Origin of the sequence: Pseudomonas sp. NPDC089741 (assembly GCF_044748825.1) — a bacterium.
In the GTDB taxonomy this organism is placed as follows: Bacteria; Pseudomonadota; Gammaproteobacteria; order Pseudomonadales; family Pseudomonadaceae; genus Aquipseudomonas; species Aquipseudomonas helmanticensis.
Genome location: NZ_JBIVGT010000004.1, coordinates 19,172 through 76,842, shown reverse-complemented (window position 1 = coordinate 76,842; position 57,671 = coordinate 19,172). Strand labels below are relative to the sequence as shown.

52 protein-coding genes are annotated in these 57,671 nt (G+C 59.7%); 37 read left to right on the top strand and 15 right to left on the bottom strand.

What is annotated here, in order from left to right; genetic code table 11:
* The first annotated feature begins 34 nt into the window (after positions 1–34).
* Positions 35–1,096 (top strand): AraC family transcriptional regulator, encoded by a 1,062-nt coding sequence (locus ACIPZE_RS05885; protein ID WP_400771920.1) that lies wholly within the window; start codon positions 35–37, stop codon positions 1,094–1,096.
* Here the strand turns inward: ACIPZE_RS05885 and ACIPZE_RS05880 are convergent.
* Entirely contained in the window at positions 1,053–2,507 is a 1,455-nt protein-coding gene (locus tag ACIPZE_RS05880) for a TrkH family potassium uptake protein (RefSeq protein WP_129390763.1), read from the bottom strand. The two genes, ACIPZE_RS05885 and ACIPZE_RS05880, sit on opposite strands and share 44 nt — an antisense overlap.
* A 121-nt stretch (positions 2,508–2,628) precedes the next feature.
* Between ACIPZE_RS05880 and ACIPZE_RS05875 the strand changes: the two genes are divergently transcribed.
* Positions 2,629–3,195, top strand: a complete 567-nt coding sequence (locus tag ACIPZE_RS05875) for a nitroreductase family protein (RefSeq protein WP_283437281.1) — start codon at positions 2,629–2,631, stop codon at positions 3,193–3,195.
* 875 nt (positions 3,196–4,070) lie between these two features.
* Here the strand turns inward: ACIPZE_RS05875 and ACIPZE_RS05870 are convergent.
* From ACIPZE_RS05870 to ACIPZE_RS05845, 6 genes are all read right to left on the bottom strand, one after another.
* Positions 4,071–5,411, bottom strand: a complete 1,341-nt coding sequence (locus ACIPZE_RS05870) for a cell wall metabolism sensor histidine kinase WalK (RefSeq protein WP_283437280.1) — start codon at positions 5,409–5,411, stop codon at positions 4,071–4,073.
* Positions 5,412–5,608: 197 nt separating this feature from the next.
* Positions 5,609–6,058, bottom strand: a complete 450-nt coding sequence (locus tag ACIPZE_RS05865) for a Spy/CpxP family protein refolding chaperone (RefSeq protein WP_129390772.1) — start codon at positions 6,056–6,058, stop codon at positions 5,609–5,611.
* A gap of 254 nt (positions 6,059–6,312) precedes the next feature.
* Complete coding sequence (locus ACIPZE_RS05860; protein WP_129390778.1) at positions 6,313–6,990, bottom strand: response regulator transcription factor; 678 nt, start codon at positions 6,988–6,990, stop codon at positions 6,313–6,315.
* A gap of 7 nt (positions 6,991–6,997) precedes the next feature.
* Entirely contained in the window at positions 6,998–7,408 is a 411-nt protein-coding gene (locus ACIPZE_RS05855) for a translation initiation factor 2 (RefSeq protein ID WP_129390781.1), read from the bottom strand.
* Between the two features lie 359 nt (positions 7,409–7,767).
* Entirely contained in the window at positions 7,768–8,067 is a 300-nt protein-coding gene (locus ACIPZE_RS05850) for a YciI family protein (protein WP_283437279.1), read from the bottom strand.
* A 1-nt stretch (position 8,068) separates the two neighbouring features.
* The gene (locus tag ACIPZE_RS05845; RefSeq protein WP_283437278.1) at positions 8,069–8,665 is read right to left on the bottom strand and encodes a septation protein A; all 597 of its coding nucleotides are present in this window, start codon (positions 8,663–8,665) and stop codon (positions 8,069–8,071) included.
* A gap of 87 nt (positions 8,666–8,752) precedes the next feature.
* Between ACIPZE_RS05845 and ACIPZE_RS05840 the strand changes: the two genes are divergently transcribed.
* From ACIPZE_RS05840 to rluB, 6 genes are all read left to right on the top strand, one after another.
* The gene (locus ACIPZE_RS05840; RefSeq protein ID WP_283437277.1) at positions 8,753–9,616 is read left to right on the top strand and encodes a PHP domain-containing protein; all 864 of its coding nucleotides are present in this window, start codon (positions 8,753–8,755) and stop codon (positions 9,614–9,616) included.
* 13 nt (positions 9,617–9,629) lie between these two features.
* Positions 9,630–10,259: an L-threonylcarbamoyladenylate synthase gene (locus ACIPZE_RS05835; RefSeq protein WP_129390793.1), complete on the top strand. Its 630-nt coding sequence runs from the start codon at positions 9,630–9,632 to the stop codon at positions 10,257–10,259.
* A 123-nt stretch (positions 10,260–10,382) separates the two neighbouring features.
* On the top strand, positions 10,383–11,081 hold the full coding sequence (locus ACIPZE_RS05830; protein WP_283438650.1) for a ScpA family protein: 699 nt from the start codon (positions 10,383–10,385) through the stop codon (positions 11,079–11,081).
* Between the two features lie 11 nt (positions 11,082–11,092).
* Positions 11,093–12,076 carry an SMC-Scp complex subunit ScpB gene (gene scpB, locus ACIPZE_RS05825; RefSeq protein ID WP_400771915.1) on the top strand — a complete coding sequence of 328 codons (984 nt, stop codon included), beginning with the start codon at positions 11,093–11,095 and terminating at the stop codon, positions 12,074–12,076.
* Between the two features lie 104 nt (positions 12,077–12,180).
* Positions 12,181–12,372, top strand: a complete 192-nt coding sequence (locus ACIPZE_RS05820; protein ID WP_400771913.1) for a DUF1289 domain-containing protein — start codon at positions 12,181–12,183, stop codon at positions 12,370–12,372.
* A 154-nt stretch (positions 12,373–12,526) separates the two neighbouring features.
* Positions 12,527–13,747, top strand: coding sequence for a 23S rRNA pseudouridine(2605) synthase RluB (gene rluB / locus ACIPZE_RS05815; protein WP_129390805.1), 1,221 nt, complete (start codon positions 12,527–12,529; stop codon positions 13,745–13,747).
* Between the two features lie 194 nt (positions 13,748–13,941).
* On the opposite strand, the gene ACIPZE_RS05810 is transcribed toward rluB, so the two are convergent.
* Positions 13,942–14,907 (bottom strand): leucyl aminopeptidase, encoded by a 966-nt coding sequence (locus tag ACIPZE_RS05810; protein ID WP_400771912.1) that lies wholly within the window; start codon positions 14,905–14,907, stop codon positions 13,942–13,944.
* Between the two features lie 70 nt (positions 14,908–14,977).
* Positions 14,978–15,115, bottom strand: coding sequence for a hypothetical protein (locus ACIPZE_RS05805; protein ID WP_003222780.1), 138 nt, complete (start codon positions 15,113–15,115; stop codon positions 14,978–14,980).
* An 893-nt stretch (positions 15,116–16,008) separates the two neighbouring features.
* On the opposite strand from ACIPZE_RS05805, the gene ACIPZE_RS05800 reads away from it, so the two are divergent.
* Positions 16,009–17,421 (top strand): amino acid permease, encoded by a 1,413-nt coding sequence (locus tag ACIPZE_RS05800; RefSeq protein ID WP_283437273.1) that lies wholly within the window; start codon positions 16,009–16,011, stop codon positions 17,419–17,421.
* Positions 17,422–17,609: 188 nt separating this feature from the next.
* Positions 17,610–18,023, top strand: a complete 414-nt coding sequence (gene arfB, locus ACIPZE_RS05795) for an alternative ribosome rescue aminoacyl-tRNA hydrolase ArfB (RefSeq protein WP_007920134.1) — start codon at positions 17,610–17,612, stop codon at positions 18,021–18,023.
* Here the strand turns inward: arfB and ACIPZE_RS05790 are convergent.
* The 6 genes from ACIPZE_RS05790 to phhA all read right to left on the bottom strand — a co-directional run bounded on the left by ACIPZE_RS05790 (position 18,020) and on the right by phhA (position 22,412).
* Positions 18,020–19,219 (bottom strand): MFS transporter, encoded by a 1,200-nt coding sequence (locus ACIPZE_RS05790; protein ID WP_400771911.1) that lies wholly within the window; start codon positions 19,217–19,219, stop codon positions 18,020–18,022. The two genes, arfB and ACIPZE_RS05790, sit on opposite strands and share 4 nt — an antisense overlap.
* 102 nt (positions 19,220–19,321) lie before the next feature.
* A complete protein-coding gene (locus ACIPZE_RS05785; protein WP_400771910.1) occupies positions 19,322–19,504 on the bottom strand; it encodes a hypothetical protein in 183 nt (60 codons plus the stop codon).
* A 71-nt stretch (positions 19,505–19,575) separates the two neighbouring features.
* Positions 19,576–19,707, bottom strand: coding sequence for a hypothetical protein (locus tag ACIPZE_RS05780; protein WP_256661294.1), 132 nt, complete (start codon positions 19,705–19,707; stop codon positions 19,576–19,578).
* A 294-nt stretch (positions 19,708–20,001) separates the two neighbouring features.
* Positions 20,002–21,195, bottom strand: coding sequence for an amino acid aminotransferase (locus ACIPZE_RS05775; RefSeq protein WP_283437271.1), 1,194 nt, complete (start codon positions 21,193–21,195; stop codon positions 20,002–20,004).
* The gene (locus tag ACIPZE_RS05770) at positions 21,195–21,551 is read right to left on the bottom strand and encodes a 4a-hydroxytetrahydrobiopterin dehydratase (protein ID WP_003222798.1); all 357 of its coding nucleotides are present in this window, start codon (positions 21,549–21,551) and stop codon (positions 21,195–21,197) included. The genes ACIPZE_RS05775 and ACIPZE_RS05770 overlap by 1 nt, the downstream gene beginning before the upstream one ends.
* Positions 21,552–21,620: 69 nt before the next feature.
* On the bottom strand, positions 21,621–22,412 hold the full coding sequence (gene phhA, locus ACIPZE_RS05765; protein WP_003222800.1) for a phenylalanine 4-monooxygenase: 792 nt from the start codon (positions 22,410–22,412) through the stop codon (positions 21,621–21,623).
* A gap of 374 nt (positions 22,413–22,786) precedes the next feature.
* On the opposite strand from phhA, the gene ACIPZE_RS05760 reads away from it, so the two are divergent.
* From ACIPZE_RS05760 to ACIPZE_RS05630, 27 genes are all read left to right on the top strand, one after another.
* Complete coding sequence (locus ACIPZE_RS05760; protein ID WP_129390825.1) at positions 22,787–24,349, top strand: sigma-54-dependent transcriptional regulator; 1,563 nt, start codon at positions 22,787–22,789, stop codon at positions 24,347–24,349.
* A gap of 373 nt (positions 24,350–24,722) precedes the next feature.
* On the top strand, positions 24,723–25,463 hold the full coding sequence (locus tag ACIPZE_RS05755) for a flagellar basal body rod protein FlgF (RefSeq protein WP_064390829.1): 741 nt from the start codon (positions 24,723–24,725) through the stop codon (positions 25,461–25,463).
* A 45-nt stretch (positions 25,464–25,508) separates the two neighbouring features.
* On the top strand, positions 25,509–26,294 hold the full coding sequence (gene flgG, locus ACIPZE_RS05750; protein WP_129390828.1) for a flagellar basal-body rod protein FlgG: 786 nt from the start codon (positions 25,509–25,511) through the stop codon (positions 26,292–26,294).
* A gap of 53 nt (positions 26,295–26,347) precedes the next feature.
* The gene (flgH, locus tag ACIPZE_RS05745) at positions 26,348–27,043 is read left to right on the top strand and encodes a flagellar basal body L-ring protein FlgH (RefSeq protein ID WP_053118299.1); all 696 of its coding nucleotides are present in this window, start codon (positions 26,348–26,350) and stop codon (positions 27,041–27,043) included.
* Positions 27,044–27,070: 27 nt separating this feature from the next.
* On the top strand, positions 27,071–28,159 hold the full coding sequence (locus tag ACIPZE_RS05740; RefSeq protein ID WP_283438649.1) for a flagellar basal body P-ring protein FlgI: 1,089 nt from the start codon (positions 27,071–27,073) through the stop codon (positions 28,157–28,159).
* Between the two features lie 11 nt (positions 28,160–28,170).
* Entirely contained in the window at positions 28,171–29,475 is a 1,305-nt protein-coding gene (gene flgJ, locus ACIPZE_RS05735; RefSeq protein ID WP_400771907.1) for a flagellar assembly peptidoglycan hydrolase FlgJ, read from the top strand.
* A gap of 24 nt (positions 29,476–29,499) precedes the next feature.
* On the top strand, positions 29,500–31,545 hold the full coding sequence (flgK, locus tag ACIPZE_RS05730; RefSeq protein ID WP_400771906.1) for a flagellar hook-associated protein FlgK: 2,046 nt from the start codon (positions 29,500–29,502) through the stop codon (positions 31,543–31,545).
* Positions 31,546–31,558: 13 nt separating this feature from the next.
* Complete coding sequence (locus tag ACIPZE_RS05725) at positions 31,559–33,127, top strand: flagellar hook-associated protein 3 (RefSeq protein WP_283437267.1); 1,569 nt, start codon at positions 31,559–31,561, stop codon at positions 33,125–33,127.
* 117 nt (positions 33,128–33,244) lie between these two features.
* On the top strand, positions 33,245–36,838 hold the full coding sequence (locus ACIPZE_RS05720; protein WP_400771904.1) for a glycosyltransferase: 3,594 nt from the start codon (positions 33,245–33,247) through the stop codon (positions 36,836–36,838).
* Positions 36,839–37,080: 242 nt separating this feature from the next.
* Positions 37,081–39,018: a calcium-binding protein gene (locus tag ACIPZE_RS05715; RefSeq protein WP_283437265.1), complete on the top strand. Its 1,938-nt coding sequence runs from the start codon at positions 37,081–37,083 to the stop codon at positions 39,016–39,018.
* A 245-nt stretch (positions 39,019–39,263) separates the two neighbouring features.
* Positions 39,264–40,037, top strand: a complete 774-nt coding sequence (gene rfbF, locus ACIPZE_RS05710) for a glucose-1-phosphate cytidylyltransferase (RefSeq protein WP_108226864.1) — start codon at positions 39,264–39,266, stop codon at positions 40,035–40,037.
* The gene (gene rfbG, locus ACIPZE_RS05705; RefSeq protein WP_283437264.1) at positions 40,019–41,101 is read left to right on the top strand and encodes a CDP-glucose 4,6-dehydratase; all 1,083 of its coding nucleotides are present in this window, start codon (positions 40,019–40,021) and stop codon (positions 41,099–41,101) included. The genes rfbF and rfbG overlap by 19 nt, the downstream gene beginning before the upstream one ends.
* Entirely contained in the window at positions 41,098–41,658 is a 561-nt protein-coding gene (locus ACIPZE_RS05700; protein WP_283437263.1) for a dTDP-4-dehydrorhamnose 3,5-epimerase family protein, read from the top strand. The genes rfbG and ACIPZE_RS05700 overlap by 4 nt, the downstream gene beginning before the upstream one ends.
* Positions 41,655–42,881 carry a class I SAM-dependent methyltransferase gene (locus tag ACIPZE_RS05695; protein WP_283437262.1) on the top strand — a complete coding sequence of 409 codons (1,227 nt, stop codon included), beginning with the start codon at positions 41,655–41,657 and terminating at the stop codon, positions 42,879–42,881. The genes ACIPZE_RS05700 and ACIPZE_RS05695 overlap by 4 nt, the downstream gene beginning before the upstream one ends.
* On the top strand, positions 42,878–43,729 hold the full coding sequence (locus ACIPZE_RS05690; RefSeq protein WP_400771901.1) for an NAD-dependent epimerase/dehydratase family protein: 852 nt from the start codon (positions 42,878–42,880) through the stop codon (positions 43,727–43,729). Before ACIPZE_RS05695 ends, ACIPZE_RS05690 begins: the two co-directional genes overlap by 4 nt.
* Positions 43,726–44,796 (top strand): class I SAM-dependent methyltransferase, encoded by a 1,071-nt coding sequence (locus ACIPZE_RS05685; RefSeq protein WP_283437260.1) that lies wholly within the window; start codon positions 43,726–43,728, stop codon positions 44,794–44,796. The genes ACIPZE_RS05690 and ACIPZE_RS05685 overlap by 4 nt, the downstream gene beginning before the upstream one ends.
* A 17-nt stretch (positions 44,797–44,813) precedes the next feature.
* Complete coding sequence (locus ACIPZE_RS05680) at positions 44,814–45,551, top strand: cephalosporin hydroxylase family protein (protein WP_093439633.1); 738 nt, start codon at positions 44,814–44,816, stop codon at positions 45,549–45,551.
* 55 nt (positions 45,552–45,606) lie between these two features.
* Positions 45,607–48,522: a TIGR00180 family glycosyltransferase gene (locus tag ACIPZE_RS05675; RefSeq protein WP_400771899.1), complete on the top strand. Its 2,916-nt coding sequence runs from the start codon at positions 45,607–45,609 to the stop codon at positions 48,520–48,522.
* A gap of 30 nt (positions 48,523–48,552) precedes the next feature.
* A complete protein-coding gene (gene pseB, locus ACIPZE_RS05670) occupies positions 48,553–49,554 on the top strand; it encodes a UDP-N-acetylglucosamine 4,6-dehydratase (inverting) (RefSeq protein WP_283437258.1) in 1,002 nt (333 codons plus the stop codon).
* Positions 49,551–50,708 (top strand): UDP-4-amino-4,6-dideoxy-N-acetyl-beta-L-altrosamine transaminase, encoded by a 1,158-nt coding sequence (gene pseC / locus ACIPZE_RS05665; RefSeq protein WP_400771897.1) that lies wholly within the window; start codon positions 49,551–49,553, stop codon positions 50,706–50,708. The genes pseB and pseC overlap by 4 nt, the downstream gene beginning before the upstream one ends.
* 31 nt (positions 50,709–50,739) lie before the next feature.
* Entirely contained in the window at positions 50,740–51,360 is a 621-nt protein-coding gene (locus tag ACIPZE_RS05660) for a pseudaminic acid biosynthesis-associated methylase (protein WP_283437256.1), read from the top strand.
* On the top strand, positions 51,357–52,052 hold the full coding sequence (gene pseF / locus ACIPZE_RS05655) for a pseudaminic acid cytidylyltransferase (protein WP_283437255.1): 696 nt from the start codon (positions 51,357–51,359) through the stop codon (positions 52,050–52,052). The genes ACIPZE_RS05660 and pseF overlap by 4 nt, the downstream gene beginning before the upstream one ends.
* Positions 52,049–53,551, top strand: coding sequence for a UDP-2,4-diacetamido-2,4,6-trideoxy-beta-L-altropyranose hydrolase (pseG, locus tag ACIPZE_RS05650; RefSeq protein WP_283437254.1), 1,503 nt, complete (start codon positions 52,049–52,051; stop codon positions 53,549–53,551). The genes pseF and pseG overlap by 4 nt, the downstream gene beginning before the upstream one ends.
* Positions 53,548–54,600, top strand: coding sequence for a pseudaminic acid synthase (gene pseI, locus ACIPZE_RS05645; protein WP_400771894.1), 1,053 nt, complete (start codon positions 53,548–53,550; stop codon positions 54,598–54,600). Before pseG ends, pseI begins: the two co-directional genes overlap by 4 nt.
* A gap of 227 nt (positions 54,601–54,827) precedes the next feature.
* On the top strand, positions 54,828–55,754 hold the full coding sequence (locus ACIPZE_RS05640) for a ketoacyl-ACP synthase III (protein ID WP_400771892.1): 927 nt from the start codon (positions 54,828–54,830) through the stop codon (positions 55,752–55,754).
* Between the two features lie 87 nt (positions 55,755–55,841).
* Positions 55,842–57,134 (top strand): motility associated factor glycosyltransferase family protein, encoded by a 1,293-nt coding sequence (locus tag ACIPZE_RS05635; RefSeq protein ID WP_400771890.1) that lies wholly within the window; start codon positions 55,842–55,844, stop codon positions 57,132–57,134.
* Positions 57,131–57,397, top strand: coding sequence for a hypothetical protein (locus tag ACIPZE_RS05630; RefSeq protein ID WP_400771888.1), 267 nt, complete (start codon positions 57,131–57,133; stop codon positions 57,395–57,397). The genes ACIPZE_RS05635 and ACIPZE_RS05630 overlap by 4 nt, the downstream gene beginning before the upstream one ends.
* Positions 57,398–57,671: the final 274 nt, after the last annotated feature.

Sequence of the window (57,671 nt, the reverse complement as noted above, 5' to 3'; positions counted from 1 at the left end):
TAATATGCGGCCCCTCATGTAAAAGAAAAACGCCATGAGCGAACGAACGACTTCTGCAAGCTGGGCGATGGGGATTGTCAAAGCATTGGAGATGGACGGCCTGGATTGCCGGGTTCTGTTCAAACAACTGGGGCTCGATTACACGGCTCTGGATGATCCGGATGCACGCTTCCCGCAAGATTCCATGACCCGACTCTGGCAACGGGCGGTCGAGCTGTCCGGCAATCCGGCGATCGGCCTGAACATGGGCAAAGTGGTGCGCCCGGCGTCGTTTCATGTCGCCGGCTACGCGTTGATGTCGAGTAATACTCTGGCCGAAGGCTTTCAACGGCTGGTGCGTTATCAGCGCATCATCGCCGAAAGTGCCGACCTGAGTTTTCGTCTGCTCGACGAAGGCTATGCGCTGATTCTGACTGTGCATGGCGATCACCTGCCGCCGACCCGGCAAAGTGCCGAAGCCTCGCTGGCTTGCGCATTGGGCTTATGCGGCTGGCTGAGCGGGCGTACGTTGCATCCGGTCAAAGTGCTGGTGCAGGGCGCGGAACCGGAAGATCTGGAACCCTACAAACAAGCCTTCCACGCACCGTTGATGTTCAACGCGCCGTACGATGCGTTGATCTTTGAACGGGCTGACATGGAAGCGCCACTGCCCACCGCCAACGAGGCGATGGCGCTGCTGCACGATCGGTTTGCCGGGGAGTATCTGGCGCGGTTTTCCGAAAGTCGCGTGACGCACAAGGCGCGGCAGGTGTTGTGCCGGTTGCTGCCGCAAGGCGAACCGAAGCGCGATACCGTGGCGCAGACCCTGCATTTGTCGCAACGCACCTTGCAGCGCCGCTTGCAGGAGGAGGGCACGAGTTTTCAGCAACTGCTCGATGATACCCGTCGCGAGCTGGCCGAACAGTATCTGGCGCAGCCGAGCATGACCTTGCTGGAGATCGCTTACCTGTTGGGTTTCGCCGATCCGAGCAACTTCTTTCGTGCGTTCCGCCGCTGGTTCGACACCACGCCCGGCGATTACCGGACGCGGTTGTTGCAGGCGCCCAACGCCATCAATGACGCCAGAATGCCGGAATACACAGCACAAACACCGTAATGATCTCGAGTCGGCCGAGCAGCATGCCGAACGACAGGATCCACTTGGCGGCATCCGGCAGGGTGGCGAAGTTACCCGCTGGGCCGATGGTTTCGCCCAGCCCCGGGCCGACGCCGGAGACGGTGCTGGCGGCACCGGTCAGCGCAGTCATCCAGTCGACGCCGAGCAGCGACAGCAGCAGCGCGATCACGCAGATGGTGATGGCGAAGAAGAACGAAAAAGTCAGGATCGAACGGACGATTTCTTCGTCGAGGCGGTGACCGTTGTACTTCTGCTTGATCACTGCACGTGGGTGAATCAGCTGATTAAGGTTGGCCTTGAGCAGGATGTAGGCGACCTGGAAACGAAAAATCTTGATCCCGCCCGCTGTCGACCCGGAACAGCCGCCGACAAAGCCCAGATAGAAAAACAGCATCAGCGAGAAGTTGCCCCACAGGCTGTAGTCGCCGAGGGCAAAACCGGTGGTGGTAACCACCGATGTCACGTTCAACGCCACGTGGCGCAACGCATCCAGCCAGTGCAGATTGGTTGTCCACCAGTACCAGGTGCCGAGCACCAGCCAAGTCACCAGCAGCATGCCGAGCAAACCCTGCACTTGCTGATCCTTGATCAACGCTTTGCGGTTGCCGCGCAACGTCGCCACGTACAGGGTGAACGGCAGGCTGCCGAGAATCATGATCACCACCGCAACCCAGTGCACCGCCGGTTGCGTCCACTTGGCCAGTGACTGGTCGGACGTCGAGAAACCGCCAGTGGAGATCGCTGACATCGCGTGGTTGATCGCATCGAACGGGCTCATCCCGGCCCACCAGAACGCCAGGCTGCCGAGAATGGTGATGCCGACGTAGGCCGCCACGATCAGCCGCGCCACCATGTGCGAGCGCGGCATGACCTTTTCCGAACGATCCGAGGATTCCGTCTGGAACAGACGCATGCCACCGATGCGCAACAGCGGCAGAATCGCCACCGCCATACCGATAAAGCCGATACCACCGAGCCAGTGCAGCAGCGAACGCCACATCAGAATGCCGGGAGACATGTTGTCGAGACCGCTGAGCACGGTCGAACCGGTGGCGGTGATGCCCGACATGCTTTCGAAGAACGAGTCGGTGTAACTGATGTGCTGGGTCAGCAGAAACGGCAGCGCGGCGAAGATGCACACCACCAGCCAACTGCTGACGGTCAGCAGATACATGTCGCGCGGGCGCAGGTGAATGTGTTCCGGGCGGCCGGGAATCACCAGGGCGAGGCCGGCGACGAAGGTGATCATGCTCGCCCAGAGGAACGACGGCAGATCGCTGGTGCGCTCGAAAATCACCAGGGTGGCCATTGGCACGACCATGGCGACAGCCAGGGTGATCAGGAAGATGCCGATGATGAAACCAATGATCCGTAAGGTCGGCAACGCCATGAAGTCCGCTCGGGCTGATGTGGGAAGGGCGCCATTCTACCCGTGGGACAGGGCATGTAAACCGGCATCCGGTTGGCAGTTAAAGCTAGAATAGCCGCACATATTTTTCAGGAGGTGGCCGATGCAGGCTCTCGACGCTTTGCTCAACCGTGTTTCCGTTCCACGACTGGTCGAACCGGCCCCCACTGCCGAGCAGCGCGAAGCCCTGTTTGGCGCCGCCTTGCGCGCGCCGGATCACGGGCACTTGCAGCCATATCGCTTTCTGACCGTCGAAGGCGCCGCGCGCGAGCAGATGGGTGAGTTGCTGGCTGAAGCTGCACAACAGCAGGACGGTGAAGTCACCGAGGCGATGATCGACAAGGCGCGCAACGGTCCACTGCGCGCGCCGCTGGTGGTTGTGGTCATCGCCAAATTGCAGGATCACCTCAAGTACCCGAAGGCCGAGCAGTTGCTCGCGGCCGGGTGTGCGGCGCACGGGATTTTGCTGGCGGCGTATGCGCAGGGGATTGGTGCGGTGTGGCGCACGGGTGATCTGGCGTATTCCAGTCACGTGGCCAAAGGTTTGGGGCTGGCTGAGGGGGAGGAGGTGATTGCGTTCCTGTACCTCGGCACTCCGCAGAAAGAACCGCGTGTGGCGGAGAAGGTTGATCTGGCCGAGTTCGTCAGCGCCTGGCCCGGTAAGGCGTAAAGCGAAGAGCCCCTCACCCTAGCCCTCTCCCAAAGGGAGAGGGGACTGATTGGGGGATGCTGTAGAGATACGCCGACCTGAAAGTGCTCGGCTGAATCCAGAATCGATAACGGTTCCGATGCATTTCGAGCCCGGAGTCGGCGACGATTCACGTGCCTTCCGAACCCATAATCAACTCGGTGTTTCAGGTCAATGTCTGACGCCAGACACCTCGGTCGGCTCCCTCTCCCAAAGGGCGAGGGGACTGATTGGGGGATGCTCTAGAGATACGCCGACCTGAAAGTGCTCGGCTGAATCCAGAATCGATAACGGTTCCGATGCATTTCGAGCCCGGAGTCGGCGACGATTCACGTGCCTTCCGAACCCATAATCAACTCGGTGTTTCAGGTCAATGTCTGACGCCAGACACCTCGGTCGGCTCCCTCTCCCAAAGGGAGAGGGGACTGATTGGGGGATGCTCTAGAGATACGCCGACCTGAAAGTGCTCGGCTGAATCCAGAATCGATAACGGTTCCGATGCATTTCGAGCCCGGAGTCGGCGACGATTCACGTGCCTTCCGAACCCATAATCAACTCGGTGTTTCAGGTCAATGTCTGACGCCAGACACCTCGGTCGGCTCCCTCTCCCAAAGGGAGAGGGGACTGATTGGGGGATGCTCTAGAGATACGCCGACCTGAAAGTGCTCGGCTGAATCCAGAATCGATAACGGTTCCGATGCATTTCGAGCCCGGAGTCGGCGACGATTCACGTGCCTTCCGAACCCATAATCAACTCGGTGTTTCAGGTCAATGTCTGACGCCAGACACCTCGGTCGGCTCCCTCTCCCTTTGGGAGAGGGCTGGGGTGAGGGGCTTTTCTGGGGTGAGGGCGGCTTTCAGGGTTGCACCACCGCACCCGGCACCAGCGGCAATTCCAGACTGGCAATAAAGCCACCCTGCGGATGATTGGCCAGGGTTAAACTCCCACCATGCCGCTCCGCCGCCCGGCGTGCAATCGCCAGGCCCAGACCATGCCCCGCCGCCGTCTGCCCCGGCGCCCGGTAAAACGGCTCACCCAACTGACTCAAATGCTCGGCCTGCACGCCCGGCCCATGGTCGCGCACGCTGACGATAATTTTTTCGCCCAGACGCGATGCCTGCATTTCAATGGCCTGACCTTCGGGATTGAAACGCTGGGCATTGCGCAGCAGGTTATCGACGGCGCGCTCGATCATGGTCGGCCAGCCCTTGAGGTTCAGCTGCGGTTCGGCATCGAGACGCACCAACTGCTCGGGTGAGGCAAGCTTCGCGTCTTTCTGCAGCGTGCCGAGCAGCGCGTTCAGATCCACCTCTTCGGCACTGGCGTTGTCGGCATCGACCCGCGCCAGTACCAGAATCTCACTGATCAACGCTTCCAGCCGATCGCACTCGCGGGTCAACCGTGGCCAGAGTTTCTCGCGTTCTTCAGGGTTGGCCCGTTCGGCCAGTGCCAAAGCAATGCGCAGGCGTGCCAGCGGTGAACGCAGTTCGTGAGATACGTCGCGCAGCAACTGCCGCTGACTGCCAATCAGACTTTGCAGGCGCGCACCCATGCGGTTGAAATCGGTGGCGAGTACGCCGAATTCATCACGGCGGTTGGCCAGTTTCGCCAGGCTGTTTTGCTGATAAGTCGTCTGCCCCAGATCATGCACCGCGCCGCGCAGACGGCTGAGCGGTCGAGTGATGGAGAAGGTCACGAGCAGACTGAACAGGGTCAGCACCACCAGCGCGATACCGAGCGCACTCAGTGGCCAGAGCAGGCTTTCGCGGTGCCAGGCGTCGAGTTCCGGGTGCGGGATGCGGTAGATGAACAGGTAAGTGTCACCGGTTTTGTCACTGGTGAATTCGTCGGTCAGGCGCCGCCATGGCAGGCGTCGGTCATCGTTGTTCTGCCGCGCTTCGAAGGCGGCGGCGCGGCGCGGAAAGGTGCCACGGACCACCGGGTCGCCGGATTCGTTAAGTACCTGGACGTCGATGTGATACTGGCGTTTGCGCTGTTCGAGGATGTCCTGGGCGGCGTCTTCGCCCTGGGCTTCATAGGTTTGCGTCCACTCGCCGGCCAGGGTGTTGAGGCCCGGATGGCGGCTGAGGATCCATGCGTCCTGATTGAGCATGTGCCCGAGCAGAATCGACAGGCCAGCCACCAGAGCGATGGCCAGCCAGAAGCTCGCAAGAATACGCCAGAACAGTGAACGCACAGAAAACCCTCAGAACACACAAAGCCCCTGTAGGAGCTGCCGCAGGCTGCGATCTTTTGACTGTGGGACGCAGAGCGTCCCCGGCTGCATTCCCACGCAGAGCGTGGGAACGATCAGATCGCAGCCTGCGGCAGCTCCTACAGGGGGCAGATAAAAATAGGCCCGACGGGGTTGGCCGTCGGGTCCGGGTCAGTACATTATTGCGCTTTTTGCGGCTGTTGCGCTTTCCACGCCTTGAACTCGGCCCATTCAGCGCGACGCTCGGCCTGTTTCTTCTGGATCTCGTCGAATTTCTTCTGTTGATCCGGTTTCAGCACGGCGCGGACATCGGACTCGGCTTTCTTGTGGTTGGCCGCCATCTCGTCCTTCAGGGCTTTCTGGTCAGCCGGCGAGAGTTTTTCCAGGTACTTGTCGACCACTTGCTTACGCTCGTGCATCTGCTCGCCCATGATCTTGCGGATCTGCTCGCGCTGTTCGCGGGACAGGTCGAGTTGGCTGTACGGGCCTTTGCCGTGCATGCCGTGCATCTGACCGCCGTGGCGAGCGCCATCCATCGGGCCACCCATCGGGCCGCCATCTTGCGGCATGGCCATGGCGACGGTTGGCAGAGCGGCAGCGAACATCAGAGCGATAAGAGTCTTGCGCATGGTGTATCTCCTTGTCTCGTTCCCGGTACGTTCCGGATGAGTTCAGATTACGGAGATCAAGGTCAGCGGCGGTCAGCGCTGCGTAAAGCTTGGGTAAAGACGTTTCGTCATCAACCTTACACATATCCCTGTAGGAGCTGCGGCACGCTGCGATCTTTTGATCTGTCTTTTAAAAACAAGATCAAAAGATCGCAGCCTGCGGCAGCTCCTACAGGGGAGGCGTCGGTTACCGTTGGCCGGGGGATGTGTGCGGTTCAGAGGCTGTAGTAGTAACCACGGCTGCGCAGGGCAACGATGCGCGGGCGGCCGTCGGGGTGCGGGCCGATCTTTTTGCGCAGGTTGCTGACGTGCATGTCGAGGCTGCGGTCATACAAGGTCAGCTTGCGGCCGAGGGCGATCTGCGCCAGTTCCTGCTTGTCCAGCGGCTCGCCGGGCTGCTTGAGCAGCGCTTCGAGCAGGCGGCTTTCGGAAACGGTGAGGGTCAGTTCTTTCTCGTCGATGCTGACCACGCCACGCACCGGGCTGAAACTCAGGTCGCCCAGCTCCAGTTGCGTCGACACGGCGGCCGGATGACTGCGGCGCAACACGGCGCGCAGGCGTGCAGTCAGTTCGCGTGGGTCGCAAGGCTTGGCCAGGTAATCGTCGGCGCCGAGTTCCAGGCCGAGGATACGATCCAGTGGCTCACCCCGGGCCGACAGCATCAGCACCGGCAGATCAGCGTGATCGTTGCGCAGTTGCTTGAGCAGTTCCAGACCGCTGCCGTCGGGCAGCATCACGTCCAGCACCACCGCCGCAGGAGCGGATTCGGCCAGCGCCTTGCGGGCGCTCTGGCCATCGTGGCAGGCACGCACCTGAAAGCCTTCCTGGCTCAGCCAGCTACTCAGGAGTTCGCACAACTCCTGGTCATCATCAATCAATAACAGCTCGCTCATGACTCACTCAATTTAGCCATTGCCGACGTTTTCGGCTTGCTCCACTGGCAAAGATACCGCAGAGCAGCGCCAATAGCGCTACTCCGGCTCCGGTGACGAACCACTGTTGCTGGTCGGTCAACAGGCGCGGCTGCGGGCTGGCCTGGGCTTCCTTGAGTTGCAGCTTGAGGCGCTGGTTCTCTTGGCGCAACCGGGCGAGCTGGGCGCTTTCGCGTTGGTTATCGGCATTCTGCAGTTGTTTGTTCAGTTCTTCCCGCTGCTGCTCGCTGGCCTTGAGGCGCTGTTGCAACTCGGTGATCTGGCTGCCGGCACTCAACGACAATGGCGTGGAAGTGCCGCCTTCGGTGGTTTCCTCACCATGGGCGGGCGCCATGATCGACAACGTGACCAACATCAGACACAACGGACCCTTGCGCATCGCGATACCTGCTTCCAAATGGATATTGGGCAGGTTGTCGGCAGGCAAACGAGAATAATGAGCGATTGAGATGGGTGAGAAGCGAGAAGGTTCAGTGCGCGGGAAGGGATGTTGGTGGCTGATGGGATTTTTGTGGCAGAGGAGGGTTTTGTGGCAGAGCAGGGTTTTGTGCCAGATGAGTATTTGTGGCGAGGGGATTTAGCGAAACGTCGCACCGCCCCGTTCGGCTGCGCAGCAGTCGTGAATCATTGAATGCGGTGTGTCAGGCACACCGCATTGGATGGCTTTGGGGCGGCTTCGCCACCCAGCGGGGATAAATCCCCTCGCCACATAAACCCCTCGTCACACTGCAAATCTGTTTAAGGGAGGACTTGTTTAAACGGCTTGACGACCACGTTGGCGTACACACCAGCGGCAATGTACGGATCAGCGTCAGCCCACGCTTGTGCAGCACTCAGGGAGTCGAATTCGGCGACGATCAGGCTGCCGGTGAACCCCGCTGCGCCCGGATCATTGCTGTCGACGGCCGGGTGCGGGCCGGCCAATACGATGCGGCCTTCGCCCTTGAGCACTTGCAGGCGATCCAGATGCGCAGGGCGCGCGGCCAGGCGTGCTTCCAGTGAGTTGGCGACGTCGGTGGCAATGATTGCGTAGAGCATGTCAGTCCTCGGTTTTTGGTGTTGTGGTATCGGTGTCGTGCAGGTGACGCGACAGGTAAATGCCCTGTGCGACCAGGAACAATACGGTCATGCCCAGGCTGCCGAACACCTTGAAGTCGACCCAGTAGCTCTGGAAGGTGAAGGCGACGAACAGGTTGGCGGCTCCGCAAAACAGGAAAAAGCCGATCCAGGCAATGTTCAGGCGAGTCCAGACCGGATCCGGCAGGGTCAGCGCATGGCCCATGATGCGTTTGATCAGCAGGCGGTCACCGATGAAGTGGCTGCCGATGAACGCGACGGCGAACAGCCAGTTGACCACCGGGGCTTTCCATTTCAGGAAGGTTTCGCTGTGGAACGCCAGCGTCAGGCTACCGAAGACGAGGCAGGCGATCAGGGTCAGCCATTGGCTCTTTTCCAGCTTGCGCTGCTTGATGAACAACGCGCCGTACACCACCAGCGAACTGATGATCAACATCGCGGTGGCGCTGTAAATACCGCCTACAGTCACTTCATGGCCAGCGATGTCGACGACCCGTGGATCAAGTTTGTAAACGATGAAGAACAGCAGAAGCGGGATGAAATCGATGAATTGTTTCACAGTGAGAGCCAGAAGCTGGATGTGGCGGCATAATAACAAACATATGGGCGCGCGATAGCGCCAGCTGATTTGAGGTTACAACTCTCCGTGAATGTAGATTTGCACTGCCATAGCACGGCCTCCGATGGCGCCCTGGCGCCTGCGGTTCTGGTTGCGCGTGCGTTCGAGAACGGCGTGCGAGTCCTGTCGTTGACCGATCACGACACCCTCGAAGGCCTCGCCGAAGCGCGCACGGCCGCCAACGAATTGGGTATGCAACTGGTCAACGGTGTCGAATTGTCCTGCACCTGGGGCGGCGCGACCATTCATGTGCTGGGCTACGGTTTCGACGTCAATGCCACACCGTTGGTCGAAGCCATCGCCAAATTGCACGATGGCCGCTGGCTGCGGTCGGAAGAAATAAGCCGCAAGCTCGCGCTCAAAGGCATGCCCGGCGCCCTCGAAGGCGCGCGCAGGGTCCAGCAGGAGCTGGGCGACAGCGGCAACGCGCCGGCCCGTCCGCATTTCGCTGACTGGATGGTTCGTGAGGGTTTTGTCAAGGATCGCGCCGAAGCCTTCCGCAAATGGCTCGGCGCCGGCAAGCTCGGTGACGTCAAATTGCACTGGCCGACGCTCGAAGACACCGTCGGCACACTGCGCGCCGCCAATGCCTGGGTCAGCCTGGCGCATCCGTGGCATTACGATTTCACCCGCAGCAAGCGCCGAAAGCTGATTGCCGACTATATTCAAGCGGGCGGGCATGCGATTGAAGTGGTCAATGGCCATCAGCCTGCGGAACAGGTCGGCAGCCTGGCAATTCTTGCCCGCGAGTTCGGTCTGCTGGTCAGCGCCGGCAGTGACTTCCATGGCCCTGGCGGCTGGTCCGAGATCGGCCAGTACCGGCCGGTTCCCGAGGACCTTCCACCCCTGTGGTGTCGGTTCAAACATGACACAGTTATTGCCGCCGTCTGAACAGGTAGAAAATGTGAGTCAATTTTTCCAGATACATCCGGAAAACCCACAAGCGCGCCTGATAAAACAGGCGGTCGAGATCATCCGCAAGGGCGGAGTGGTGGTTTATCCCACGGACTCTTCCTATGCGATCGGTTGCCAGATCGGCGACAAGAACGCCATCGAGCGCGTGCGGCGTCTGCGTCAGCTCGATGACAAGCATAACTTCGCGCTGATCTGCAGTGACCTGTCGCAACTGGGCAACTACGCCAAGATCGACACCGGCACCTTTCGTATCCTGAAAGCGCATCTGCCGGGGCCGTACACCTTTATTCTCAACGCCACCCGCGAAGTGCCACGGCTGTTGCTGCATCCGAAGAAACGCACCATCGGCCTGCGCGTGCCAAGCCAGCCGATCGCCCTGGCGCTGCTGGCCGAGCTTGGCGAGCCGTTGATGAGCGTGACCCTGATCATGCCCGGCGAAGAAGACCCGCTGAGCGATCCGCACGAAATGCGCCAATTGCTTGAACACCAGGTGGACCTGATCATCGATGGCGGCTTCGGCGGTATCAAGGCGTCCACCGTGATCGACCTGACCGGTGATGATCCGGAAGTCGTCCGCGTCGGTTGCGGCGATCCGACGCCGTTCATGGTCGAGGCCTGAATGTCCGCAGTGGAAACCGTTGTCGATCCCCAGGCCGGCGCTCAGCAGGAACTGCCGTTTGCCATGGTCTATGGCCAGGCGGTCATGGAAATGCCGCTCGACCTGTACATCCCGCCGGATGCGCTGGAAGTCTTTCTTGACGCCTTCGAAGGCCCGCTCGACCTGCTGCTGTACCTGATCCGCAAACAGAACATCAACATCCTCGACATCCCGGTGGCGGAAATCACCCGCCAATACATGGGCTATGTCGAGTTGATGCAGTCGGTGCGCCTGGAACTCGCCGCCGAGTATCTGGTGATGGCTGCGATGCTGGCCGAGATCAAATCGCGCATGCTCCTGCCGCGCGCCGAAACCATCGAAGACGAAGAAGATGACCCGCGCGCTGAACTGATCCGCCGCTTGCAGGAATACGAGCGTTTCAAGGCTGCCGCCGAAGGCATTGATGGCCTGAGCCGGGTCGGTCGCGATGTCATCGTGCCCAAGCTCGACGCCCCGGAAGCCCGGGCGCGCAAGCTGTTGCCGGATGTCGCGCTGGAAGAGATTTTGATGTGCATGGCCGAAGTACTGCGCCGTGGCGACATGTTTGAAAGCCACCAGGTCAGCCGCGAGGCACTGTCCACTCGCGAGCGCATGAGCGATGTGCTGGAACGGCTCAAGGGCGGCGGTTTTGTGCCGTTCGTCGAGCTGTTTACTGCCGAAGAGGGCAGGCTGGGTGTGGTGGTGACCTTTATGGCGATCCTTGAACTGGTCAAGGAATCCTTGGTCGAGCTGGTGCAGAATGAGCCGTTCGCCGCGATCCACGTGCGAGCCCGAGCCGAATAACGAGTCGAAACATGAACCTGACTGAACCCCGCGAGCTGGCGCCCCTGCTTGAAGCCTTTCTGTTGGCCTCGGGAAAGCCGCAATCCCTTGAGCGCCTGTTTGAGTTATTCGAAGAGGGTGAACGCCCCGAGCCTGCGGTCTTCAAGAAAGCCCTGACCCTGCTGGGCAAGTCCTGCGAGGGCCGCGCGTTCGAGCTGAAGGAAGTCTCCTCTGGCTATCGCTTGCAGATCCGCGAGAAGTTTTCGCCGTGGGTCGGACGTTTATGGGAAGAACGTCCGCAGCGTTATTCCCGTGCCCTGCTGGAAACCATCGCGCTGATCGCCTATCGCCAGCCGATCACCCGTGGCGAGATCGAAGACGTGCGCGGTGTGGCGGTGAACAGCAACATTGTCAAAACCTTGCTGGAACGTGAGTGGATTCGTGTCGTCGGTTACCGCGATGTACCGGGCAAACCGGCGATGTTTGCCACCACCAAGATGTTTCTCGATCACTTCAACCTGAAGAACCTCGAAGACCTGCCGCCGCTGGCCGAACTGCGCGAGATGGAAACCGACCCGGTGCTCGATTTCGACGACGCGCCGGTGCCGCAAGGCTTGCAGGAGTTGGCCGACGCCAGCGCCGAGCCGGAGGAGGAGAAAGAGGAAACCAGTTTTCATACGTTGTTGCTGGAACTGGACAGCATGGAGGAGGGGATCAAGACCGACTTCGACGATTTGCTGCGTGATGCGGCGGACGGTGAAGCGCCGACGGTTGATGGTGAAACCGAGACTGAGCCTGAGTCACAGATCGCCGAACCAACCATCGCAGTTGAACTTGAAGCCGAGCCCGAAGCCGAACCACAAGAGGACATTCTTGGCGTCGCCCAAGCCCGCGAAAAGCTGTTGGCCGCCGTCGCCGCCCTCGAATCGCCCGAACCCGAACTGAGCGAGGAAGAGGCCGAAGCCCGCGCCCTGGCCGAAGCCATCGAAGCTGAACGCCGCGAATTCGAAGACTGAGTGACGCCGAAAAGATCGCAGCCTTCGGCAGCTCCTACAGGGGCCGCATTCCAATGTAGGAGCTGCCGAAGGCTGCGATCTTTTGATCTCTCAAAGGTATCCAAATGAATTCGACAAAAGACCCGTGCATCAGCGTCTGCAAGTTCAGCGACGACATCTGCCTCGGCTGCGGCCGCAGCAAGCGCGAAATCAAAGCCTGGAAGAAACTCGACAAGGACGACAAGCGCACGGTGCTCGCTGAAGCTGCACTGCGCCTTATCAAGCTCGGCAACGCCGGTCGGCGGAAAAAGAAATAACCTTGGGCTGATCGACTAGTCTCTGATGCGCGACGGCCGACATCCGCGTATGATTCGCGACCCTTCGCCGATCCCTTCGGCCAAGAACCCAGATTTCAATGCTTCATGCGCCCAATTCAGAGCGCTTGAACAGACCACACCGGGAGGTGCCCAGATGAGTGACATCAATCAGAAAGACGACCAGGAAATCGGCCCAGCAGGCGAAAAACTGCAGAAAGTCCTCGCCCGTATCGGCGTCGGCTCGCGCCGTGACGTGGAATCCTGGATCAGCCAGGGCCGGATCAAGGTCAATGGCAAAGACGCCACCCTCGGTCTGCGCGTCGACATGCACGACGCCATCACCATTGATGGCAAGGTGATCAAGCGCGAAGAGGCGGCCGAATCGGTACGCCGCGTGATCATGTACAACAAACCCGATGGCGAGATCTGCACCCGTGACGACCCGGAAGGCCGTCCGACCGTGTTCGACAAGCTGCCGCGTCCGAAAGAAGGTCGCTGGATCAACATCGGTCGTCTCGACATCAACACCACCGGTCTGCTGATGTTCACCACTGACGGTGAACTGGCTAACCGCCTGATGCACCCGTCCTATGAGATGGACCGTGAGTACGCCGTGCGTGTACGCGGTGAAGTCGACGACGAAATGATCGAGCGCCTGAAGGCCGGCGTGGTGCTGGAAGACGGCCCGGCGAAGTTCACCGACATCAAGCAGGCCCCGGGTGGCGAAGGCTTCAACCACTGGTATCACTGCGTGGTGATGGAAGGCCGTAACCGTGAGGTTCGTCGTCTGTGGGAATCGCAAGGTCTGGTGGTCAGCCGTCTGAAGCGCGTGCGTTTCGGTCCGGTGTTCCTCAACTCCGACCTGCCGATGGGCCGCTGGCGCGAAATGAGCCAGTACGAAGTCGACATTCTCAGTGCTGAAGTCGGCCTGACCCCAGTGGCGATGCCGCAACTGAACGCCAAGAGCAAAGACAAGCTTGAGCGTATGCAGCGCAAATCGTCGCGCCCGATGGGCAAGACCGAGCGCGTGCGCACGCTGCGTCCAGCCGCTGGCGCGCCGACCGGCCCACGTCCAAGCCGCGAGCCGCAGATCGAAGGCGAGCGTCCAGGTCGCAAGCCAGTCGCCCGTGACGGCGAGCGCGCTCCGCGTCCGGCCAATGGTCGCACTGAACGTGGCGAGCGTGGTGCACCTGCCGGTCGTGGTACGCCAGTGGCGGATCGTCCAGCGGACACCACCAACAAGCGTCCGGCCAAGCCTGCGCCGAAGCGTCCGGGAATCAAGCTGGTCGATGGCGACAAGCCGTCGGGCAAGCGTCGTGGTGCACCGGCGGGTTCCGGTCAGCGCCCGGGTTTCGGGCGTCGCAAGCCGGAATAAGGCTGCTGTGAGCTTCTAGCGGCAAGCTTCAAGCCCAAACAAAAACGCCAACCTCAGGGTTGGCGTTTTTTTTCGTCTGACGAAAACGAAAGTGTTGTGGTGGGTGAGAAATGGCTATCGCGAGCAGGCTCACTCCTACAATGTGAAAAGCGTTCCCCTGTAGGAGTGAGCCTGCTCGCGATAGCGTCAGTCGCCTAAAACACAAAGCGCCCATCAAACACCGGCTTGTCATCCAGCGCCAAGACGCCGCCCGAGAAAATCAGGTCCAGGTGATGACTGCCTTTCGCGCCACCGCCTAGCCCAAGATGCAGCCCGCAATGCCGCTCCTCAAACCCGGCATTGCGCGCATACAAATCCTTCACGCCTTCATTGGTACCGATCCCCAATTCCTCGATCCGCCGGTTCGACGGATTGGCGTCCAGGTATTTGTTGAAATCATGCTCCAGCCCCGGCACCTCGGTGGCGATGCGGCTGATGGTCGAGTTCTCGATCCACAGCTCCAGCGGTGACTCCAGCACGCCATATTTGCGCGCAAACGGAATGGTGCTGAGAAACGTGCCCTTGAACTTGACGTGACCGTTGATGGCTTCGCTGTGCGTGGCGATTTCACCGGGCGCGAGGTCGAAGTTGCCGATGCCGTTGATGTCGGTCCATTTCTTGATGCTGCTCAGCGGCGTTTCAAACCATGAGCCTTCATCGTCCTTGAAACTCAGCGTCGTCGCCCGGGACATGCGCTGGATCAAATGGCTGTTCAAGCCGGCAATGCGCTGCGGGGTAACGCTGAACGTGTCGTAGAAATACTCGCCGTAATCCTTGAACAGCAGCGATTTCTTCCAGTTTTCCGCCATCACGCCTTGCAGGGCGCGGACGAACTCCGGGCCGTCGGGGCGCGGGTTGGGCAGGGTGGAAGAGTCGTAGAAGAAAATGTACAGATCGCTGTCGGTAATCGCCGAGCTCAGCGCTGCGGTGCTTTCCAGATCCAGGCGTCGGGCGCTGAATTTGAAGCGAGGATGATTGCCAGCCTGTTCGGCGATTGGGCCGGTCAGCGCTTCGTAGTCAGCCGTGTGGCCGAGCAATACCTTCGCCGAGTCGAGGCCGGCAAGGGCAGGGTGATGTTCGAGGTAGTAAAGGAAATGCGAGATCGCGCGGGGCTTATCCATGAGTCCTCCCTGACTGACCGTGAAAAAAACGGCAGGCACGACCGGCCGGATCGTGCCTGCCCGGGATGCCTTACAGAGGCCACATCGCCGTGCCGAACGGCACGACCGCATCGGCTTGCATCATTTCCACAGCGGCTTCATGGGTCGGCGCTTCAAACCATTCGTCCAGCTGCAGTTCGGTATCCAAGTCTTTTTCCAGTGCTTGCATGGTCGATCTCCTAGATGACTTTCACGGTTGTGACTGGCCGGTCGAGGTGTCCGGCGAGACGTGAAGAACCTAGTTCAGAGACTTTTGTAATGCAAAAAATTATTTATTTAATTTTTAAATAAACTTTTTATTCTGTTTTGCAGATTGAAATTTCTCGTTTTAAAACAAAAAACTAAACGGGACTTTTAGTTAGTGAGCTAGCTACCGTCAATTTGCAGACGTCCTACAGACATTTCTCGATCGGCAAGTTTGCGTTACACATTGTAAGGAAATATTTACGAAAACCACGCTAAAACGCCATGGATTGATCGACTCTCGGATGTTGTAAGGAAAAGCTGCCGCAAGCCGTAGGGCCGAGGGAGATGCAAAGCTCTGGCGCGCTTGTTTCGAGGGCGTTTGCAGGGTGAGATGCGCCCCATGCCTGTCGTGCAGGTGCATAACAAGAAGGAGGCGCAATGAACGCCGTGACTGATCTCCACCTCTCTCCGTGGGACGGTTTTTTCCTCGTCCACGTCGATGGCCTGCAAAGGCCTGACTCAATTTTTGCAGCCGCCCGGGTCTCTCGTAGTGGACACTCGCAATCCCGGCAACCGCCACGCTGATCCAGCGGGGTCTGGCAGCAGGGGGTTAGCGGTGTACAATGCGCCGCGTTTTAACTGTGACCCTCTGCGTAATCGCGCAAATCTCAAGGCTACCCGCCTTGTTCACTCCGCCGCGTCACAAGCGTGTCGGGTTCGATTTCGTCACAGATAAAAACAAACAGGTGACGCATGACCGTTGTAAATAAGCTGAACTCCTGGTGCCTGCGCTGGGGTTTGATCGGGGCTGCCTGAAATCGCAACCTTGCAGCAACGTCTACTGAACATCATCAAACCTTGCGTGAGACCTTTTGCATGAGCGGACAACCCTCGCAATCAGGCGAGCTGAAACGCGGCCTGAAAAATCGCCATATTCAACTGATCGCCCTCGGTGGCGCGATCGGTACCGGATTGTTCCTCGGCTCGGCCGGGGTGCTGAAATCCGCTGGCCCGTCGATGATCCTCGGCTATGCCATCTGCGGCTTCATCGCCTTCATGATCATGCGCCAGTTGGGTGAAATGATCGTCGAAGAGCCGGTGGCCGGTTCCTTCAGCCATTTCGCACACAAGTACTGGGGCGGCTTTGCCGGCTTCCTGTCGGGCTGGAACTGCTGGATCCTGTACATTCTGGTGGGCATGTCAGAGCTGACCGCGGTTGGCAAGTACATCCACTACTGGGCGCCGGACATTCCGACCTGGGTCTCGGCTGCCGCCTTCTTCGTGCTGATCAACGCAATCAACCTGGCCAACGTCAAAGTCTTCGGTGAAGCCGAATTCTGGTTCGCGATCATCAAGGTCGTGGCGATTGTCGGCATGATCGCGCTCGGCAGTTATCTGCTGGTCAGCGGCAACGGCGGCCCGCAGGCCTCGGTCAGCAACCTTTGGGCACACGGTGGGTTCTTCCCCAATGGCGTCAGCGGTCTGGTGATGGCCATGGCGATCATCATGTTCTCCTTCGGCGGTCTGGAGATGCTCGGTTTCACCGCTGCTGAAGCCGACAAGCCGAAAACCGTGATCCCGAAAGCGATCAATCAGGTGATCTACCGGATCCTGATTTTCTACATCGGTGCGCTGGTGATCCTGCTGTCGCTGACCCCATGGGACAGTTTGCTGGAAACCCTGAATGCCTCCGGCGATTCGTACAGCGGTAGCCCGTTCGTGCAAGTGTTCTCGATGCTCGGCAGCAACACCGCTGCGCACATTCTGAACTTCGTGGTCCTGACCGCGGCACTGTCGGTGTACAACAGCGGCACCTACTGCAACAGCCGTATGCTGCTGGGTATGGCCGAGCAGGGCGATGCGCCGAAAGGTCTGGCGAAGATCGACAAGCGCGGTGTGCCGGTGCGTTCGATCCTGGCCTCGGCAGCGGTGACGCTGATTGCCGTGCTGCTGAACTACCTGATCCCGCACAGCGCGCTGGAACTGTTGATGTCGCTGGTGGTTGCCACGCTGGTGATCAACTGGGCGATGATCAGCTTCTCGCACTTCAAGTTCCGCCAGCACATGAACAAGACCAGGCAGACGCCGCTGTTCAAGGCGCTGTGGTACCCGTACGGCAACTACATCTGCCTGGCGTTCGTCGCGTTCATTCTCGGCGTGATGCTGCTGATCCCGGGTATCAAGATTTCCGTTTACGCGATTCCGGTGTGGGTTGTGTTCATGTGGGTCTGCTACGTGATCAAGAACAAGCGCAGTGCCCAGACTGTGGTGCCTGCGACCGCGAAGTAACCGCGCGAACAGAAACGACAAACCCGGCCAAGTGCCGGGTTTGTCATTTCTGCACATTCCCCTGTAGGAGCTGCCGCAGGCTGCGATCTTTTGATCTTTTAACCAGCAAGATCAAAAGATCGCAGCCTGCGGCAGTTCCTACAGGGTTCATGGCGTATCCTGCACGCTCTGAATACGGACGCTTTTCCATGCTGGTGATTTCCAACAACGTGCATCTGCCGGATGCCGAGATCGAATTGACGGCCATCCGCGCCCAGGGCGCCGGTGGGCAGAACGTCAACAAGGTCTCCAGTGCCATGCACCTGCGCTTCGACATTCCGGCCTCGTCCTTGCCCGAGTTCTACAAGGAACGGCTGCTGGCGCTGCGCGACAGTCGCATCACCAGCGATGGCGTGTTGATCATCAAAGCCCAGCAATATCGCACGCAGGAAGCCAACCGTGCCGATGCGCTGGAGCGTCTGGTCGAGCTGATCCTCAGCGCCACCAAAGTCGAAAAGAAGCGTCGCCCGACCAAACCGACCCTCGGCTCAAAGAAGCGCCGGCTCGAATCGAAGACCAAGCGCGGCAGCATCAAGGCCGGGCGCGGCAAGGTGGATTTCTAGTCTTCCCGGTATTTCGCGCTGTGCTTGTACAGATAGACGCTCAACGCCAATCCGCTCAGCGCGGCGATGGCGGCGAAGAGGAAGATCGAGGCAAAACCGAAGCCTGCCGCAATCGCCCCGGCCAATGGCCCGGTGATCCCCAGCGACAAATCGATGAACAGCGAATAGGCGCCGACCGCTGCGCCACGGCTGGAGGCCGGCACCAGATTCACCGCTTCCACGCCCAGCGCCGGGAACACCAGCGAGAAACCGAAACCGCTCAATGCCGCGCCAGCCAAGGCCCAATGCGCGTCCGGTGCCAGCCATAAAAGCAGCAAGCCCAGCGTCTCCACCGACAGACAGACAATCGCCACACGGAAGCCGCCGAGACGGTTGATCAGGTTGCCGAACAGCAGTCGCGCGCCGATGAAGCTGGCGCCGAACAGGCTCAGGCACAGCACCGCATTGTCCCAATGCTGGGTCGCGTAATACAGGGTGATGAAGGTGGCGATGGTGCCAAAACCGATCGAGCCCAACGCCAGACCGCAGCCGTGCGGGAACACGCGCCCGAGTACGTGCATGAACGGCAGGCGTTCGCCGACGACGATTGGCGCGGCGGTTTTCGGCCAGGCCAGCAACAAGCCGATAATGGCCAGCAGGATGATGCTGACGCCCATGCTCCACAAACCCAACTGACCGACCAGCCACACGCCAAACGGTGCGCCGATCGCCAGCGCGCCATAGCTGGCAATGCCGTTCCAGGAAATCACCTTGGCGGTGTTTACCGCGCCAACGCGACCGATGCCCCAGCCAATCGAACCGGAACCGACAAGGCTTTCGGCGCTGCCCAGTACCAGTCGACCGATCAGCAAACTGATCAGACTGAGCATCGGCATGTGCGGTGTCCACGCTGAAATCAACATGAACACGCCACTCAAACCGCAACCGGCGAGGCCGTACATCACCGCCAGCTTGCTGCCCTTGTTATCGATGATCTTGCCGGCGTACGGGCGGCTGAGCAGGGTGGCGAGGTATTGCACGCTGATCACCAGCCCGGCGATGACGGCGCCAAAACCCAGATCGCTGTGGACATACCCCGGCAGCACCGCGAGCGGAATGCCGATGTTCAGATAACCGATAAAGGTGAAGAGGACGATGGAGACGACTTGCAGCGTGACCGCCAGGGGGCGCTGGGGCTCTGACTTGGAGAACGACATGGGTAACGATCCACGGGAGCGGCAGATTAGATAGGCTGCTCATGATACCGGCGTGGAAGCGTCTGCGGCGGGAAAAGTAAAACTATTTGCCCGCTGACGGCATCAGGTCTTGGCCGGTGCAACCATCTGTGTGGTGACCAGGGCGGCAAGGGCATTTTCTTCGCTGCCGAAGCGAGCGAGCAGGGCGGCTTGTTTCTCGGGGGAGAGGCGGTTCCAGATCTCGATCATTTTCTCGGTGGCGCCGATCAGTACGGCAGCTTGGTTTTCAGAGAATTCGTCGGTCATGGCGGGGCTCGGGGTCAGGCGGTGTGGAAAGCGCATGTTAGCGCTTTCCACACGGTCTGTACGACGGGGTCTTACTCTTCGTTGTCGGCCGGACGGCTCTCAACGGCTTCTTTCGGTTCGGGCTGCCCCGCACCGGCTTGTTGCGTGGTCGTCTGCTCAGGTTCGTGCAGGCTTGGGAAGGGGAGATTAGGAATCTCGTGCATGGTTGCGCTCCTCGCTAAGTCTGTTGATAGATCTGGTAGATCCGCGCTTTTGGAAAGCCTGCGCAGGATACAGCAGGAAAAATGACAATCAGACTTTTAATTCAAATTAATGCGACAGATGGCCGCAGGGGGCGCAAGAACTGCGGTGATTGATCGTTCCCACGCTCTGCGTGGGAACGCCTCAATGGACGCTCTGCGTCCGCTATTGGGACGCAGAGCGTCCCTGCCTGCATTCCCACGCGGAGCGTGGGAACGATCAAAAGCATGTAGGAGCTGCCGCAGGGTATTGCGGTGTTACTTGCTGACGTCAGCGATAGCCTGAGCCAGCAGCGCGAGGCGTGTGGCGTCGATACCGGCGACATTGGCCCGGCCCGAGCTGACCATGTACACGCTGTGCTGCTCGCGCAGTTGTTTCACTTGCTCCGGCGACAGCCCGGTGTAGGAGAACATCCCGCGTTGCACGCCGATGTGCGCAAAACGCTCACGCAGGCCATGCGGTTCCAGCGCTTCGACCAGGCCGCTGCGCAATTGCGCAATGCGCAGGCGCATGGCTTCCACTTCATCGGCCCAACGGGCTTTCAGCTCTGGATCAGCGAGAATGGTCGCGACCACCGCAGCGCCGTGATCCGGCGGCGTCGACCACAGGTTGCGGGCGATATTGGCCAGTTGGCTGCGGATGTCGATGAGCTTCTCGGCGCTTTTTGCGCAGACGATCAGCGCACCGGTGCGGTCGCGATACAGGCCGAAGTTCTTCGAGCAGGAACTGGTGATCAGCAGCTCAGGCACCTCGGCCGCGAACAAGCGGGTCGACCATGCATCCTGTTCCAGACCATCACCAAAACCCTGGTAGGCAAAGTCGATCAGCGGCAGCAGGTTGCGGCTGCGCACCACGTCGAGCACGCGCTGCCAGTCGTCGTGGTTCAGGTCGAAACCGGTCGGGTTGTGGCAGCACGCATGCAGCAGCACCACATCGCCTTTCGGCACGTCGTTGAGTACGGCGAGCATGGCTTCGACGTCGAGGCGGTTGTCACTGCCCACGTAAGGGTAGTGACTGACCTTGACGCCGGCTGCGGCGAAAATGGTTTCGTGAATTGGCCAGGTCGGGTTGCTCAACCATACGCCTTTGCCTGGCAGGCACTGGGCGATGAAGTCGGCCGCCAGACGCAACGCACCGGTTCCACCCGGGGTCTGGGTGGCGCCGGCACGTTGTTCGGCGATCAGTTTCGAGTCGGCGCCAAGCACCAGCTCGTTGATGACTTTGCCGAACAGCGGATTACCGTGGCCACCGATGTAGGTCTTGGTGTCCTGGCTTTCGACCAGTCGCGCCTCGGCGATTTTCACCGCCTCCGGGATTGGCGTCAGGCCCTGGGCATCTTTGTAGACGCCAACGCCGAGGTCAAATTTGCGCGGATTGCTGTCCTGCGCATACGCCTCCATCAAACCGAGGATCGGGTCGCCGGGGACCCGGCCGATGGCGTCGAAGTGCATTACTTGCGTCCTTCTGCGGTCTTGGCCACTTCGTCAGTGCGCGCGGCCATGATGAAGTCGTTGCGGTGCAGGCCTTTGATCGAGTGGCTCCACCAGGTCACGGTGACTTTGCCCCACTCGGTCAGCAGGCCCGGGTGATGACCTTCGGCCTCGGAGATTTCGCCGACAGCGTTGGTGAAAGCCAGCGCGTGCTTGAAGTTCTTGAACAGGAAAACTTTCTCCAGCTGCATGATGCTGTCGCGAACTTCGATGTTCCAGTCAGGGATCTGCTTGATCAGGATCGGCAGTTCTTCGTCGCTGACTTGTGGCGCATCGGCGCGGCAGGCTTCGCAGTGGGCTTGGTTCAATGTCGACATGGTCTGTTCCTGAATTCGATTCTTGTTGGAAATTACTATCTTTGCACGCAAGTCGCGAGCGGGTTCTGCTCAGGCCGCTTTCGGCTTGGGCGGAAATTTCGGTGCGTGCAGACCCAGCTGCATGCCTTGTTTGACCATGGCCATGATGTCTTCATGAGCGACGTCGAACAGGCGCTTGAGGTTCGGCAGGACAAAGTACAGCGGTTGCAGGATGTCGATGCGGTACGGCGTGCGCATCGCTTCGAGCGGGTCGAAAGCTTGATGCTCAGGCTCGTCCGACAGCGAATAAACGGTTTCTTTTGGCGAAGACAGAATGCCGCCGCCGTAGATGCGTTTGCCTTGCGGGGTATCGACCAGGCCGAACTCGATGGTCATCCAGTACAGCCGCGCCAGGTACACGCGTTCTTCCTTGGTCGCCTGCAGGCCGAGCTTGCCGTAGGTGTGGGTGAATTCGGCGAACCACGGATTGGTCAGCAGCGGACAGTGGCCAAAGATCTCGTGGAAAATGTCCGGCTCTTGCAGATAGTCGAGCTCTTCGCGGGTACGTATGAACGTCGCCACCGGGAATTGCTTGCTGGCGAGCAGTTCGAAAAAAGTCTGGAAGGGAATCAGCGCCGGCACACGGGCGACCTGCCAACCGGTGGTCTCGCCTAGCACCTTGTTGATCTCGCCGAGTTGCGGAATGCGGTCGTGGGGCAGACCGAGTTTTTCGATACCGTCCAGGTACTCCTGGCAGGCACGCCCTTCGATCACTTTCAACTGGCGAGTGATCAGCGTGTTCCATACCGCGTGTTCTTCGGCGGGGTAGTCGATAAAACCTTGCGCATCGGGCTCGCGGGCCACGTATTGCGTCTGCTTCATACTGCTCTCCTGCTAGGGGAATTCGTTCTTGTTATGTCCAGCGATGGGGTCAGAATTACCTGAGAGTGGGGTGGTGTGCAGTAGCTGGCGACGCGCTCGCGTAGGAAAAATCGGTGGATTTCGTAAACTATTCGTTACGCTTCGACCGGTATCTCGCATTTACGGTGACTGGCAGGTTTGAAAAGCGCTGCGACTGTCACATAATCTTGACAACTATCTGCGCGCCTCGACAGAAAAGTCTGGCGCCGTTCCCTTGTAGGAGTGAGCCTGCTCGCGATAGCGGTGTATCAGTCGCCATCAATATCAACTGGCCGACAGCCATCGCGAGCAGGCTCACTCCTACAGGTTTCTCAGCGTTTATTCGGGCGATTTATATGCGCATCAAAGTCCACTGCCAGAACCGCATCGGCATCCTGCGCGACATCCTCAACCTGCTAGTCGAATACGGGATCAACGTCGCCCGTGGCGAGGTCGGTGGTGAGCACGGCAATGCGATCTATCTGCACTGTCCGAACCTGATCAACATCCAGTTCCAGGCGTTGCGGCCGAAGTTCGAGGCGATTGCCGGGGTGTTCGGCGTCAAGCGGGTAGGGCTGATGCCCAGCGAGCGCCGGCACATGGAGTTGAACGCCTTGCTCGGTGCACTGGAGTTTCCAGTGCTGTCGATCGACATGGGCGGTTCGATCGTCGCGGCCAATCGCGCGGCGGCGCAGTTGCTCGGCGTGCGCGTGGATGAGGTGCCGGGGATTCCGCTGTCGCGCTACGCCGAAGATTTTGATTTGCCGGAGCTGGTGCGCGCCAATAAATCGCGCATCAACGGCATGCGCGTGAAGGTCAAGGGCGACGTGTTTCTCGCCGACATCGCGCCGCTGCAATCCGAACACGATGACAGCGAGGCCATGGCCGGTGCGGTGTTGACCTTGCACCGTGCAGATCGCGTCGGCGAACGTATCTACAACGTGCGCAAGCAAGAGTTGCGTGGCTTCGACAGCATCTTCCAGAGTTCGAAAGTCATGGCCGCTGTCGTGCGCGAAGCAAGGCGCATGGCACCGCTCGATGCGCCGTTATTGATAGAAGGCGAAACCGGCACCGGCAAGGAATTGCTCGCGCGCGCCTGCCACCTCGCCAGCCCGCGTGGGCAGTCGCCGTTGATGGCACTGAACTGCGCCGGTCTGCCGGAATCGATGGCCGAAACCGAGCTGTTCGGCTACGGCCCGGGCGCCTTTGAAGGCGCGCGTGCGGAAGGCAAGCTCGGGCTGCTCGAATTGACCGCCGGCGGCACGCTGTTCCTCGATGGCGTCGGTGAAATGAGCCCGCGCTTGCAAGTGAAACTGCTGCGCTTTCTCCAGGACGGCTGCTTCCGTCGCGTTGGCAGCGATGAAGAGGTTTACCTCGACGTGCGGGTGATCTGTGCCACCCAGGTCGACTTGTCCGAGCTGTGCGCACGTGGCGAGTTTCGCCAGGATTTGTATCACCGCTTGAACGTGCTTTCGCTGCACATTCCGCCCCTGCGCGAATGCCTCGACGGTTTGACGCCACTGGTTGAGCACTTTCTTGATCAGGCCAGTCGGCAGATCGGTTGCGCATTGCCAAAACTGGCACCGGCAGCGATGGACCGGCTCAGTCATTACCACTGGCCGGGAAATGTGCGGCAGTTGGAGAACGTGCTATTCCAAGCAGTTTCGCTGTGCGATGGCGGAACGGTCAAGGCCGAGCACATTCGGCTGCCGGATTACGGCGTGCGTCAGCCGCTTGGCGATTTCTCGCTGGAAGGCGGGCTGGACGAGATCGTCGGACGCTTCGAGAAAGCCGTGCTGGAGCGGTTGTATTCCGAACACCCGAGCAGCCGACAACTGGGTAAGCGACTGGGGGTTTCGCACACGACGATTGCCAACAAGCTGCGTGAATATGAAGTGGGCAAAGACCCCGAAAGCTAAGTAGAGCTTTTGTTGTGAGCGGGCTGTTGTGGCGAGGGGATTTATCCCCGTTCGGCTGCGCAGCAGTCGCCAAGCCTTTGAATGCGGTCAAGCTGATACACCACATTGAATGGATTTGGGGCGGCTTCGCCACCCAACGGGGATAAATCCCCTCGCCACAGATCATTGTTGGTCGTGATGGCCGGCACTTGCCACTTACCGGCATAACACCGCCGGTTTTTCGACTTCGATACATTTCGCCAATCCTCGCAATCTCCCTCAAGTCCTTTGTTTACCGGGCTTCGCGCCGCCAGAAAAAAGTTGGTCTGCAAATTGCTTATGGCTCAGCAGTACAGCGGTGGGCGGCAAACGTCCGGCATGCAGAGGAAAGAGTGTGGACAAGTACCTTTATGTGGCAATGACCGGTGCCAGCCAGAATGCGCTGGCGCAAAAGGCGCATGCCAACAACCTGGCGAACATCTCCACCAACGGTTTTCAGAAGGACCTGGAACAGGCCCGTTCGATGCCGGTGTTTGGTGACAGCTTTCCGGCGCGTGCGTTTGCCATGAGCGAACGGCCTGCCACTGATTTCTCGCCGGGCTCCCTGGTCGAGACCGGGCGTGACCTCGACGTCGCCGTGACCGGCAACGGTTTCATTGCCGTGCAGAACCCGAACGGTGGCGAAAGCTACGTGCGCACCGGCAGCCTGAATATCGATGCCCTCGGCGTATTGCGCGCCGGCAACGGCATGGCCGTGATGGGCAATGGCGGGCCGATTGCCGTGCCGCCAGAGCAGCAAGTCGAAGTCGGTGAAGACGGCACCATCAGTATTCGGGCGATGGGCGAAGGCCCGCGCGTCATGGCGGAAGTCGACCGGATCAAACTGGTCAATCCGGACATCAAGAACATGAACAAGGGCCTCGACGGCTCGATCTACACCAAGGATGGCCAGCCTGCGCCGGCCGATGCCAACGTCAAACTGGTGTCGGGCTTCCTTGAGTCGAGCAACGTCAACGCCGTCGAAGAGATGACCTCGGTACTGGCTCTGGCCAAGCAGTTCGAGTTGCACATCAAAATGATGAACACCGCCAAAGACGACGACCAGGCCATGGCTCGGGTCTTGCAGATCAGCTAATTATCAGAACGTCGCGCCGTAAAACAGGCGCACGAGGAGAATTGAATGCTTCCGGCTCTATGGGTTGCCAAAACCGGTCTGTCCGCCCAGGACACCAACCTGACCACCATTTCCAACAACCTGGCAAACGTCTCGACCACGGGTTTCAAACGTGACCGCGCCGAGTTCCAGGACCTGCTGTATCAGATCAAGCGTCAGCCAGGTGCTCAGTCGACCCAGGACAGCGAATTGCCGTCGGGTCTGCAACTGGGTACCGGTGTGCGCATTGTCGGCACGCAGAAAAACTTCACCGCTGGCAGCCTGCAAACCACCGAGCAGCCGCTGGACCTGGCGGTCGACGGTCGCGGTTTCTTCCAGATCCTGCAGCCGGACGGCACCACGTCCTACACCCGTGACGGTACTTTCCACCTCGACTCCAATGGCCAGATCGTCAACGCCAGCGGTTTCGCCCTGGAGCCTGCGATCGTCATTCCGAACAACGCGCAGAGCTTCACCGTCGGTACCGACGGCACCGTGTCGATCACGGTTCCGGGCAACCCGGCTGCGCAAGTGATCGGCAACCTGCAAACCGCCGACTTCATCAACCCGGCCGGTCTGCAAGCGGTAGGCAACAACCTGTTCCTGGAAACCGCTGCTTCCGGCGCACCGCAAATCGGTACTCCGGGCCTGAACGGTTTCGGCACCACGCTGCAGAACACCCTGGAAGGTTCCAACGTCAGCACCGTTGAAGAGATGGTCAACATGATCACCACTCAGCGCGCTTACGAAATGAACTCCAAGGTGATCTCCACCGCCGACCAGATGCTCTCGTTCGTAACGCAGAATCTGTAATCAAGTCTATGAGGCGACCATGAGGTCGCCTGCAACACCGTGAGGTAAGGGTCATGAAACGCTTCGTATCTGTTCTGGCATTGGGTGGGGTCGTCTCGCTCGCGGGCTGCGTCGCACCGACGCCCAAGCCCAATGACCCTTACTACGCTCCGGTGTTGCCGCGCACGCCGTTGCCGGCGGCGGCCAACAACGGCTCGATCTATCAGGCCGGGTTCGAGCAGAACCTGTACAGCGACCGCAAGGCATTCCGGGTCGGTGACATCATCACCATCACCCTGAACGAGAAGACTCAGGCGAGCAAGAACGCCAACTCGCAAGTGGCCAAGAACAGCAAGACCGGCATCGGTCTGACCTCGCTGTTCGGCGGTAGCGGCGTCACCAACAATCCGTTGGGTGGCAACGATCTGAGCCTGGACGTCGGTTACAGCGGCGACCGCGCGACCAAAGGCGACAGCAAGGCTGCGCAGGGCAACACCCTGACCGGTTCGGTCACAGTGACCGTTGCCGATGTGCTGCCCAACGGCATCATCGCCGTGCGCGGCGAGAAGTGGATGACCCTCAACACCGGTGATGAACTGGTGCGCATTGCCGGTCTGGTGCGTGCCGATGACATCGCCACCGACAACACCGTGTCGTCGACCCGCGTCGCCGATGCACGCATCACCTACTCGGGCACCGGCTCGTTCGCCGATGCGAGTCAGCCAGGCTGGTTCGACCGTTTCTTCCTCAGCCCGCTGTTCCCTTTCTAGGTGGCTACGTTGAATCTGAAAAGCTTCATGCTGGCGGCGGCCGTGATGTCCGCAGCCTTTGGTGCCCACGCCGAGCGGCTGAAAGATATCGCCAGCATTTCCGGCGTGCGTTCCAACCAGTTGATCGGTTACGGCCTGGTCGTCGGGCTTAACGGCACCGGTGACCAGACCACGCAGACCCCGTTCACCCTGCAGACCTTCAACAACATGCTCTCGCAGTTCGGCATCAAAGTGCCGCCGGGTTCGGGCAACGTGCAGTTGAAGAACGTCGCGGCGGTGTCGGTGAGTGCCGATCTGCCAGCGTTCGCCAAGCCGGGTCAGCAGGTCGACATTACGGTGTCTTCGATCGGTAACTCCAAGAGCCTGCGCGGCGGCACCTTGTTGCTGACCCCGCTCAAAGGTATCGACGGCAACGTCTACGCCATCGCTCAGGGCAACCTGGTGGTCGGTGGTTTTGATGCCGAAGGTCGCGACGGTTCGAAGATCACCGTCAACGTTCCGTCGGCCGGTCGCATCCCGGGTGGTGCGTCGGTGGAGCGTTCGGTGCCGAGTGGTTTCAACCAGGGCAACAGCCTGACGCTGAACCTCAACCGCTCCGACTTCACCACCGCCAAGCGCATCGTCGACAAGATCAACGACATGCTCGGCCCTGGTGTTGCACAAGCCATCGACGGCGGCTCGATCCGAGTGACTGCGCCGCTCGATCCGAGCCAGCGCGTCGACTACTTGTCGATCCTCGAAAATCTCGAAGTTGACCCGGGTCAGGCGGTGGCGAAAGTCATCATCAACTCGCGTACCGGGACCATCGTCATCGGCCAGAACGTCAAGGTTTCGCCGGCCGCCGTGACCCACGGCAGCCTGACCGTGACCATCACCGAAGACCCGATTGTCAGCCAGCCTGGCCCGTTGTCCAACGGCCAGACTGCGGTGGTGCCGCGTTCGCGCGTCAACGCCGAGCAAGAAGCCAAACCGATGTTCAAGTTCGGCCCGGGCACCACCCTCGACGAGATCGTCCGTGCGGTGAACCAGGTCGGCGCGGCGCCGGGTGACTTGATGGCGATCCTCGAAGCACTGAAACAGGCCGGCGCGTTGCAAGCCGACCTGATCGTGATCTGAGGACGGCCATCATGGATATGCGCAAAGGCAGTCTGGTCAGCAACGCCGATTCGGGTTCGTACTCCGACCTCAATCGCCTGAATCAGCTGAAAGTCGGCGACAAGAACAGCGACGGCAACATGCGCAAGGTGGCGCAGGAATTCGAGTCGCTGTTCATTGGTGAAATGCTCAAATCGATGCGTTCGGCCACCGAAACGCTGGGTCAGGACAATCCGCTCAACACCCCGGCGGCCAAGCAATATCAGGAAATGTCCGATCAGCAACTGGCCGTTTCCATGTCCCGCGAGGGCGGTGGTATCGGCCTGGCTGACGTGCTGTTGCGCCAGATGCAGAAGAACAAACCGATGGCGCCGGGTGAGGCTGCCGCCGCGTCCGCCGCCAAGCAGGAAGAAGCCCGGGCCAAAGTCGCTGCGGTGGCCACGCCGGTTGCTGCTGGCACCACCGCCACCAACGGTCCGTTGTCGCGGGTCAATGGCGAGCGTCCGTTGTGGGCTTCGCGTTCCGGGCGTGTGTCGAACACCGCAGGCATTTCGCACAGCAATGACATGGCGATGATCAACAAGCGTCGTCTGGCCTTGCCGCCGAAACTGGCTGATCGTCTGCTCGCAGGTCTGGTGCCGTCGGCCACGACGAATGCCACGCCGGCATCGAATACCGTGCTGCCACGCGCCACCACCGCCGTCGCTACTGGCGCAGGCCCGTTGTACAACGGCGACTGGCTGGCCCGTGCCGAAAGCGATAAAGCCACCGGCGGGCAGATGCAGATTTACGGCCGTGCGATGGCGCAGATCCCGTTGGCGCCGGCGAAGAAAGCCTTCAGTTCCGCCGACGAGTTCGTCAACACCATGTTGCCGATGGCCAAGGAAGCCGCCGACCGTATCGGCGTCGATCCGCGTTATCTGGTCGCACAGGCGGCACTGGAAACCGGTTGGGGCAAATCGGTCATGCGCGCCCAGGATGGCAGCAGCAGCCACAACCTGTTTGGCATCAAGGCGAGCAGCAACTGGAAGGGCGATTCGGCCCGGGCGATCACCAGCGAATTCCGCGACGGGCAGATGGTCAAGGAGACGGCGGAGTTCCGTTCCTATGCTTCCTACAAGGACAGCTTCCACGATCTGGTGACTTTGCTGCAGACCAATAATCGCTATCAAGATGTCGTGAAGTCTGCCGATAACCCAGAACAGTTTGTACGCGAGTTGCAGAAGGCCGGTTACGCCACCGACCCGAACTACGCGACAAAGATTTCGCAGATAGCCAAGCAGATGAACAGTTTCCAAAACTACGCTGCGGCGGGTGTATCCACCACGCCTTTATAAGGCACAAGGTATAAGGTCTGAACCATGAGTTTGCTCAATATCGGGATGTCGGGACTGTCGGCCAGCCAGTCCTCTTTGGCTACGACAGGCAACAACATTGCCAACGTCGACACCGCCGGTTATTCGCGTCAGCAAACCGTGCAGGGGACCAAATCCTCGCAGCAGTTCGGTAACGTCTTCATCGGCACGGGCACGACCCTGGCCGACGTGCGCCGGGTCTACAACTCGTACTTGGAAAGCCAGTTGCACACCGCGACCTCGCTCGACAGCGAGTCGGCGGCCTATCTGGCACAGGCCACGCCGCTGGACTCGATGCTGTCCGATACCAATACCGGCCTGACCGGTGTGCTGCAAAAATTCTTCACCTCGATGCAGGGCGTTTCGACCTCGGCCACCGATGACACTTCCCGTCAATCGGTGCTGACCGGCGCGCAGGCTTTGACCAACCGCTTCAACACCCTCGCCAAGCAGCTCAACGACCAGAACACCAGCATCAACGGCAGTCTTGGTGACATGGCCGCCCAGGTCAACAAGCTGGCCAGTTCGATTGCCACGCTGAACCAGAAGATCGGCGAGATTTCCACCAGTGGCGGTGCGCCGAACGATCTGCTCGACAGCCGTAACGAAGCCGTGCGCCAACTGTCCGAGCTGACCGGTGCGCAGGTCGTCGAGCGCGGTACCAGCTTCGACATCTACGTCGGCAGCGGTCAGCCGCTGGTGATCGGCAACACCACCAACACCCTGAGCACCGTGCCGCTCAAAGACGATCCGTCGCGCGTGGGCATTCAGATGGACCGCGGTTCGAGCACCCTCGACATCACTTCGGTGATGAGCGGTGGCGAAATGGGCGGTCTGCTGACGTATCGCAAAGAAGTCCTCGACCCTTCGCTCAATGAGCTGGGTCGTGTTGCACTGGTGGTGGCTGATCAGATCAACAGCCAGCAAGCGCAAGGCATCGACAAGAACGGTGACTTCGGCGCGGCGCTGTTCAACAACATCAACAGTGCTGCACTGGTCAGCCAGCGCAGCATCGCGGCGTCGGGCAACAGCACCGGTTCGGGCAACCTTGATGTCACCATCAAGGACACCGGCAAGCTGACCACCAGTGATTATCAAGTCACGTTCACCAGCGCCACCGACTACACCGTCAAGCGGTCCGACGGCACCGACCTGGGCGCGTTCAGCACCACCACCAACCCGCCACCGGTGATCGACGGCTTCACTCTGTCGCTCAATGGCGGTGCGTTGAGCGCCGGTGACAGCTTCAAGGTGACGCCGACCCGCAACGCGGCGGCGAGCATCCAGACCGTTCTCAGCGACCCGAAGAAAATCGCTGCGGCCGGTCCCTTGACCGGTGTGGCCAGCGCTGCCGGCCTGGGGACTTACACTCAGCCGACACTCAGCGACAGCATCAATATCTACAACCCGACCGCCCAGGCAGACATGCAGGCGGCGCTGAAGAATTCGACGCCAGTCAAACTGGTGTTCGGTGCGGCCAGTGGCGGTAGCCAGTCTTACAACCTGGTGGATGCCAAGGGCGCGACCATCGGCAGCGGCACCATCGTTCCCGGTCAGGCGAACACGCTGAACCTCAAAGTCGGCATCGTCGATGCCAGCGGCAACCCGGTGATGGACACGACCGTCACGCCGAACGTGCAGAAGACCTTCACCGTGCAGACCACGGTCGGCGGCACGCCGAAGTCCGGCGAAACCTTCACCATGAACCTCACCGGTGCGGCGTCTTCGGACAACCGCAACGCGCAGGCGCTGGTCGGCCTGCAAACCAAGCAGACCGTCGACACCGGTTCGGCGAGCAAGGGCATCAGCCTGACTGACGCCTACAACAAGCTGGTCACCAACGTCGGCACCAAGACCGCCCAAGGCAAGTCCGACAGCGCTGCGACCTCGGCGATTCTCGATAACGCCAAAGGTGCCCGCGATTCGTTGTCCGGGGTCAACCTGGATGAAGAGACCGGCAACCTGGTCAAATACCAGCAGTACTACACAGCGTCTTCGCAGATCATCAAAGCTGCGCAGGAAACTTTCGCCACGCTGATCAACAGCCTTTAAGGAGTCGTAATTCATGCGCATTTCCACCGCCCAGTATTACGGAACGCAAGCTTCGGACTATCAGCGTAACTTCAACAAGGCCGTTGCCACCGCCAGTGAGGCGAGCAGCCTGACGCGCATCAACACCGCTTCCGACGATCCGGTCGGCGCCGGCCGTTTGCTGCAACTGGGTCAGCAGGCCGCGATGCTGGATCAGTACAGCACCAACATCAGCAGCACCAAGAGTGCGCTGACGGTGCAGGAAACCACGCTGGACTCCATCACCACGGCGTTGCAGAGTGCCAAGGAAATCTCCCTGGCCGCCAACAACGGCAACCTTACCGACAAGGACCGCCAGGCTTACGCTGCGCAACTGTCGCAGATCCAGCAACAAGTCCTGGGCCTGATGAACTCCAAGGATGCCGACGGCAACTACCTGTTTTCCGGTTCGAAAACCGATACCGCGCCGTACTCGCAAAACAACGACGGCACTTACAGTTACAACGGTGACCAGACCACCATCAATCTGGGCATTGGCGACGGTATGTCGGTCGGTACCAACACTACCGGCTGGGACGCGTTCCAGCAGACCATCAACACCGCTCGCACCAACACCACCATGACCTCTCCACCGGTTGACGACGGTCGTGTCGTGCTGTCCAACGGTACGGTCGGAACGGCTGCCACCTACAACGCCAAATTTGCCGGCGGCGAGCCTTACACCGTCAGCTTCCTCAGCAGTACGCAGCTGAAAATCACCGATGCGCTGGGTAATGATGTTACGGCTGAAGCAACCCAGAATGGTTTGATCAGCAACAGCAGCGGTGCCAACCAGACGGTCAGCTTCCGTGGTGTCGACATGAAGTTGAACATCAACCTCAAGGCGGGTGACACCAACCCCGACGCCGTGATCGCCGGGCACAGCTTCCAATTGTCGGCCACGCCTGACTCGTTCACTACCGCACGTAGCCCGGGCAACCCGTCGACCGCCGTTATCACCGGTTCGAACATCACTGATCCTGTGGCTTACAGCAACGCCTTCCCGCAGGGCGGTGCAGTCCTCAAGTTCACCAGTGCCACTGCTTTTGATTTGTATGCGGCGCCTGTCACTGCTGACAGCAAGCCAGTGTCCTCGGGCACTGTCGCTGGCGGTAACGCAACCGCTGCGGGCGTGACCTTTGCATTGGGCAACACTCCTGCAGCCGGTGATCAGTTTTCGATCCAGTCGAACAACCATCAGACGCAGAATATCCTCGATACGCTGGGTCAGATGGTGACCGCGTTGAATGCGCCGATCGATGGCAATGACGTCGCCAAGCAAAAATTCCAGGGCATCATGGAAGCGGGGCTAGGTAACATCGATAGCGCTTCCAATCAGGTCGGCGCCGCTGTCACTTCAATCGGTGCTCGCGGTCAATCGCTGGATATGCAAACCGTCACCAATCAGAGCCTGAGCACCGCCAATACCACGACTCAAGGCTCGATCCGTGATTCGGACCCGGCAGAAGTCATGACGCGTCTGACTCTGCAACAAACCATGCTGCAAGCGGCGCAACTGGCATTCAGCAAGATCAGCCAGCTGGGCCTGTTCAACAAGATCTGACGGTAACCGGGCGCGCAAGCGCCCGTTTGTTTTGGCTCTTGAGTATCTAATGTCTTTTTTTGCGGTATCCAGAGGGCTCGCTGTTCCGGGCGGGCTCCCGCCGCTTGCGAGTCTGCCGTGAATTCACTTCCCCTTGTCAGTCTGGTCATTCCTGCCTTCAATCCACGATATTTCGAGAAGGCCCTGCGCAGTGCCGTCGGGCAAGGCTATGGCAATCTTGAAATCATTGTGTGCGATGACAGTCGCGGCAGCGCAATCGAGGAAATCGTTGCCGCGGTAGTCGATCAGACCGGTGTGGTTGTGCGCTATGTGCGCAACCCGCAGACGCTGGGAATGGTCGGCAATTTGAAGGTCTGCCTGAGTCAGGCGCAGGGCGAATTCATCAAGTTTCTGTGTGACGATGACCTGCTCTATTCAAATTGCATCGAGCAGCAGGCCCATGAAATGTTGCGCGAGGAGGTCAGTCTGGTGACGGCCCAGCGACTGCTCTGGGATGCCAACGACATCATCTTGCCCGGGCGTCTGGAAAACACCTCTTTGTCACCTTACAGCGGCTTGCTCAAGGGTGACGATCTGCTGGGTATATTTGAAAAATTCCCGGTCAACGTTCTCGGCGGATTCAGCAACGCCTTGTTCCGGCGTGCCGATATCGTCGAGTTGCTGCCGGCATTGACTGAAGAGGGTTGCTGCTTCGTGGCGACCCTGGATTTTGCCCTGTATGTCTGTCTGTTACGGCGCGGCAATCTGGCGGTGTCCAACAATGTGCTGAGCGCCGAGCGACTCTATCCAGAGCGACTGAGCGCGCAACAGCGCATGAAGGATGCGGTTGAGGTCGAGCGAGAGTGGATCTCGCAAATGCTCAAGGTTCGAAGCGGTGAGTCCGCGCCTGCACAGGGATGGGTTCGCTACATTCCCTTGACCAAGGCTGATGAATCGCCGAGGGTTTGGGAAGAGCTTCCCCTGAGCCGAACTCTGGGTTCCAAGCAAAGCCGTCAGGAATGGGCGGTCGGTGTCGACAGCTTCAGTTTTGCTGAACTTTATGCGCAATGGCTGGAGTGTCGGGTGCTCACTGAAGGGCAGCGCAAGTTGCTGCCGGAAACCCTTGCCGGTTGGTCGCACCAACCCCGAATCGTACCGATCATCATTGATGGGTTGGGCAGACAGGATGGTCTCGAACGCACGCTGGAAGCGCTGGCTGCCCAGGATTATTTGCCTGAGCTGATTCTGGTGTTGTCCGCTTCCTGTACTGAGGCGCAACTGGATGGACGAGTGTTCCGCATGCCGTTGCAGGATGACGGTCTGGAGCAGATCAACGCACTGTTGCCGCAGTTGGAGGGCGCGGACTGGTTCTACTTGTTGCAGGCCGGCGATCGCCCGGTAGTGCCGTCATTGTTGGTCATGGCCGAGCGAATTGCCCGTTTCTCATCGCTGACGTGTCTGTACAGCGATGAAGGCAGCCTGCGTGGCGGCGAATCGGTAGAGCCTGCATTCAAGCCGGATTTCAATCTGGATCTGATGCGCAGTTATCCTTATGTCGGACGTGCCTTGGCGTTCAAGCGCGAGCAGTTTCTGGCGCTCGGCGGGTTTGATCCTGCGTTCGCCGAACTGGCCCCCCATGATGTGTTGTTGCGCATGGTCGAGAGCGAGGGCATACAGGTCATCGGTCATATCGCCGAAGTGTTGCTGGAATCGAAATTCGATCTGTCCGCGTGGCTGGCCGAACCCGGCGTGGTGGAGCAAAACCCACGCGTGCTCGAAGCGCATTTGCAGCGTCTGGGCGTTGCCCACGAGATTCGTCGCGGTAGCACTGAGCTGCTCAATCGTGTCGACTATCATCATGCCCGGCGGCCGCTGGTCTCGGTCATTGTTACTGCCCGGGATCAGACCGCCGCCTTGCAGCGCTGTGTCGAAACCCTGTTGGAGAAGACGGCTTACACCGAATATGAATTGGTGTTGGTCGACAATGGCAGTGAAAGCGCTGAAGCGTTGGCATGGCTGGATGGCATGGCGCAGTTGGGCGGCGACCGGATTCGCGTTTTGAGCTTCCCGCAAAAGGGTAATGCGGCGGCCTTGTACAATTTTGCGGTAGGCCACGCACGCGGCGAATATGTGGTGATGCTTAATACTTTTGCGGTGATCACCCGGGCGGACTGGCTGGACGAACTGCTCAATCATGCGCAGCGCCCTGAGGTCGGAGTGGTGGGTGCGAGGTTGTTCAACCCGGATGGATGTGTGCTGCACGCCGGTCTGATTCTTGGGTTGCAAGGGCCGGTGGGACTGCCATTTTATGGTCAGCCGATGCAGTCTGACGGCTACATGTTCCGCCTGCAGGCGGTACATGATCTGAGCGCAGTGGGCGGTGACTGCCTGATGGTCCGCAAGACGGTCTTCGAGGCTGTCGGGAAACTCGACGAGCAGCACCTGAAACAATCGCTCAATATCGCGGATCTATGTCTGCGAGTCGGCCAGGAAGGTTATTTGGTGGTATGGAATCCCTATGCCACGCTTGCAGTAGGGGCGCGGCCTGGCTCGGCGGCGACGCAGGAAGAAGAGCAAGTGCACGTCGAGGAGCTGGACACGTTTTACCAGCGCTGGCTGCCACTTATAGCGCGTGATCCAGCCTATAACGTCAACCTGGCATTACAGGGTGTTGGTGCAACCTGCTTCAGTATTGAGCCGGGTCTGCGTACCGGTTGGAGTCCATTTTCCAAGGCGCGGCTGCCCAATGTACTGGTCGTGCCAATCAATGCATCGGCCATTGGTCATTACCGCATGAGCCAGCCGATGATCGAGTTGGAGGCGGCAAACAGAATTGAAGGGCGCATTTGCTACGGTTTGCCATCGATCATTGATATCGAGCGCCAGTCCCCCGATGTGATTGTTCTGCAAGGCCGTTATTCGGAACTCGCCATCGATGAAATTCCACCGCTGAAAAAATACTTCAGTGCGCGGCGGATCTACGAACTCGATGACTATGTCATCGACGTCCCGCATCGCAATGCGCACATCCGCAACATGCCGAGCAAGCAGGACATGGAGCGCATGGTGCGTCGCGCAATCGGGCTGTGTGATCGCGTGGTCGTATCCACTCAGCCGCTGGCCAACGTCCTGTCGGACATGCATCACGACATTCGTGTCGTGCCGAACATGTTGGCCAAAGATTTGTGGAGCAACTTGCGCAGTCAGCGTCGTACCTCGAAAAAGCCGCGAGTTGGCTGGGGTGGAGGCACCAGTCATCACGGTGACCTGGCGGTAATCGCGGATGTCGTCCGCGAACTGGCCAATGAGGTCGACTGGGTATTTTTTGGCATGTGCCCGGATGATCTGCGGCCATACATGCACGAGTTCCATGGGGTGATCCCGCTCGACGTGTATCCGGCGAAACTGGCAAGCCTCAACCTTGACCTGGCGCTGGCACCGCTTGAGTTCCACATATTCAACGACTGCAAGAGCAACCTGCGCCTGCTTGAGTACGGTGCTTGTGGTTATCCGGTGGTTTGTACCGACACCGAAGCGTATCGCGGCTACCTGCCGTGCACTCGCGTCAAGACCAACACCACGGATGAATGGTTGCAGGCAATTCGCATGCACCTGTCTGACCCGGATGCCAGCTATCGCATGGGGGATGATTTGCGGGAGGTGGTGCTGCGCGATTACGTGCTGCGCGGCGATAACCTGCGCTACTGGGAATACGGCTGGCTGGCCGACTGATCGGCTTGCGACGTATCAAAAAAGGCGACCTTTTTGGGTCGCCTTTTTTTGTACCTTGAAATACGTACTTACATCGATCAGCAGAGATTTCTCCCGCCAGCCTCAAGCTTTGGATTTCTTCAGTCGATACCCCGTTATTCGTTTGTTTGCCTGCGGGTGTATGGACGGGGCGGCCGTGCTGCCTCGGTTTGCATCGCAACCATGGAAGATCCGGTTTCAACAACAACACAAGGAAGACGCAAATGGCTGTCTTAAATGGAACGAGTGAAGCGGATGTCCTGTTGGGCACCGACGATAATGACCAACTCTATGGACTGGAGTCGGATGATTTACTGCTGGGCAGCGCGGGATCAGACGTACTGGATGGCGGTGAAGGTTTTGACGCGGCGAGCTACTACGCAATGTCCTCGGGGATCAATGTCGAGTTTGGCGGCGGTGTGGCTACGGTCACCGGCCCCGATGGCAAGAGCGATACCCTGATTGGAGTGGAGAAAGTATTCGGTAGCTTTCACAACGATACGTTCACCAGTTCGGTGGCGGGTGTGACGCTGGAGGGCAGCGTCGGTGATGATGTTTACATTGTCGACGGCGAGGGCGTGACGATCACCGAGGAGGATCATCTTGGCTACGATGAGCTGCGCACCAGCCTCAATACCATCAAGATGGACCCGTTTATCGAGAAGCTGACGTTCACCGGTACCGGCGATTTCAGCGGTTACGGCAATGCCAGTGACAACGAAATCATTGGCGGCGCCGGTAATGACTGGTTGTGGGGCGGCGCGGGCGCCGATCACTTTGTCGGTGGCGATGGCTTCGACACGGTCAGCTACAGCGATAGCCTTGAGGGTGTACGGGTCGAGGACTTCAGCAACTTCGACGGTCTGACCATCGCTTATGGCGACACTTTCACTGGCATTGAAGCGATTCAGGGTTCGAATTTCGATGACGTGATTTATCGTCATCAAGGCTCGATGATCGTTGATGGTGCCGCTGGTTACGACACCGTCAATTATCGATCCGCCTTTGATTCCGTCAACCTGCTGATCGGCGGTGATGGCGTCAACGCAGAGGGCGACACACTGCGAAACGTGGAAAAAGTCATCGGTACATCGGGTGCTGACCACTACACCGTCAATGTCGCTGGCGTGACTGTCGCGGGTGGTGACGGGGACGATATCTACATCATCAATAGCGCCGGAGTGACTATTGAAGAGGAGGGTGATTTTCGAGGCGGAACCGATCATCTGTACACCAATCTGTCTGCGATGCACCTTGATCCGTTCATTGAAAACCTGACGTATACCGGGACTGCCGACTTTACCGGCTACGGCAATGACGAGAGCAACACCATCGTCTCTGGCGCCGGCAATGATGTGTTGTACGGTGGTGCGGGTGGCGATCGCTTCGAAGGTGGAGCCGGTATCGACATCGTCAGTTACGGCGACAGCACTGAAGGTTTGAGCGCCTCCCTCAACTGGGGCCCGCAGAGCGGCATTGCTCTTTATGACGTTTACATTGATATCGAAGGCCTGCGCGGCAGTCAGTTCAATGACTCCCTTGAAGGCAATTCGGACGACAACATTCTGGAGGGCAGTGCGGGCGACGACCAGATTCAGGGCGGCGATGGCAATGACCACCTCTACGGCGGTCTGGCGTCCGGGCAGGATGCTGCAGGGCAGTCGGATACGCTTTCAGGCGGCGCGGGCAATGATGTCATCGTCGCTGCCAGCAACGACCTGTTCACTTGGGCCAGTGGCGATGACGGCAATGACACGATCACGCTGGGAAGCGGGGTTGCCTTTGGCGGGCAGGGCGATGACCAGTTGATCATCAATTTCTCCAGCCAGGCACTCTCCGGCGTCAGTGCTTATGGTGGTTACGGCAATGACACCTACGTGGTGAACACCATCGGGCTGGTGACGATTCAGGATGAAGGGCTGGACATGGACGACACCCTGATCCTCAACACCATTGCCAATACCGGTCAGTTGAGCGTGACCCGCATCGGTAACGACGCCTATCTGCACAGTGCCAATGACACCGGCAGTGGTGTGCCGGACAACGGCGTGAAACTGGCGGACTGGTACGCGGGCTTCAACACCATCGAGCATATTCAGACCGCCGACGGCCAGGTCTATGATCTGCCAACCAGTGGTGATGCGTTCGCCATGTTTGGCTGATCCATTCAAACCACAGCTGTAGCTTGATCAAAGGGATGATTCCGCTGACGGATTCATCCCTTTTTTCATGGGCCTTTGTGCCCCGGACGCGGGGCTTGCCGAGCTGGCGCGTTTCCTGCAAGTACCCCTCAAATCGCCATAAAACGAGCGCTCAGCAGCGCCCGCAGCGGCAAAAGGTTTAGCCAGAAGGCTCGCACAGCTCAACAAAGCCTTGCGCAGCCCTGTGACGAGCGAGAGGGGAGACGATGAAGGCAGTAATTTTGGCGGGTGGCCTCGGCACGCGCATCAGTGAAGAGTCGCACCTCAAGCCCAAGCCGATGATCGAGATCGGCGGCAAGCCAATTCTCTGGCACATCATGAAGCAGTATTCCGCCCACGGAATTCACGACTTCGTGATCTGCCTGGGCTACAAGGGCTACGCGATCAAGGATTTCTTCGCCAACTACTTCCTGCACACCTCCGACGTCACTTTCAACATGCGCGAAAACCGCATGGATGTGCATCAGAATTACAGCGAGCCGTGGAGCGTCACCCTTATCGACACCGGTGAGGAAACCATGACCGGTGGCCGTCTGCTGCGTGCCGGCCGTTACCTCAAGGATGAAGAGGCGTTCTGCTTCACCTACGGCGACGGCGTTTCCGATATCAACATCGCGCAACTGGTGGATTACCACAAAGCCCACGGCCGTCTGGCGACCGTCACCGCCGTGCAGCCACCGGGTCGGTATGGCGCGCTTGAGCGTCAGGGCGATCAAGTGCTGGGCTTCACCGAAAAACCTCGCGGTGACGGTGGCTGGATCAACGGAGGCTTTTTCGTGCTCTCGCCGAAAGTGCTGCCGTACATCGCCGATGACGCCACCACCTGGGAAGCCGAGCCGTTGGCGCGTTTGGCCGCAGATGAACAACTGAAAGCTTTCGAACACGAAGGCTTCTGGCATCCGATGGACACCCTGCGTGACAAAAACCATCTCGAAGCGCTGTGGCAGAGCGGGGAGGCCCCATGGAAGCAATGGGCTTGAGTGCGGATTTCTGGCGCGGTAAGCGCGTTCTCGTTACCGGTCACACCGGTTTCAAAGGCAGTTGGCTGACCCTGTGGCTGCAAAGCCTCGGCGCGCAAGTCAGCGGCTTTTCCCTCGATCCGTCGACCGAGCCGAGCCTGTTCGAACTGGCGCGGGTGCACGAAGGCATCAACGATCAACGCGGTGATCTGCGGGATCTTGGCGCCTTGCTGGAAATCATCGCCGACACTGAACCTGAGATCGTTCTGCATCTGGCGGCGCAACCATTGGTGCGCGAAGGCTATCGCGATCCGCTGGGCACTTACTCCAGCAACGTCATGGGCACGCTGAACCTGCTCGAAGCGATTCGTCAGGTCGGTTGCGTGCGTGCCTGCGTGCTGGTCACCACCGACAAGGTCTACGCCAACAAGGAATGGCTGTGGCCGTACCGTGAAGACGAAGCCCTCGGTGGCCACGATCCTTACAGCAGCAGCAAGGCTTGCTGTGAACTGCTTGCACAATCTTATGCGGCGTCGTTCTTCCCGGCCGACAAGTACGCCGAGCACGGTCTGGCGCTGGCCACCGCGCGCGCTGGCAACGTCTTGGGCGGCGGCGATTTCGCCCCTGAACGTCTGATCCCCGATGTGCTGAAAGCCTGGACCGCAGACGAGCCGGTGACCCTGCGTTACCCGCAAGCCGTGCGCCCGTGGCAGCACGCGCTGGAGCCGCTGGCCGGTTACCTGCAACTCGCCGCCGGTCTCTACGAAGAGGGCCCGGAGTACGCCGGGGCGTGGAACTTCGGCCCGGGCGAGACGGACATGTGCAGCGTCGGCGAAGTGGTCGAATTGCTCGCCAGCCGCTGGCCGCAAGCGCGCGGCTTACGCATCGAAAAAAGCGAACTGCACGAGGCCGGCCTGTTGCGCCTGGACAGCAGCCGCGCGCGTCAGGTCCTTGGCTGGCAACCGCGCTGGACCTTGCAGCAATGCCTGACGCAGACCCTCGACTGGCACCTGGCGTGGCAGAACGGCGATGACATGCGCAACGTCACCCTCGGCCAACTGAACCTGTACCGAGGCGCGCTGTGAGCGAGTTTTCTCTGAAGGCGTTGCCGCTCGCCGGGTTGTTCAGCGTCCAGCACAAGCGCTTCGAAGATCAGCGCGGGCACTTCGCCCGGCTGTTCTGCGAGGGCAGCCTGAGTGCGTTTGGCAGCGAATTCCATATCCGTCAGATCAACCATTCCTGCACTCGCGAGAAGGGCAGTGTGCGTGGTTTGCATTATCAGAATGGCAATGCGCCGGAGGCCAAACTGATCACCTGCCTGCGCGGTGAAGTGTGGGATGTCGCGGTGGATCTGCGCCCCGATTCCGCGACCTTTCTGCATTGGCACGCCGAGCACCTCAAGGCCGGCGACGGTCGCAGCCTGTTGATTCCGGCCGGCTTCGCCCACGGTTTCCAGACCCTCAGCGAAGACGCCGAATTGCTCTACCTGCACAGCGCCGATTACGCGCCGGAGCATGAGGGCGGTCTGTCGGTAAACGATCCACGGCTGGCGATTGCCTGGCCGTTGCCTGTCAATAATTTGTCAGTGCGTGATTCCAGCCATCCCGCGCTCGATCAACACTTTGCTGGAGTGCGTCTATGAACTGCCGTGGGTGCGCCGCACCGCTGAGCCTGCCGCTGATCGACCTCGGCACCTCGCCACCGTCCAACGCCTACGTGCACGCCGATCGCCTGGAACAGGCCGAGCAATGGGTGCCATTGAAGGTCGCGGTGTGTCAGCAATGCTGGCTGGTGCAGACCGAGGATTACACCAGCGCCGACAGCCTGTTCGATGCCGAGTACGCCTACTTCAGTTCGTTCTCCAGCACCTGGCTGGCGCATGCCGAGCGCTATGTCGCCGAAATGGTCGAGCGCTTTGGCCTGACTGCCGACAGTCGCGTCGTGGAAGTCGCGGCCAACGACGGTTACCTGCTGCAATACGTCGCCGCTCGTGGCATCCCCTGCCTGGGTGTTGAACCGACGCGCAGCACCGCGCAAGCCGCGCGCGAAAAAGGCCTGGAAATTCGTGAACTGTTCTTCGGTCGCGAGACTGCCGCGCAGTTGACAGGCGAAGGCTGGGGCGCTGATCTGATGGCGGCCAACAACGTGCTCGCGCACGTGCCGGACATCAATGATTTTCTCGGCGGCTTTGCCACTTTGCTCAAGCCGAGCGGCGTCGCCACGTTCGAATTCCCGCAACTGCTGACGCTGATGGCTGGCGCGCAGTTCGACACGCTGTATCACGAGCACTATTCCTATCTGTCGCTGACCGCCGTGCAAGCGCTGTGCGAGCGCAATGGCCTGGAAGTCTTCGACGTCAGCCAACTGCCGACGCACGGCGGCTCGCTGCGCGTGTTCGTCCAGCGCAAGGACGGTGAACGCCGTGCCGTGCAGCCAGCGGTGCAGCAACAGTTGCAGGCCGAACTGGCTGCCGGGGTGAAAACCGTCGAGTACTACGCGACCCTCGCGCCGGCTGCTGAACGCATCAAACATGAGCTGCTGCGCTTCCTGTTGCAGGCCAAGGCTGACGGCAAACGGGTGGTCGGTTATGGCGCGGCAGCCAAGGGCAACACCTTGCTCAACTACGCCGGGGTCAAGCCTGACTTGCTGGCTTGGGTGGCCGATGCCAACCCGCACAAGCAAGGCAAGTTTTTGCCGGGCAGTCGTATTCCGATTGTCGCGCCGGCGCAGATCGATATCGAGCAACCGGACTATGTGCTGGTGCTGCCGTGGAATCTGCTGCACGAAGTCAGTCAGCAACTGGCGCAGGTACGTCAGTGGGACGGGCGCTTCGTGATCGCCGTGCCTGAGTTGAAAGTGCTGTGAAGGTTCTGGTCACGGGCGCGACAGGCTTCGTCGGTCGGCATCTGGTCGCGGCGTTGCTGGCACGTGGCTGTGCGGTGCGGGCGGTTGCACGCAACGCCGAAACAGCGGCGAGCATGCCGTGGATCAATGACGTCGAATTCATCTCGGCGGATATTCACGCTGCCGATCTGGACGTGGCGGCGTTGACTGACGGCTGCGATGCGTTGGCTCATCTGGCCTGGCCAGGGTTGCCGAATTATCGGGCGCTGTTTCACTTCGAACACAACCTGATGGCTGATTACCGCTTTATCAAAAGCGCAGTCGAGACGGGTGTAAAGCAAGTCCTCATCACGGGCACCTGTTTCGAATATGGCATGCAGAGCGGCCCACTCAGCGAAAGCACCGAGCCACGGCCGAGCAACCCTTACGGTCTGGCCAAGCACACCTTGCATCTGTTTTTGCAGAACCTTGCGCAAGAGCAGCCGTTCACTCTGCAATGGGCGCGGCTGTTTTACCTGCATGGCGAAGGGCAGAATCCCAGCAGCCTGCTGGCGGCGCTGGACAGGGCAATCGATGCCGGCGAGCCGTCGTTCAACATGTCTGCCGGTGAGCAGTTGCGCGATTTTCTGGCGATTGAAACCGCTGCCGGTCATCTCGCCAGCATTCTTCAGCAGCGTGATTTCGCTGGCGTGATCAACTGCGCCAGCGGCGAACCGGTGTCGGTGCGTGCGCTGGTCGAACAGCGTCTGCGCGAACGCGGCGCGAGCCTGAATCTGAACCTCGGCCACTACCCGTATCCGAACCACGAACCGCTGGCGTTCTGGGCGGTGACCGAGCGCTTGCAACTGTTATTGGGAGAGTCGCAATGAGGCACGAGTTGTATCGGGTCACCGACCTGCCGGTGCTGCAGAACCGGACCTTTGCCGACGCGCAATCGGCGCAGGCCTCGGCCAGTGCCGACATGCTGCTGGTGCAGGATGAGCGCAGCGGCCTGATCTTCAATGCCGCGTTCGACGCCGACAAGCTCAGCTACGACGCTGACTATCAGAACGAGCAGGCGCATTCCGGCCAGTTCCAGAAGCACCTGAGCGACGTCGAAGGGATCATCGCCAGGCATTTCAAAGGCCAGGAGCTGATCGAAGTCGGCTGCGGCAAGGGCTACTTCCTTGAATTGCTCAAAGGCCTTGGCTACTCGATCACCGGCATCGACCCGGCGTACGAAGGTGACAACGCCGATGTGATCAAGGCGCCGTTCACCCGTGGCCTCGGTCTGGCGGCGGACGCCATCGTCCTGCGCCATGTGCTGGAACATATTCAGGACCCGGTGAGTTTCCTCGCGGTAATCGCCGAAGCCAATCAGGGCGGGCAGATCTACATCGAAGTGCCGTGCTTCGACTGGATTCTCGAACACAAAGCCTGGTTCGACCTGTTCTACGAGCACGTCAATTATTTCCGCCTCGATGACCTGCGCCGGATGTTCGGCACTGTGCATGAGGCCGGTCACCTGTTCGGTGGCCAATACCTGTACATCGTCGCCGACCTGGCGACATTGCGCCTGACCCCGGAACAACCGGTGCCACGCCTGGAGCTGCCCGACGATTTCACTGCCAGTCTCGACCGGGCGGTGCAGATCATTCAGTCCGCCCCCGAGCAGGGTTCGGCGATCTGGGGCGCTTCGTCCAAAGGCGTGATCTATTCGCTGTTCCTGCAACGCGCAGGTGTGGCGGTGGATCGGGTGGTGGATATCAACCCGGCCAAGCAAGGGCGTTATCTGCCGCTCAGTGGTGTGCAGGTGTCCTCGCCGCAAGAGGCGATGGACGCCTTGCCCGAAGGCGCCAACCTGTTTGTGATGAACTCCAATTACCTCGAAGAGATCAAGCGGATGACCGATGGACGTTATGTCTATCACGCCGTCGACAGCGCTTCGTTCCAGTGACCCTTGAGATTTTGAAAATGACCGACAACAGCATTAACCAAGCTTTCGAAGCCGAGTGCCGGGAACAGATTGCCCAGCAAGGCGACGACCAGAAACTCACTGGTCTGGCCCGTGATTTCTTCAACGAATCGGCCAAACACAAATACAGCTACCACTTCTCGTGGATGGGCCGTCCGATCATCCAGTTGCCACAAGACATGATGGCAATGCAGGAGATCATCTGGCAGGTCAAACCGGATCTGGTCATCGAGTGCGGCATCGCCCACGGCGGTTCGATCATCTACTACGCCTCGTTGCTGGAGCTGCAGGGCCACGGCGAAGTGCTGGGTATCGATCTCGATATTCGTCCGCACAACCGCGAAGCGATCGAAAGCCACCCGATGGCCAAGCGCATCAAGATGATCGAAGGCTCAAGCATCGACGCCGGCATTGCCGCGCAGGTGCAGGCTGCGGCCAAAGGCAAGAAAGTCATTCTGGTGCTCGACTCCAACCACACCCACGATCACGTCCTCGAAGAGCTGCGCCTTTACGCGCCGCTGGTGTCGGTCGACAGCTATTGCGTGGTGATGGACACCGTGGTCGAAGACATGCCCGCCGATTTCTTTCCGGATCGTCCATGGGGCCCGGGCGATAACCCGAAAACCGCGGTGTGGAAATACCTCGAAGAGAACCAGGATTTCGAGATCGACCAGCAGTTGCAGAACAAGCTGCTGATCACCGTGGCGCCGGACGGCTATCTGCGTCGCGTTCGTTAATTCGCAACATCATCAAAGCGTTATCTCGGCCAGTCGCCGGTTGTGGAGAGAAGTTATGCAAGGCAAGTACAGTTCTGAACAAGCGCTGCCGCTCAACGAGCTGTTGACCGTGGTGCTGTTTACTCATAACCGGCCCGCGTTTTTACGCCGGGCGGTAAAGTATTACAGCAGTTTGCCCTGCAAGATCATGGTGCTGGACTCTACTACCGAGCGGGCTGAGGGCGATTTTTCTTTAGTCGATTACCATCACGTTCCGCAGTTTGCTTACTGGGGAATGCAGGCCAAGCTGGCCTATGGTGTGGAGCTGGTGACAACGCCGTATATGGTGCTGGCTGCCGACGACGACTTCATCCTGCACGACTCGCTGTTCGAGTCAGTGGGCTTCCTGCAGGCGAACCCGGACTACGGCATGTGTCACGGTTATTGCCTGATGTACCTGACACTTGCCGGCAGCGTGAGTTACTACCGCCGGGACAAGAAGGTTCAGGAGGATTATTCCTCCGAGCGGGCTCAGGATCGAGTCATCGATTACATGAGTCAGTACATTCCTCCGTTCTACGCGGTATGCCGTACCGATTTGATCAAGAAGTGGCACTCGTCGCTGCCGCCCGGGACCAGTTTTCAATGGCAGGAAATCGGTCACGTCTACTTCCTGCTGGCGAGCGCCAAGGCACGCATCCTGCCGATGCCTTATGTTGTGCGCGAGATCAACTACGGTGACTCTGAGCACAGCACCGAGGTGTATCACTCGCTGACTTATATCGACGCCAAGTCGGTCGCCGAGCGGGAAGGCTTTGCCGAATTCCTCGCATCATTGCCCACTGGCATTGAAGGGCTTGATGCGGAGCAGGGCAAAGCGTTTGCCCTGCAAAGTTTCGAGGCGATGGTCGACAGTCTGCAATCCGGGCGAGCCTTGACCGCAGAGCTGATATTCCAGTCCACCTGGAATCAGTCGCTGAAAATGCCGGATCGTCGTTTCGGGCCGCTGCAATACGTTGAAATGCCGTTTTACAACCAGCCATTCTTTGATCGTCTCGAGCAGTTTGAATTCATGCTGCACGCCATGCCGGCCGGACGCATTCAGCTGGAAGGACTTGAAGGCATATGGACTCGCCAGGCGCATTTGCTGCAAGCGCGCAACAACGACACGCCGGAAAGCGTGCTGGACCGTTTGTGGCAGGCTCATGATCTGAATGCTTTCAACCGTACGGTTATCAATCGTCTGGCGACTCAACTGGAGTCGCTGGGTGATGAGGACGAAGCGCAAGCGATGCACGAGTGGATCGCACGCCTCGCGACACTGACCGCCGATGATCACCACGCAGTGTTCGACAGGATGCAATCCGGTCGCCTGCTCAAGTGGCTGGCAACGCGCGAGCCTGCAGTTGAACACATCGAATCGATTGCCCGGCATCTGGCCGCCAACGGTGGCGGTCCGCACTTCGGTGTTTTCCTGCTGGATCTGGACAACGATATCGATAAGTTGCAGGTGACTCTGGACAGCTTGCTCGAGGGGCACTGCAAAGCGTTCAGGATTGTGGTTTTCACCACGGGTGAAGCACCAGCGGCGACTACCGCGCAGAACACGTTGCACTTTGTTCGCGTCACGCCGGGTAATCTCGTCGACAAATTGAATCAGAGCGCCAGCCAGTCACCGTGCGACTGGTTGTTGCTGGCTCAGGCAGGTGATGAGTTCACTGCGGGCGGATTGCTGCGGGCGAGCCTTGAGCTGATGTCTGCCGAAGGCATTCGCGCGGTTGCTACCGATGAAATCCAGCGCACCGACAAGGGGGCACTGGTTGATATGTTCCGGCCGGGCTTCAATCTTGATCTGCTGCAAAGCGTTCCGTCCCTGATGGCTCGTCACTGGCTGATCCGTCGGGATGTTCTGCTTGAGGTCGGTGGTTATCAGGCGGACTTCAGCAAAGCCCTGGAATTCGATTTGCTCCTGCGCATCATTGAGCGCGGCGGGCTCGGCGGTCTGGCGCACCTCGACGAACCGTTGCTGATTTCCCAGGCGCCGATGCTGGAGGAAAACGCTCATGAGCGTCAGGCGTTGTTACGCCATCTGGGTAATCGCGGCTACAAGGCCAAGGTCACTTCAGCGGTACCTGGCACCTATCAAGTCGACTACCGTCATGCCGAACAACCTCTGGTCTCGATCATCTTGCCTGCTGGCGACGATCTCCCGGCACTGCAACGTTGCCTGGAAGGCGTCCTGCTCAGAACCCGGTATACCCGCTATGAAGTATTGATCGCCGCAAATCCCAATCAGTCGGCTGACGTCAACGACTGGCTGGGTACATTGCAGAACACCAGGGTCCGTGTCCTGCATGCCGATAAACCGCTGACTGACGCGGCGCTGTTCAATGCTGCCAGCCAAGAGGCGAAAGGCGAGTGCCTGGTGCTGATGGCTGCGGACAGTGAGGTGGTCAACCCGAACTGGATTGAATCGTTGCTCAATCATGCCTTGCGTCCGGAAGTAGGCATCGTGGGTGCGAAGCTGGTGGACCGCGACGGCAAAGTCTCACAGGCCGGTTTGATTCTCGGGTTTGGCGATGGCGTAGGTTCGGCCTTCATCGGCGAGAAACATTCCGCCGAGGGCTACATGCAGCGCCTGGCAGTCGAGCAGAACTATTCGGCTGTGTCGAAAGTGTGCCTGATGGTGCGCAAGGAACTGTTTGACGCGCTTGGCGGCCTGGACGAGGGAATCTTCGCCGACGCCTTCAGCGATGTAGATCTGTGCCTCAAGGCGGGACAGGCCGGTTACCTCACGGTGTGGACGCCGCAGGTGCAGGTGCTACATACCGGCGAGTTGCCGAAAGCGCCTGAGTCGCTGGCTGCATTGCGTGAAAAATGGAGCGCTGTTTTTGCGCAAGATGCGGCTTATAACGCCAATCTGGCCTCGACCGGCAAGGGTTTTACCTTGAGAGAAGACGCGCCGATCAACTGGTCACAGTTGCTCGCTTGAGTCAGTCGGACAGGGAACAGGAATCAGCAAATGTTCAACGGTAAATCGATTTTCATCTCCGGCGGCACTGGCTCGTTCGGGCGCAACTTCATCCGTCGCTTGCTGGAGCAATACCAGCCCAAGCGCGTGGTGGTGTTCTCCCGCGATGAGCTGAAACAGTACGAAATGCAGCAGACGTTCAACGCGCCGTGCATGCGCTACTTCATCGGTGATGTGCGTGACGCTGACCGTCTGCGTCAGGCCATGCGCGGCATCGACTACGTGGTGCATGCCGCTGCTCTGAAGCAGGTGCCGGCGGCGGAATACAACCCGACCGAATGCATCCGCACCAACGTCAATGGCGCGGAGAACATCATCGCTGCCGCCATCGACAATGGCGTGAAGAAGGTTGTGGCGCTGTCCACCGACAAGGCCGCCAGCCCGATCAACCTGTACGGCGCGACCAAGTTGCTTTCGGACAAGTTGTTCGTCGCCGCCAACAACATTGCCGGCGAGCAGGAAACCCGCTTTGCCGTGGTGCGTTACGGCAACGTCGCCGGCTCGCGCGGTTCTGTGGTGCCGTTCTTCAACAAACTGATTGCCGACGGCGCCACTGAGCTGCCGATCACTGACGAGCGCATGACGCGGTTCTGGATCACCCTCGACCACGGTGTGCAGTTCGTCCTCGACAGCTTCGCGCGGATGCACGGCGGCGAAGTGTTCGTGCCGAAGATTCCGTCGATCCGCATCGTCGATCTGGCGCTGGGCATGGCCGAGCATCTGCCGCATAAAAACGTCGGGATTCGTCCGGGCGAAAAACTGCATGAGCTGATGGTGCCGCTGGACGATGCGCGGATGACGCTGGAGTTCGAAGACCACTACACCATCCAGCCGTCGATCCGCTTCACCAGCGTCGATGTCGATTTTGCCGTCGACAAACTGGGTGAGCGCGGGCGGCCGGTGAGTGAAGACTTCGAATATCGCTCCGACACCAATCCGCAGTTCCTCTCGGTCGGGCAGATCGCCGACCTGCACGCGAATCTCTCGGCATGATTCCCTACGGTCGGCAAAGCCTTGATCAGGCCGATATCGACGCGGTGGTCGAGGTGTTGCAGTCCGACTGGTTGACCCAAGGGCCGACCATCGAACGCTTCGAGCAGGCGATGGCCGAACGTTGTCAGGCGGATTACGCCGTGGCGGTGTGCAATGCCACGGCGGCGCTGCACATTGCCTGTCTGGCGGCGGGCCTCGGCCCGGGCGACCGTTTCTGGACCACGCCGAATACCTTTCTGGCCTCGGCCAATTGCGGACGTTACTGCGGCGCCGAAGTTGATTTCGTCGATATCGATCCGCTGACCTGGAACCTCGATGCGTTGGCCCTCGAAGCCAAACTCGATCAGGCTGAACAGGACGGCAAGCTGCCGAAAGTCTTGGTGGCGGTGGCGTTTTCCGGGCAGAGCTGCGATATGCGAAAAATCGCCGAGCTGGCCGAGCGCTACAACTTCACCTTGATCGAAGATGCCTCGCACGCCGTTGGTGCCAGTTACGCCGGGCGTCCGGTGGGCTGCGGTGAATTTGCGGCGATGACCGTGTTCAGCTTTCATCCGGTGAAGATCATCACCAGCGCGGAAGGTGGCATGGTGCTGACCAATCGCCGCGAACTGGCCGAGCGTCTGCAACGCTTGCGCAGCCATGGCATGACCCGCGATTCGCAGCAGATGACCGAGCCCAGTCATGGCCCGTGGTATTACCAGCAGATCGAACTGGGCTTCAACTACCGGATCACCGATCTGCAAGCTGCGCTGGGTCTTTCACAGTTGAGCAAACTGGACGAGTTCATTGAACGTCGACGTGAACTGGCAGCGCGTTACAACAGTCTGCTGACGTACTTGCCGCTGACGCTGCCCAGCCCTCAGCCGGAAGCCGATTCGGCGTGGCACCTGTACGTGGTGCGCTTGCAGACCGAACGCGTCAGCCTCAGTCACCGGCAGGTGTTCGAAGGCTTGCGTGCGGCCGGGGTCGGGGTGAATCTGCACTATATTCCGGTACATTTGCAGCCCTACTATCGTGACCTGGGTTTCGCCGAGGGAGACTTCCCCGAAGCCGAGCGTTATTACGCCGAAGCGATCAGCCTGCCGCTGTTTCCGTTGCTGAGCGATCAGCAGCAGGACTATGTGGTCGAGCAACTGCGACGGTTGACCGAGTAAATGCCGCTGCGGCGGTGGATGGAAAACGGCAATGCGTGATCTGAGCGAGCAGGAACAATTCTGGCAAGGCGATTTCGGCAACCAGTACGTTGACCGCAATATCGGTCAGCCGCTGGTCGCGGCCAATCTGGCGTTGTTCGCCAAGGCACTGAGCCGGGCCGGGCGCATCGACAGTCTGGTGGAACTGGGCACCAATGCCGGCAATAACTTGCAGGCGTTGCATCAGTTGTTGCCGCAATGCGAGCTGTTCGGCGTCGAGATCAACGAAAGTGCCTGCGCCCAGGCGCGGGCGCTGGACATCGCGCAGATCTGGCATGGCTCGCTGTTCGACTTTCCTCGCGAGCGCAGCTACGACCTGACCCTGAGCAAAGGTGTGTTGATCCACTTGGCGCCCGAGTTGCTGCCGACCGCCTATGCGCAGCTTTATGAACTGAGCCAGCGCTACATCCTGATCGCCGAGTATTACAACCCGGCGCCGGTCGAGGTGTCCTATCGCGGCAACAGCGGCAAGCTGTTCAAACGCGATTTCGCTGGTGAAATGCTTGATCGCTACGCTGATCTGCAACTGCTGGATTACGGCTTTGTGTATCACCGTGACCGGCAATTCCCGACGGATGACATCACCTGGTTTCTATTGGAAAAACGCCCTTGAGCCACGTCGCAATCATCCCGGCCCGTGGGGGCAGCAAACGCATCCCGCGCAAGAACCTGATGCCGTTCGACGGCGTGCCGATGTTTGTCCGTTCGATTCGAATGGCGCGGGATTCAGGGCTGTTCGATCAAGTGGTGGTCAGTACCGACGACGAGGAAATCGCCGAGCTGGCGCAGGCACATGGCGCGCAGGTGCCGTTTTTGCGCCCGGCGAATCTGGCCGATGATTTCACCGGCACTGCGGCGGTGATCGTGCACGCCTTGCAGCAATTGCCGCCGTTCGACTATGCCTGCTGCATCTATGCCACGGCGCCGTTGTTGCAGGCGCGTTATTTGCGTCAGGGGCTGGAGTTGCTGGAACGGCATCCGGAGAAATCCTTTGCGTTCTCGGTGTGCAGTTTCGGCTTTGCGGTGCAGCGTGCACTGACCGTCGACGGGCAGGGCGCCCTGACCGCGTTGTATCCCGAATTTCGCAACACCCGCTCGCAGGATCTGCCCGAGGCGTTTCAGGATGCCGGCCAGTTTTACTGGGGCCGCAGCGACGCTTGGCTGCGCGGCGACGTGCTGTATTCGCCTGCCAGCCTGCCGGTGATTTTGCCAAGGCATCTGGTGCAGGACATCGATACGCTGGAAGACTGGAAGCGTGCCGAATATCTTTACGCCGCGCTCAAGGCCGGTGGTGAATTGCAATGAGAGTGCTGATTCGCGCTGACGCCTCGCCGACTATTGGCAGTGGCCATATCGCCCGCTGCCTGACGCTGGCGCGGGTGTTACGCACGCAGGGCAGTCATGTCGCGTTCGCTTGCCGCCGTTTGCCGGGGCATCGGCTTGATGCGCTGAGCGCTGAGGGTTTCGAGACCTTTTCTCTGCCTGACTTCTACCCTGATGAAGACCCGCAGCAAGGCATCGAATCGATACTGCCGTGGCAGGCGGATATCGACGCGCTGGCCTTGCAACTGGATGGCCATGCTGATTTCGACTGGATCATCGCCGACCATTACGGACTCGACCATCACTGGCAGACCGCCGCGCGGCGCTGGGCGCCACGTATCGCCGCTGTCGATGATCTGGCGACGCGGCGCTACAGCGTCGATCTTTTGCTCAATCAGAATTTGTCCGGACTCAGTGAGAACTACGCGCCGCTGCTGCCCGACGGTTGCCGCACGCTGCTCGGGCCGCGCTATGCGATGTTGCGTGAAGAGTTCACCTGCCCGGCCATCGAGATCAAGCCCAGAGCCCGGCGAGTGCTGGTGAATTTCGGCGGCTTCGATGCGGCGATGCAGACGCATCACGCAATGCTGGCGCTGGCAGACTTCTGCGCGCTGCAAGTGGATTTCGTTGCCGGTGCCGATAACCCGGTGTGGGCACAGATGCAGGCGCTGGCCGAGACACGGCCGAACTGGCGGCTGCACAGTTTTGTCAGCGATTTTTATCAGCGCATGATCGAGGCTGATCTGTTTATCGGCGCCGGTGGCGGCACCAGTTGGGAGCGTGCGGCGATGGGCCTGCCGACGATTTGCATCGCGGTGTCGAATAATCAGCAGAACAACGGTGAGGTCATGGCGGCAGCCGGTGCTCATGTGTTCATGGGCGCCCGTGAGCAGGTCAGCGTTGAGCAATTGCGTGACGCCATCGGTTTTGTCGTCGACAACGTCTATCTGCGGCAAAGTCTGGCTGAGCGCTCGCGGCAACTGGTTGATGGACGCGGTGCGCTGCGGGTCGCGGCGGCAATGGCCGGGGCAGTGCTCAAACTGCGGGTGGCGACGCTGGACGATGCACAATTGCTGTTCGACGGACGCAACGCTGAGGCGGTGCGACGCTGGTCGCAGCAAAGCGCGGTGATCGAGTGGTCGCAACATCTCAACTGGCTGACCGCGAGCCTGCGCAATCCCCAGCGTCTGCTGCTGATTGCCGCGGCCGACGACGGCGCGGTCGGTGTCTTGCGTTACGACTTGCGCGGCTTTGAAGCCGAAGTCTCGTTATATCTGCTGGAAGGGCGTTTCGGCCTGGGCTGGGGCAGGGCACTGCTGGCGCGGGGTGAAGAGTTTGTCGCCGCGCATTGGCCGCAACTGACTGCCATCAGTGCTCAGGTGTTGCCGGCCAATCGTGCCTCATTGAATGTATTTCGTGACGCCGGGTACATTCAAAGTGCCTGCGCGTTCACCCGGGTTTTGAAGGAACATCGCACATGAGCAGTTTCAAGATTGGCGACCGTTTGATCGGTGCCGATGCGCCGCCATTCATCATTGCCGAGATGAGCGGCAATCATAACCAGTCGCTCGATGTGGCCCTGCAAATCGTCGAAGCTGCGGCGAAGGCCGGTGCGCACGCCTTGAAGCTGCAAACCTACACCGCCGAGACCATGACCCTGGATTTGTCGGAAGGTGAATTCTTTATCAAGGATCCCGGCAGCCTGTGGGCGGGTACCTCGCTCTACGACTTGTATGAGCAAGCTCATACGCCGTGGGAATGGCACGCGCCGATTTTTGCCCGGGCCAAAGAACTGGGGATGCTGGCGTTTTCCACGCCGTTCGATGACAGCGCCGTGGACTTTCTCGAAAGCCTTGATGTGCCGGCCTACAAGATCGCCAGTTTCGAGAATACCGATCTGCCGCTGATTCGCCGCGTCGCCGCTACCGGCAAACCGCTGATAATCTCCACCGGCATGGCCAGCATCGCCGAGCTTGATGAGGCTGTGCGCGCTGCCCGCGAGGCCGGCTGCAAGGATCTGGTGTTGCTCAAGTGCACCAGCACCTATCCCGCGACTCCGCTGAACAGCAATGTGCGCACGATCCCGCATCTGCGCGAATTGTTTGGCTGCGAAGTCGGTTTGTCCGATCACTCAATGGGCGTTGGCGTGTCCGTCGCCGCTGTGGCGCTGGGGGCGACGGTGGTGGAAAAACACTTCACCCTCGACCGCACGGCCGGTGGCGTGGACGCCAGCTTCTCGCTGGAACCGGCGGAAATGGCCAGTCTGGTACTGGAAACCGAACGCGCCTGGCAGGCCATGGGACAGGCGCATTACGGCGTGACCGAGGCTGAACGCAAGTCGCTGGTCTATCGCCGTTCGCTGTACGTCACCGCTGACATGGCCGCTGGTGACCCCTTTACCGGGGACAATCTGCGCGCCATCCGTCCGGGTCTCGGTCTGCCGCCCAAGCACACCGATGCCATCCTCGGTCGTCGCGCTCGCGCACCGATCAAGCGCGGCACGCCGCTGGACTGGTCGCTGGTCGAATAAGCCGATCTGCAACCGATTCGGCAAAATAGCGTGACCTGTGAGTCATAACGCGCATCTTCACTGTATTGTATTGATCGGGGAGATGGCGCCTGGCTCGTTTTCGATTCCAGTGATAGCCCTTTGCGCTTCCCGTGGCTGCCCCTCGTGGCGGCCGTTTTCTGTTTGTCGGCGCCCCTCGAAATCCTTGCGAGCGGTGGTCTTGGGCTGTTTTTTTTTGGGAAGCCGTAATGATTGGCATAAAAAGCATTGCGAGCTACGTTCCTGTAGCCGGCGTGGACAATTACGCACAAGGTGCAAAATTCGAGAAGGATGAAGAGTTCATCCTTGGCAAGATCGGCTCGGCGTTCCTGCCGCGCAAAGACGCTGAGCAAGAAACTTCCGATCTGTGCGTGGAAGCAGCCAACGCGCTGTTTGCCAACAACCCTGAGCTGAAGCGTGAATCGATCGACGCGCTGATCGTTGTCACCCAGAACGGTGACGAAGAAGGCCTGCCGCACACGGCTGCCATCGTCCAGGACAAGCTCGGCCTGCCGACCAATGTCGCCGCGTTCGATATCTCGCTGGGTTGCTCCGGTTACGTCTACGGCATCTACGCGATCAAGGGCTTCATGGAAGCTGCCGGTCTGAAAAACGGCCTGCTGATTACCGCCGACCCTTACTCGAAGATCGTTGATCCGGAAGACCGCAATACCACCATGCTGTTCGGCGACGCCGCCACCGCCACCTGGATGGGCGAAGATCCGACCTGGGCGCTGGGCAAGGCCAAGTTCGGCACTGACGGTTCCGGCGCACCGCACTTGAAAGTCACCGATGGCGTGTTCTTCATGAACGGTCGTCAGGTGTTCAACTTCGCATTGCTCAAAGTCCCGGCGCACCTGCACGAGTTGCTCGACGACTCGAACCTCAAGGCTGATGACATCGACGCTTTCTGCATCCACCAGGGCAGTGCGGCGATTGTCGATGCCGTGGCGCGACGCTTTGAAGACAAGCCGGAGAAGTTTCTCAAGGACATGGTCGAGACCGGCAACACCGTGTCGTCGAGCATTCCGTTGCTGCTTGAGAAGCACGTACTCGATTCCGACTGGCAGCGCATCGCGATCAGTGGTTTCGGTGTCGGTCTGTCGTGGGGTTCGGCGATCATCTTCCGTCCTTGAGTCGGATCAAAAACGCCTGATACAAAAATAGCGTTCAAGGTTAACCTTGAGCGCTATTTTTTTTGCCTGAATGGAGCGCGAGGCGGCATGAGCGAATTTTTCCAAGCCAACGTCGAAGTCATCCAGCAGCGCTGGCCGGCGCTGTTCGAACGTCTGATGGCCGAGGACAGTGCATCGGTGCAGGCAGGGCTGACGCAAGGGTTGGGCTCGACGCTGAGCGTGGCCGGGATTCAGCTCACCAGTCGCCATGATCGCGACCACGAAGCACGCATCCAGGCTGCCAGCCTGCCGCAGGACAAGCCGCGCTTGCACGTTTACGGCACCGGGCTCGGCGACCTGCCAGCGGTGTTGCTCGAGCGCGCCGGGCTTGAGCGTTTGTATGTGCACATCCTCAATGGCGCGTTGTTCGCGCTGGTGCTGCAACTGATCGATCAGCGCCAATGGCTGCAAGACTCGCGAGTTGAGTTGCTCTACGCCGGTGATCTGGCGGACATCTGCACGCCGTTTTTTGCCCTGCCTGCCGAAATGCTGCTGGCCGATGACTTCAACGCGAAGATCCGTGATCGGCTGGTCAGCGAAGTGCACCTGAGTTTCAACAACCGTGAATTCGATCCGCAGTTGCCGTTCATCAAGCAGCGTTTGCAGGACTGCTTGCCGGTACTGTTGGCCGATGATGATGTGGCGCAGTTGTTCGGCACCTGCGCCGGGCGGGAAATCTATGTGATTGGCACCGGTCCGACACTGGAGAGTCAATTTGCGCGACTGGCGGCAGTGCGTGCTCAAACTGAGCGCCCGCTGTTCATTTGTGTCGATACTGCTTACCGGCCGCTGCGCGAACACGGGATCGTGCCTGACATCGTGGTGAGCATCGATCAGCGCATCAGTTTCCGTCATCTGCCGTGCGAAGAATCTGACGGCATAACGCTGGTGTATTTGCCGATGAGCGATCCTGCGGTGTTGCAGGCCTGGAAAGGCAAGCGCTACGGCGGCTACTCGGCCAGCCCGGTCTACGCCGCATTGCGTGAACAGTATTCGCGAGCGCGATTGCACGTTGGCGGCAGCGTGATTCATCCGGCCACTGATCTGGCGGTAAAAATGGGTGCGGCGCGCATTACGCTGTTCGGCGCCGATTTTGCTTTTCCGATGAACAAGACTCACGCTGGCTGGGACGATGGCGAGTTGGGCCCCGGCGTGAGCCAGGCCCGGCACTGGGTATTGGACGGCAATGGCCAGAGGGTCGCCACGCAGCTCAACTTCCGAGGCTATCTATGTGTGCTCGAGCGTTACATCGCCAGTCAGCCACAGGTCGATTTCTTTAACAGCAGTCGGGCGGGAGCGCTGATCGTCGGGACGCGTTTCAATCAGGAGTTCGTGCAATGACCGCGATTGATAAGTGCCTGGACGAATGCCGCGAATGCGCCGGGTTGTTTCGGCTGGGGCGTGATGTCGAGGCTGCGCTGGAGATGGTCGATGTGTTTGAGGGGGCGCAACAGTCATTGTTGTCGGCATCGACAGATGTTCAGCAATCCTGGGCGGCCGTGCTGACACAAATGCTCGCGTGTCAGGAGCGTCAGGACTGGCTCGGTCTCGCCGACTACATGGAATTCGAATTGATCGAGCTGCTGCAAAATGCACGATTGTAAAAAACGCAACAGCACTGGCCTGTGGCTTTGCGCCGAGGTCGGTTTTATGACGTCATTTTTTCGCGGTTGAGGGTGGGCTAAGCCCTTGTTTTCTCGGGGGTGGCAGGGTGATGGCAATTTTTTTTTAAAAAGCCCTCAAGCAACCTGCCAATCCGACGATAACTATTACGAAGGTTCTCTAGGCCATACCCGGCGGTTGCCAGGGCCGGAAGCCGCAGTACCCAACCAACGAGGAATTCGTCATGGCGTTCTCTGTCATCTCCGACACTACGTC

Bases quoted from the DNA above. Each gene is read 5' to 3' on its own strand.
- ACIPZE_RS05885 (WP_400771920.1), top strand. From the start codon at position 35: ATGAGCGAACGAACGACTTCTGCAAGCTGGGCGATGGGGATTGTCAAA.
- ACIPZE_RS05880 (WP_129390763.1), bottom strand. From the start codon at position 2,507: ATGGCGTTGCCGACCTTACGGATCATTGGTTTCATCATCGGCATCTTC.
- ACIPZE_RS05875 (WP_283437281.1), top strand. From the start codon at position 2,629: ATGCAGGCTCTCGACGCTTTGCTCAACCGTGTTTCCGTTCCACGACTG.
- ACIPZE_RS05865 (WP_129390772.1), bottom strand. From the start codon at position 6,058: ATGCGCAAGACTCTTATCGCTCTGATGTTCGCTGCCGCTCTGCCAACC.
- ACIPZE_RS05860 (WP_129390778.1), bottom strand. From the start codon at position 6,990: ATGAGCGAGCTGTTATTGATTGATGATGACCAGGAGTTGTGCGAACTC.
- ACIPZE_RS05855 (WP_129390781.1), bottom strand. From the start codon at position 7,408: ATGCGCAAGGGTCCGTTGTGTCTGATGTTGGTCACGTTGTCGATCATG.
- ACIPZE_RS05850 (WP_283437279.1), bottom strand. From the start codon at position 8,067: ATGCTCTACGCAATCATTGCCACCGACGTCGCCAACTCACTGGAAGCA.
- scpB (WP_400771915.1), top strand. From the start codon at position 11,093: ATGAACCTGACTGAACCCCGCGAGCTGGCGCCCCTGCTTGAAGCCTTT.
- ACIPZE_RS05820 (WP_400771913.1), top strand. From the start codon at position 12,181: ATGAATTCGACAAAAGACCCGTGCATCAGCGTCTGCAAGTTCAGCGAC.
- rluB (WP_129390805.1), top strand. From the start codon at position 12,527: ATGAGTGACATCAATCAGAAAGACGACCAGGAAATCGGCCCAGCAGGC.
- ACIPZE_RS05810 (WP_400771912.1), bottom strand. From the start codon at position 14,907: ATGGATAAGCCCCGCGCGATCTCGCATTTCCTTTACTACCTCGAACAT.
- ACIPZE_RS05805 (WP_003222780.1), bottom strand. From the start codon at position 15,115: ATGCAAGCACTGGAAAAAGACTTGGATACCGAACTGCAGCTGGACGAA.
- ACIPZE_RS05800 (WP_283437273.1), top strand. From the start codon at position 16,009: ATGAGCGGACAACCCTCGCAATCAGGCGAGCTGAAACGCGGCCTGAAA.
- arfB (WP_007920134.1), top strand. From the start codon at position 17,610: ATGCTGGTGATTTCCAACAACGTGCATCTGCCGGATGCCGAGATCGAA.
- ACIPZE_RS05790 (WP_400771911.1), bottom strand. From the start codon at position 19,219: ATGTCGTTCTCCAAGTCAGAGCCCCAGCGCCCCCTGGCGGTCACGCTG.
- ACIPZE_RS05785 (WP_400771910.1), bottom strand. From the start codon at position 19,504: ATGACCGACGAATTCTCTGAAAACCAAGCTGCCGTACTGATCGGCGCC.
- ACIPZE_RS05780 (WP_256661294.1), bottom strand. From the start codon at position 19,707: ATGCACGAGATTCCTAATCTCCCCTTCCCAAGCCTGCACGAACCTGAG.
- ACIPZE_RS05775 (WP_283437271.1), bottom strand. From the start codon at position 21,195: ATGCACTTCGACGCCATCGGCCGGGTCCCCGGCGACCCGATCCTCGGT.
- ACIPZE_RS05770 (WP_003222798.1), bottom strand. From the start codon at position 21,551: ATGTCGACATTGAACCAAGCCCACTGCGAAGCCTGCCGCGCCGATGCG.
- phhA (WP_003222800.1), bottom strand. From the start codon at position 22,412: ATGAAGCAGACGCAATACGTGGCCCGCGAGCCCGATGCGCAAGGTTTT.
- ACIPZE_RS05760 (WP_129390825.1), top strand. From the start codon at position 22,787: ATGCGCATCAAAGTCCACTGCCAGAACCGCATCGGCATCCTGCGCGAC.
- flgG (WP_129390828.1), top strand. From the start codon at position 25,509: ATGCTTCCGGCTCTATGGGTTGCCAAAACCGGTCTGTCCGCCCAGGAC.
- flgH (WP_053118299.1), top strand. From the start codon at position 26,348: ATGAAACGCTTCGTATCTGTTCTGGCATTGGGTGGGGTCGTCTCGCTC.
- ACIPZE_RS05740 (WP_283438649.1), top strand. From the start codon at position 27,071: ATGCTGGCGGCGGCCGTGATGTCCGCAGCCTTTGGTGCCCACGCCGAG.
- flgJ (WP_400771907.1), top strand. From the start codon at position 28,171: ATGGATATGCGCAAAGGCAGTCTGGTCAGCAACGCCGATTCGGGTTCG.
- flgK (WP_400771906.1), top strand. From the start codon at position 29,500: ATGAGTTTGCTCAATATCGGGATGTCGGGACTGTCGGCCAGCCAGTCC.
- ACIPZE_RS05725 (WP_283437267.1), top strand. From the start codon at position 31,559: ATGCGCATTTCCACCGCCCAGTATTACGGAACGCAAGCTTCGGACTAT.
- ACIPZE_RS05715 (WP_283437265.1), top strand. From the start codon at position 37,081: ATGGCTGTCTTAAATGGAACGAGTGAAGCGGATGTCCTGTTGGGCACC.
- rfbF (WP_108226864.1), top strand. From the start codon at position 39,264: ATGAAGGCAGTAATTTTGGCGGGTGGCCTCGGCACGCGCATCAGTGAA.
- rfbG (WP_283437264.1), top strand. From the start codon at position 40,019: ATGGAAGCAATGGGCTTGAGTGCGGATTTCTGGCGCGGTAAGCGCGTT.
- ACIPZE_RS05695 (WP_283437262.1), top strand. From the start codon at position 41,655: ATGAACTGCCGTGGGTGCGCCGCACCGCTGAGCCTGCCGCTGATCGAC.
- ACIPZE_RS05685 (WP_283437260.1), top strand. From the start codon at position 43,726: ATGAGGCACGAGTTGTATCGGGTCACCGACCTGCCGGTGCTGCAGAAC.
- ACIPZE_RS05680 (WP_093439633.1), top strand. From the start codon at position 44,814: ATGACCGACAACAGCATTAACCAAGCTTTCGAAGCCGAGTGCCGGGAA.
- ACIPZE_RS05675 (WP_400771899.1), top strand. From the start codon at position 45,607: ATGCAAGGCAAGTACAGTTCTGAACAAGCGCTGCCGCTCAACGAGCTG.
- pseB (WP_283437258.1), top strand. From the start codon at position 48,553: ATGTTCAACGGTAAATCGATTTTCATCTCCGGCGGCACTGGCTCGTTC.
- pseC (WP_400771897.1), top strand. From the start codon at position 49,551: ATGATTCCCTACGGTCGGCAAAGCCTTGATCAGGCCGATATCGACGCG.
- ACIPZE_RS05660 (WP_283437256.1), top strand. From the start codon at position 50,740: ATGCGTGATCTGAGCGAGCAGGAACAATTCTGGCAAGGCGATTTCGGC.
- pseG (WP_283437254.1), top strand. From the start codon at position 52,049: ATGAGAGTGCTGATTCGCGCTGACGCCTCGCCGACTATTGGCAGTGGC.
- pseI (WP_400771894.1), top strand. From the start codon at position 53,548: ATGAGCAGTTTCAAGATTGGCGACCGTTTGATCGGTGCCGATGCGCCG.
- ACIPZE_RS05640 (WP_400771892.1), top strand. From the start codon at position 54,828: ATGATTGGCATAAAAAGCATTGCGAGCTACGTTCCTGTAGCCGGCGTG.
- ACIPZE_RS05635 (WP_400771890.1), top strand. From the start codon at position 55,842: ATGAGCGAATTTTTCCAAGCCAACGTCGAAGTCATCCAGCAGCGCTGG.
- ACIPZE_RS05630 (WP_400771888.1), top strand. From the start codon at position 57,131: ATGACCGCGATTGATAAGTGCCTGGACGAATGCCGCGAATGCGCCGGG.